We start from the raw sequence: 57,120 nt of genomic DNA on the forward strand, positions 1-57,120 counted from the left end.
GTGGTCAGAGAGCGCTGTGGTCAGAGATCCAACTCGCCGAGCGTCACATCGGTCTGGTGCGACTCGCCGTTTCGCACATATGTGATCTGCGCGTCGCTGCCGGCGGCTGCCGCGCGGACCTGGGCGGTGAGATCAGTGGCGCCGGTGATCGGCAGCCCGTTGAACTCGGTGACGATGTCGCCCTTGCGCAGCCCCGCCTCCGCCGCGGGGCCACCGCTGGTGGGGTCGACGATCACGGCGCCGGCGACATCTGCGCTCTCGACCGATGCGGCATCCTGAACCGTCGTGCCCAGCAGACCGTGCGTGGCGGAGCCGTTCTCGATGATCTCGTCGGACACGCGCTTGGCGATGTTCGACGGGATCGAGAAGCCGACGCCGATGGAACCGGACTCCTCGGCACTGCCGGCCGTGGCGATGGCGACGTTGATGCCGATGAGCTTGCCCTCGCTGTCGACGAGCGCGCCGCCGGAGTTGCCGGGGTTGATCGCCGCATCCGTCTGGATGACCGAGATCGAGATCGACTGGCTCGCGCCCTGCTGCTCGGTGCCCGGGAGGTCGAACTGGAACGGACTGCCCTGCCCGCCCTCGTCTTGCGGAGCGTCCTCGGTCGCCGAGTCGGGCACTGCCGATGAGGCGATCTGGATGCTGCGGTTCAGCGCGCTGACGATGCCGGTGGTCACCGAGTTGGACAGCCCCAGCGGAGCGCCGACGGCGACCGCTGTGGAGCCGACGTTGATCTCGGACGAATCGGCGAACTCGATCGGCTTCAGGCCTTCGGCGCCCTCGAGCTTGATCACCGCGAGGTCGTAGATCGGGTCGGTACCGACGATCTCGGCGTTGTAGATGTGGCCGTCCGAGGTCGTCACGCGGATGGTCGGTTCCGCTTCGGCGCCGCCGAGCGTGGCGACGTGCGTGTTCGTGAGCACGTAGCCGTCCTCGCTGAGGATGACGCCGGAACCGCTGCCCGACTCGCTCGACCCTGCGGCCTGAATCGTGACGACGGAGGGAAGCACGTCCGTCGCGATCGCCGTGGTCTCGTTGACCGAGCCGGGGTTGTTCACCGTGATCGTGTCGGGGCTGGTGGCGGTGGACCCGGACGGCTGCGCCCAGAGCGTGCTGCCGAGGTAGCTCGTACCGAGACCGGCGGCACCGCCGACGAGGGACGCGGCGACGATGAGAGCCGCGACCTTGCCGGCGCCGAAGGACTTCTTCTCCTTCGACTTCGTCTGGATCGGCGTGACCGGTGCTGTCGAATCAGCACCGCCCGCGGCGTACGGGGTGACGGGAACGGTGTGCGCGTGGGGGTCGGCGGGGGTGGGGATGCCGAAGGCTGCGCCCTGTGCCGTGCTGCCCGTCGGAGCCGGGTGCTGCTCGGACGGCTGCGCGGGGGGCGCTCCTGCCGCAGAGGTGAACGCGGACGGCATGTCGTGACCGGCACGGGTGCTGTCCGGAGTCTGCGGTGCAGGCTGCTCGGGGGACGCGGGCTGGTCGGGGGTGTTGTTCTCGTTCATGTCTGCTCCTTCATCGACGCCATTTCAGATTGCCCCCCGTAGCTGTGCGTTCGGTATGGGCAGGGTGAGTGCTGCCTATGGCCTTAGCCTGGTTTGCATGAGTGCTATTCCCGGCGCCTGGCGGCGCACTGCGGCGGGAGCGGGCCTGCTCTCCCCTGACGGCGTCGTTGCGCCCACCATCTTCGCAGAGATGTCTGCATCTGCGGTGAGAACGGGGGCGATCAATCTCGGTCAAGGATTCCCCGACGAAGACGGCCCCGACGAGGTTCTCGAGGCCGCCCGCGATGCGATCTCGCGGGGCATGAACCAGTACCCGCCGGGGCGCGGAAACCCCGACCTGCTCGCAGCGATCAGTGAGCATCAGCGGCGGTTCTACGGGCTCGATGTCGACCCGGAGACCGCGGTGATCGTGACCGCCGGCGCCACCGAGGCGCTGACGGCGACGCTGCTCGCCCTGATCGACTCCCCCGACGACGAGGTCGTCGTCTTCGAGCCGTACTACGACTCGTATGCCGCCGCGGTCGCGCTGGCCGGTGCGCGGCTGCGCACCGTTCCTCTCCGGCGGCCGGATTTCCAGCCGGACCTCGAGGTGCTCGCAGCATCCGTCACCGACCGCACCCGGATCATCCTCGTCAACGATCCGCACAATCCCACCGGCGTCGTTTTCTCACCGGAGGTGCAGGCCGAGGTCCTGCGGCTGGCAGAGAAGCATGACGCGGTCATCGTCACCGACGAGGTGTACGAGCACCTGACATTCGCCGGCGCGCATGTGCCGCTGGCGACACTGCCCGGAGCAGCCGAACGGACGTTGACGATCTCGTCGGCCGGCAAGACGTTCTCGGCCACCGGTTGGAAGATCGGCTGGGTGCACGGACCCGCCGACCTCATCACCGCCGTGCTGACCGTGAAGCAGTACCTCACGTTCGCGAACGGGTCGCCCTTCCAGCCGGCGATCGCTGTGGGGCTGCGCCTGCCAGACGCCTTCTTCGCGGATGCCACAGCCGCCCTCGTGCACAAGCACGAGCTCCTCGGGACCGGGCTGCAGGCGGCAGGGTTCGAGATTCTGCCCCCGCAGGGCGGGTACTTCACAGTCGCAGACGCCTCACCTCTCGGAGGGTCGGATGCTGCCGACTTCTGCCGCGCGCTGCCCGAGCGCGCCGGGGTCGTTGCGATCCCGTTGAGCGCCTTCGTCAGCCCTGAGCACCAGGGCGATTACGCCGGGCTCGTACGGTTCGCCGCCTGCAAGCGCATCGAGGTGCTCGAGGAGGCCGTGGCACGTTTGGCCGCCGCGTCGTTCTAGCGGTTCGCGCGGTTTCGACTCGCCTGCGGCTCGCGCGGTTTCGACTCGCCTGCGGCTCGCTCGGTTTCGACTCGCCTGCGGCTCGCTCAACCCGTTTCGTCGCGGTCGCTGCGCTCCCTTGCTCAACGCCCCGCAGAGGAAGCACCCTCGCCCCGTCGAGCCTCGGGGCGGTGCGACTCCCGCGGGTCGTTGAGCGAGCGGAGCGAGACGAAACGTCGACTCAAGCCGGGACGACGCGGTAGCGGCGCAGCCGCAGCACAGGGTTGACCTCACGGACCTTGGCAATGGCATCCGCGGTGATCTCCGCCACGGCGATGCCCTCGTTCGTCCCGACGCCGGCGAGCACGACGCCTTGCGGGTCGATGATCTGCGAATGTCCGACGCCGATCGGCGTGGGGTGGTCGGCGGCTGCGACGTACACGGTGTTCTCGATCGCCCTCGCTGCGAGAAGCATCGTCCAGTGCTGCTCCTTCAACGGCCCGCGCACCCACTCGGCGGGAACGACGATGACGTCGGCTCCGGCATCCACGAGCGTGCGTGCGACTTCAGGGAAGCGCACGTCGTAACAGGTCATCATCGCCACGCGCAGACCGTCGATCTCGAGCGTCTGCGGCGCATCGAGCGCGCCGGGTTCGATCCAGTCCGACTCGGTCTGCCCGAAGGCGTCGTAGAGGTGCTGCTTGCGGTAGACGGCGCGCAGGCCCGTGGCATCCACCGCGACGAGCGCGTTGCGCACCCGCTCCCCCGCCGTTCCTGCAGAGGCCGCACTCTCGACGAGACCGGCGATGATCGTGACCTCATAAGCAGAAGCCGTCGCCTGCAGCGCCTGCACGAAATCGCCATCGATCGGCTCCGAGTTCTCGGCAAGGGACGGATCCATCGGGTCGACGAAGTAACTGGAGTACTCGGGAAAGACGACCAAGCGCGCTCCCCGCGCCGCGGCATCCGCCGTCAGTTCCGCGATGCGCGCGCGGTTGTCCGAGCGCGACGCGGTCGGACGGAACTGGCAGACGGCGACGGTGAGCGCGGACGAAGACATGTTCCCATCCTCGCACCCGGCCTCGATGTGACGAACCCTCCGAAGCGTGCTAGAGTAAATTCTTGTGCCGCGGGGTGGAGCAGTTCGGTAGCTCGCCGGGCTCATAACCCGGAGGTCGTAGGTTCAAATCCTGCCCCCGCAACGAGAATGCGACACAAGAAAGGCCCCTGATCAGGAGAAATCCTGACAGGGGCCTTTCGCTTGCGCCCGCGGAACGGTCGCGATTCAGAACGGAAGCGGACTCTGATCCGGCGAGACGATCAGCAGTCCGACGATCCTCGACTGCTCATCGACCGCAACCCGCCCCATGACCTCGCCGGCTTCGCAGTTCACGGTCGTGACACCGACGACGGTGCCCAGCACCCGCTCATCTTCGTCGATCCGCTCACCAGCAGGCATCACGACATGGGTGTCGCTGAAGGACTCCTTCTTCCCCACCTCACCGAGCACCCGTTGCCAGGTCTCGGCGATAAGCGATGGCGTGAGCTCCTGCCGAACGTCTGGATGCAGCAGCGACTCGATGCGCTCGTACTCGCCGTTGCGGATGTGATCGAACACCTGCTCGGTCAGATTGCGGATCTTCTCTATGGACACCGTCGCTCCTGTCGTCGTGCGGCCATCAGCCGGGTTGGTCACGGCACCGAATCGCTTGAAGGCTGCCTGCCGGGACATACCCAGCGCTTCTCCTACTTCGGCCCATGTCTGCCCGTTGCGGCGAGCGTCTCGGACTGCTGCCCCGAGTTGATCTCGGGCCTGCTCCAACGCCGCCTGGGCCTCGCGTATCTGCATACCCAGCAGTCAACCGTAGGTTGACACTCCCTGTCAACCTACGGTTGACGCATCCAGGTGCGCCATCGCAAGCGAGAAGGGTTTCCCGGGTGGGATTGCGATCTCACCCGGGAAACCCTTCTCGCATCGTCAGCGGAGCGACGCCTCCGGTCACTCGGCGGCGGCGCCCTCCAGTTCGAGCAGCTCGGTGACGGCAGCCGTCAGCCGGTCATCGGCCTCGGCGAATGCCGTGAGGTCGCCAGCCTTGAGCGCCGCGTCGCGGTCGGTCATCGCCTGCTGAGCGGCCTCGAGCGCTGCCTGGTAGGCGTCGGTCTCGGTACCGGGATCGGTGCTGCCCTCATCCGGAGTCGTGCCTTCGTCCGGCGGCGTGTTCTCATCGGGCGGCGTTCCCTCGTCGCCCGGGGTCGGATCCACTTCGTCATCACCGCCGGCAGCACCCGAATCACCACCGAAGATGGTGTCCATCGCTTCGGTGAGGGTGTCTTCGAACGCGACGCTGTCGCCGAAGGTGACCAGCACCTTCTGCAGCAGCGGCAGTTGCGTGCCCTCAGACGATTGGACGTACACCGGCTGCACATACAGCAGTCCGCCGCCGACCGGCAAGGTGAGCAGGTTTCCGTACTTCACCTGCGACTCGCCCTGCTGCAGCAGGTTCAGCTCTCGCACCACATTCGGATCGGAGTTGAACGTGTTCTGCACCTGACCGGGGCCGGGCACCGTCGTGTCGGCATCGATCTCGAGCAGATTCAGCTTCCCGTAGCCTTCGGCCTTCTCACCCGCCGTGGATCCGGCATCCGAATCGACGGCAAGGTAGCCCATCAGCACGTTGCGACTGGTGGTTCCCTGCGCGGATGACGGAATGAACGTCGAGAACATCGAGAACCGCGGCGATTCCTGGCCGGGCATCTGCATCGACAGATAGTACGGCGGCTGCAGCTGGTTGTCGTTGCGCGGGTCATCCGGCGTCTGCCAGCGGTTGTCCTGCTGGGCGAAGGAGCCTGCCGTGTCGACGTGGTAGACCCCGAGGATCTCACGCTGAACCTTGAACAGGTCGGTCGGGTACCGCACGTGGCTCATGAGCTCGCCCGACATCTCGCTGATCGGCTCGACCGTCGTGGGGTACACGTTCTCCCAGGCGTTGAGGACCGGGTCCTCTTCATCCCAGGCGTAGAGCGTCACCGAACCGTCGTAGGCGTTCACCGTCGCCTTGACCGAGTTGCGGATGTAGTTGATGTCGTCGAGCGCGAAGCTCGGCGCCGTCGTGTTCGAGTCAGCAATCGCATCCGACAGGCTCACACCGGTCGAGTACGGGTACGTCGCGCTGGTCGTGTAGCCATCGACGATCCAGACCATCTCGCCGTCCACGACGCTCGGGTACGGGTCGCTGTCGAGCGTGAGGTACGGGGCCGCCTTCTGCACGCGCTCGACGGGGTCGCGGTCGTAGAGGATCTGCGAGTCGGCGTTGACCAGGTCGGAGAACAAGATCTCCGCCTCCTGGAACTTCAGTGCATAGAGCAGCTTGTTGAACGCGTTGCCGATCGCGGGGCCGCCTTCGCCCTCGAACGTCGTCTTGGTCTCATTGGCGCCGTCCTCGCCGCGCGGGTAGTCGATCTCGACCGGCTCCGTGCCTTCTGGAGCACCGACGATCGAGTACTGCGGCGAAGTCTCACCGAAGTAGACGCGCGGTTCGAAGTTCTCGGATTCGGTGAGGAATCCCGACGACGGGATGCCGCGCTCGAGGAAGACCGGCTCGCCTTCACTGGTGCGCTGGTTTCCGGCGGCGACGACCAGACCGTAACCATGCGTGTACACCGCGGTGCGGTTGTTCCAGTTGTTGCTGTCGCCCAGGCGCCCCACGTCGAGCTCGCGCACGGCGACGACGGTGTCCTGCGTCGACCCGTCGATCTCGTAGCGGTCGACGTCGAGCGTGTCCTGGAACTGGTAGTAGCCGCGGAACTGCTCGAGCTGCTGCACGGTCGGGCTGATGATGCTGGGGTCGAGGATACGAATGGATGCCGTGGTGTCGGCGTCATCGCGCAGCTGGCCCGCCTCGGCGGTGGTCTCGGCCTTGAACGGCGTGACGTCGAGGTCGTTGATGCCGTACGCCTCTTTCGTGCCGTCGATATTGCGCTGGTAGTACTCGGCCTGGAAGCTGTTCTGGTTCGGACGCACCTGGAAGGTGTCGACCACCCACGGGTACCCGAGGCCGACGACGAGGGATGCCACGATCAACAGGGCCGTTGCGACCAGCGGGAAGCGCCAGCGGCCGATGATCGCCGTGACGAAGAACAGGATGGCGACCAGGGCCGCGAGGATCGCCAGAATCGCAAGACCCGGGATCGTCGCGTTCACGCTGGTGTACGCGGCACCCGTGATCCGATCCTCTTCGGTGACGAGAGTCTTGTACCGGTCGAGCCAGAGGCTGACCGCCTGCACGATCAGGTAGAGGCCGGCGAGAACGGCGAGCTGGATGCGGGCGGGCTTGGAAATGCGCAGCTCGCCCTGGCCGATGCGCACCGAGCCGTACAGGTACGACACCAGCGCCGTGACGACGAGGCACAGCAGGATCACTGCGGAGACGAACGCCAGCAGGATCGAATAGAACGGCATCGCGAACAGGTAGAAACCGGTGTCCAGGCCGAACTCCGGGTCGGCGACCCCGGTGGCACCGCCGCTGAACCACAGCCACACGGTCTCCCAGTTGCCGGCCGCGGCGAAGCCCGCGAAGATGCCGAAGAAGATCGGCATGCCCCACATCGCCAGCCGCCGCAGCGGCTCGATCACCTCTTGGTAGCGGTCGAGCTGCGAGCTCAGACGCACGTACACCGGCCGCAGCCGGTAGGCGAGTTGGATCACGACGAACAGCGGCACCGCCATGCCGAGGAAGCCGACGACGAACATCACCGCCGCGGCGATCCACTGCGTGGTCAGCACGTTCGCGAATCCGAGCTGGTCGAACCAGAGGAAGTCTGTGTAGAGCGTCGCGAAGGCGAAGAAGGCCGCGACCAGCGCGGCGATGATCACCAGCGAGATCGTGACGATCCGTCGGGAGGTTCGGGGCGTGGCCGGGGTCGGCGCTGAGGTCGTGGTCACCTGACCATCCTATGCACGTCAGCTATGCGTGGGCCGCGTACGGGGTGACGCTCCGGTCACGATGTCGTGCATGTCGGCAGCGCATCGACGTCTCCGCCGTCGGCGATCACGTCGAGCGCGTCGAGCGATTCCTCGAGCGTCGAGGTGCTGATCACCTGCAGCCCGTCGGGGATGTGCCCGACGACCTCGTCGCAGTTGGACGCCGGTGCCAGGAAGTAGTCCGCCCCGGCATCCCGCGCGCCGTACAGCTTCTGACGGATGCCGCCGATCGGCCCGACCGCGCCGGTCGCGTCGATCGTGCCCGTGCCGGCGATGTCGTTGCCGCCGGTGAGCTCCCCCGGCGTCAACTCGTCGACGATGCCGAGCGCGAACATCATGCCCGCGCTGGGACCGCCCACGTTGTCGAGCTGGATCTGCACGTCGAACGGGAAGTCGTACTCCGTCGTCAGTGTGATGCCGATCAGCCAGGTATCGACGCCGTTCACCTGCTCCTTCTCGGGCGTGATCTCGATCTGCTGCACGTCGTCGTCGCGGCGCACGGTCAGCTCGACGACATCGCCCTCTGCTTCCTGGATCGCGTCGCGCAGCGCCGTGGCGCTGGTCACGTCGACGCCATCGATCTGCTCCACGACATCGCCCTCTTCGAGCAGCCCGTCAGCCGGGGAGCCCTCGACGGCGGACACCACGTCGACCTCGGCGCCGGTGTCGTAGTCGAGCTCGTGCAGCGCCGCCGCCGTCGCCTCATGCTGCGAGTCGACCATCAGTGTGGCGTTGCGCTCATTGCGCTCCTCCGTGGTCACGCCCTCGGGGAACACCGCGTCGATCGGCATCACAGCCCGTGACGCATCCATCCAGGCGATCGCGAGCTCGAACCAGGACGGCGTGCGCTCACGGTTGCCGACGACCTCGACGGTGGTGAGATTCAGGCTGCCGCTGGTCTCATAGGTGTCGGCGCCGTCGATCTCGATCAGCGGCACCTGCTCGTCGTCGGTGCTGGCCGCACTGCCGAGGGTGTCGTACACAGGGCCTGGTCGCTGGATCACGTAGGGCGTGGGCAGGAAGGTGAGCACGACCAGCGCGATGAGCGCCACGATGAGCGCCCATACTCCGAGCCCCACGCGGGCAGGGCGGGTTCGAGTCACGTTGTTCCTCCGTCGTTCGCGACCGGCGTACAGCGATCTGCTCGCGTCGGGGGTGCGTGCAGAAACCTGCAACTAGCGTAGATGGCACGGCTAGCGACCTGCTGAGAGGCGACCGAAATGTCAGACAACGACCCGAACCCGGAAGACTTCCAGGAGTTCCTACGCAAGATGATGTCTGGCGAGGGCGCCGGCGACTTCGACCTGAGCGCGCTGCAGAACGCCTTCGGGGGTGCCGAAGGCCTGCAGATCGACCCGGCGATGATGGCCGCCCTCTCGCAGCAGCTGCAGAACGCGTTCAACGGCGACCCGTGGGAGAACACCCTGCGCCAGGCGCAGCACATCGCCAACCGTGAGGGGCAGGGCATCACCGACGGGTCACGGCATTCGCTCGTGGACGCGTTCGCCCTCGCGAACCTGTGGCTCGGCGAGGCGACGACGATCTCGGAGCTCTCCGAGAGTCCGCTGGCGATGACCAGAGGCGAGTGGGTCGAGAAGACCCTGCCGGTGTGGAAGGAGATCGCCGGCCCGGTGTCGACGAGTATCGCCGACGCGCTCACGAGCGCCCTCGACACGCAGGTGCCCGATGACATGCGCGGCGCGATCCAGGGTGCCGGCAAACTCATGCGGGGACTGGGATCCTCAGTCTTCGCGGCGCAGTTCGGCCAGGTGCTGGGAAACCTCTCGCTCGAGGTCGTCTCGGGAGGCGATGTCGGCATCCCCGTGCTGCCGGCGGGCATCGCGGCCGTCATCCCCCAGAACATCACGGCGTTCGGCGAGGGACTGGAGATCCCCGAGGACCAGATCGCCCTCTACCTCGCCACCCGCGAGCTCGCCTACGCCCGCCTGTACCGGCACGCCAAGTGGCTGCACCTGCAGGTGATGTCGCAGATCACCGACTTCGCCCGCGGCGTGACGGTCGATGTCGAGGCTCTCGAAGACGTCGCGAGCAGGCTCGACCCCTCGAACCCCGAAGAGCTCCGCGCCGCGATCGAAGGCGGTGCGCTGCTGCCGGCGCAGACCGACGCCCAGCGCGAGGCGCTCGGCCGCCTGGAGAACATCATCGCCCTGATCGACGGATGGGTGGATGTCGTCACCGGCGAGGCCGCCTCGCGTCTCCCCGACGGTGCTCGCCTCGCCGAGGCGGCTCGCCGACGGCGCGCTGTCGGCGGCCCTGCCGAGGATGCTCTGGGAGCCCTGGTCGGCCTGAAGCTGCGCCCACGGCGCATGCGCGAGGCCGCTGAGATGTGGCAGGAGGTGACGGATGCCGTCGGGATGGCCTCCCGTGACTCGCTCTGGGACTACCCGGACCTGTTGCCGACCGCGGACGACATCGACGACCCCACGGCGCTCATCGAACGACTCCAGGCGCTCGCCCGCGGCGAGGAGCCGGCGGCGGACGAGTTCGACGAAGCTCTGGCGCGGCTGCTCGACGGAGATGACTTCTCCGGCGACCCGGGCGACGGTTCCGGCGACACCGGCGATGAATCCGGTGAGACCGGCGATGAATCCGGTGAGACCGGTGACGATTCCGGCGAGGGCGAGAAGCCCGTCTGAGCGACGCGGGCGCGACGGCGCTCACTCGTTCTGCACTTCTCGACCTCTGGCGAAGTTGTCCACCGATCGACGTTCTGGGCCCCGCCGCGTCCGCAGGCTGAGCAGAATCGGGGCATGCCTCCCCTCACCCCGACGGCGCTGACCCGGATCGATCCCGCCCATCCCCTGCTCTGGCGCGACGTCGACACGATCCAGTTCGGCCTGGACGTGCACCGGCGCCCGGAGAGAAAGCGCGACGCCGACAACCCCGGTCCGCTGCAGGTGGCGCTGACCGAGCCGTGGATCGAGCCGCTGCTGCAGGCGATGCGCACGGGCTTCCGCCGCAGCGCCTTCGATGTCATCGCGCACGGTGTCGGCGCACCGCGCGAAGCCGCCCGCGAGCTGCTGCGCCGCCTCGAACCGATCCTGGTGACCGATCTGCCCCCGTTCGCGCCGGTATGGATCGAGAGCGTCGGTATCGACGACTCCCGGGTCGAGGCCCGCATGGAGCTCGCGCTGCACGACGAGGGCATCGCCACCGCTCCGCGCGCAGCCGCGGGGTCCGTCGGCGTCGTGCTCGTGCGCGGCGCAGCATCCGCCCATCAGCTCGCGCGCTATCTGCGTGACGACCTCGCGCACGTTCCGATCGCTTTCGAGCCCGGCGGCATCACCGCCGGCCCCCTGATCATCCCCGGCGACACGCCCTGCCTGTCGTGCCGCGACGCACACGAACGCGACCGCGATCCGGCCTGGCCGCGGTTGCACGCGCAGTTGATCGGCGCGCACTCGGGGCGCATCACGGCGGCCCGCACGGCCGAGGCGGCGGGGCTCGTCGCCCGGATCCTCGGCGACGCCGGCGGCGCGACGCCGGCGAAGTCGGTGCGGGTCACCCCCGACGGCCGCCGCGCGTGGCGCGAGGTGACCTTTCACGAAGAATGCCGGTGCCGCGAGCAGTCGTTCCGATCTCCTCCAGGAATCGCGATGGCCGGCGCTCCCCGCGCCCTGCCGAGCGCGACCAGGACATCTCCAGCGTCCGCGCGGCTCGCGTGATGCCGACGTAGGCGAGCCGGCGTTCCTCGTCGATCGCGTCGAATCCGGTGGCGTATGAGATCGGCAGCGCTCCCTCGGCGCAGCCAGCCAGCAGCACGTGCGGCCACTCCAGACCCTTCGCAGCGTGCAGCGTCGAGAGCGTCACCATCTGCATCGTCGGTTCGTGCTGGTCCTTCGCCCGGGCCATCAGCATGTCGCTGAACGACCTCAGCGTCGTCTCGCCCGGCGTCTCCTCGGCCAGGCGCAGGATCGCCCGGCGGGCCTCCCATCCGTCGCGCTGCGCGCCGCCCGCAGCCGGCGGCTCGTCGGTGAGACCCAGTTCGCGCAGCACCCGGCGCACGTTCGGCAGAAAGCCGCGCTCTGTCGGCGCGACGGACGCGCCCCGCAGGGCGAGGACGATCTGGCGCACCTCCGGCATGTCGAAGAAGCGCTTGCCGCCGAGCACCGTAGCGGCGATGCCGGCATCGGCGAGAGCCTGCTGAATCGCGGCGGATTGCGCATGGGCGCGGTACAGCACGGCGATCTCTGATGGCGCGGAGCCGGCAGCGACCCGCGCCGCGATCGAGGCCGCGATGCCGGCCGCCTCGTCCGTCTCGCTGTCGTACGCGGTCACCGTCGGGGTGTCGGCGGTCGGAGCCTCGCGCACGGCGACGAGTTCGAGCGCACCCGGCCGCCCCTTCATCAGCGCGTTCGCGGCGGCAAGGATCGGCGGCTGCGAACGGTAGTTCGTCTCGAGCCGCACGATCGTGGCGTCGGGGAAGGTGCGGCCGAACTCCAACAGGTAGCGCTGATCGGCGCCGGCGAACGAATAGATCGTCTGGCTGGCATCGCCGACCACGCAGATGTCGCGTCGCTCGCCCAGCCAGAGCTCCAGCAGCCGGTTCTGCAGCGGCGAGACGTCCTGGAACTCGTCGACCGTGAAGTGGCGGTACTGCTCGTGCACGGATGCCGCGACGCGGGGCTCGGCCTCCAGCATCCCGGCGCACGCCAGCAGCACGTCCTCGAAATCGAGCTGGCGACGATCGTCCTTGAGCACCTCGTAGGCGCGCTGCAGATCCGCCAGCTGCTCGGCGCTCACCCGACCCACCGACCGACCGAGCGCCGCGTGCTGCTCGATCGAGCGCATCGACACCTTGCGCCACTCGATCTCGCTCGCGATGTCACGCAGCGTCGCCGTGTCTGGTCGCAGCCGCAGCTGCTCGGCCGCCTGCCCCAGCAGTCGCACCTTGTTGTCGACGATCTGCGGGGCGGGTGAGCCGGCGAGCGTGGGCCAGAAGAAGTTCAGCTGGGCCAGGGCCGCGGCGTGGAAGGTGCGCGCGGCGACCCCCTCGATGCCCAGCGCCCGCAGCCGACCCCGCAGCTCTCCGGCCGCCTTCGCTGTGAAGGTGACCGCCATCACGCGGCTCGGCGTGTACGCGCCGGTGTCGACGCCGTGCGCGATGCGATGAGTGATCACCCGGGTCTTGCCGGTGCCGGCGCCGGCGAGAACGGCGACGGGTCCGCGCAGCACGGACGCCGCCTCCCGCTGTCGTTCGTCGAGCGCGTCGAGTGCGCTCACGCACCCTCCTCGCACCAGTCGACGATGAGCGCATGCGCGATGGACGCCGCCCCCGGCAGACCGACCGGCCCGTTTCCGGCCAGGGCCGAGCGGATCTCGTCGCGGGTGAACCAGCGGACGTCGATGATCTCCTCGCCGTCGGGTCGGGCGCGGCGCTGGTCGGATGCCGTCGCGCGGAAACCGACCATGAGCGAACGCGGATACGGCCACGGCTGCGAGGAGACGTAGCGGACCTCGTCGAGGAGGACGCCGGCCTCCTCTTCGATCTCGCGGTGGACGGTGGTCTCGAGCGACTCGCCGGCCTCGACGAACCCGGCGAAGCAGGAGTACATCCGCCCCCGCCAGTTCGCGTTCGCGCCCAGCAGCAGCCGCTCGCCGTCGGCGCTCTCGACGGCGACGATCACGGCGGGATCGGTGCGGGGGAAGATATCGTGCGCGCACCTGTCGCAGCGACGCGACCAGCCGCCCTGGCCGATGACGGTCTCCGAACCGCACGCCTGGCAGAACCGCGCATCCCGCAGCCATGAGGCAAGGGCGACCGAGGTGACCAGCAGGTCGGTGTCCTCGGCATCCAACATCCCGCCGGTGTCGCGCACCCCCAGCCAGGTCTCGGCCGGAGCCGCGTCGATCGAGTCGGCCTCTGGTCCTGCGGCGGCCAACAGCAGCGGTGTGCCGCCGCTGTGCTTCCCGAGCAGCCCCCACTCGGCGCCTTCGCCGACCTCGGCCGGCGTGACGGTGACGATGCCGCCGTCATCGATCCGTGCTCGTCCGCCCCGGACGACGATGACCCGCGCATCGGAGGATGATCGCAGCGCTTCGAGGATGCCCTGGTCGTCGCGGAGATGCCCCGCCCGATCGAACTGCGCACCCTGAACGGTCATCGACTCCCTCTCTCACAGGCGTGGCGTAGGCGGAACCGCACCCGAGCAGACCTAACCTGGGGATCATGGCACGGTCTCCCTTTACTCTAGCGGCGGCGGTCACAGCCGCACTGCCCGGGGCGGAGGTCGTGGGTGCGCGCTCCCTCACCGCCGACGGCGACGGACGCTTCGACTCCGCGATCGCCACACTCGCCGACGGACGCGAGCTCGCGATCAGGGTCGGCGATGACGACGAGACGTCGCGCGAGCTGGCTGCCGAGGCGATCGCCCTGCGTGCGCTGACCACCGGCGCGCGCGCGATGCTGCCGTTCCGCGTGCCGGAGTTCGTCGGCGAGACGCAGCTCTCCGAAGGGCGGGCACTCGTCGCCGACCTGCTCCCCGGCTTCCAGATCGAGGCCGGCCATGTGCCGCCCGGCCGCGGGGCGGCAAGTTCCATGGGGGCATCGATCGCCGCCGTGCACGCTCTGCCCGCGTCCGTCGTCCGCGGTGCCGGACTCACCACACGCAGCGCCGACGAGGTGCGCGCCGAGATCCGCCAGCTCGTCGACAGGGCTGCGGCCACCGGCCGCGTGCCGGCGCGTCTCACAGTGCGCTGGCGGGAAGCCGTCGAGGACGACGATCTGTGGCGGTTCGAGTCCGCCGTGATCCTGGGCGGCATCAAGGCGACATCGTTCCTCTTCGAGGACGACCCAGAACGCGGCCCCGAGGTCGTGGGCGTTCTGGACTGGCACGGGCTGTCCATCGGCGACCCCGCCGTCGATCTCGCGTGGCTGTCGTCTGCTCCGGATGCCGCCGCAGACGTGCACGCGGCCTACGCCGAAGCGTCGGACCGGACGCCGGATGCGGCGCTCGCCGTCCGTGCGCGGATGCTGGCCGAGCTCGAGTTCGCCCGCTGGCTCGTGCACGGCGATCAGCTCCGCCGGAATGACATCGTCGACGATGCGGCGACGCTCCTGGAGGCCCTCGCCGAGGGACTGCGTGAGAACGATCTGTCGGTGATCGCAGCGCGCGGCGAAGGCGTCGACTCGGCGCTGGACGCCCTGGACCGGGTGCCCGAGACGGCGGCGACCGGCACCGGCTTCTCGATGCAGACCGATGCGTACAACCCGAGCGATCTGATGCCCGAGGAGCTCGCTCCCGACGACGAGCAGGCTCCTCCCGGAGATGCGACGGAGGACCTCAGCGAGGTCGCGGATTCCGGTCTCGTCCCGGCCGTGGACGAGGTCTCGGATACCGAGGCCAACGCCGAGTCGACGACGCCGGGCGAAGTCGACGATCATGACCCGGCGGGCGAGGCTCAGCGGGCCGCCCGCGCGGCGCTCCAGCGCTGGAGCAATTCCGCTTCGGAGTAGACCCGGTCACCGCGGATGACGAGGTCGTCCGCGACGTAGTACAACGCGACATCGATCTCGTCCAGCGGCACGCCGAATCGGCGATGGTAGGCGAGGCGGTACAGCGCCAGCTGCAGCATCCGCTCCTCCTGCTCGGCAGGAGTGCGCGGCGCGCGACCGGTCTTCCAGTCGACGATCTCGATCCGCCCACCGCGATCCTCGCGGCGGTACACGGCGTCGAGCTTGCAGATCACGATGTGGCCTTCGGCGTCGACCGTGTCGGAGCCCAGCGCGAAGTCGATCTCGATCTCGACGGCGATCGGTCGGAGCCGCGCCCATTCGCTGCGCTCGAAGATGTCACGCAGCTTCTGGAGGTCGGCGTCATCGGCTGCCGAGACGCTCAGCGGATCGGGCTGCTCCTCGTCGCTGTCCCAGAGCGCGGCGTCGGCACTCGGTCCGGCCCCGACGAGACCGGAGCGATGCTCCACCCAGGCATGGAAGAGGGTGCCCAGCCGGGTCTGCCGATACGGACGCTCTGGCATGGGCCGGGCGAGTTCACGGACGGTGCCGTCGAAGTCGGTGACGTAATCCTTGAACCGGGATGCCGGCACCCGCGTCGGCGGGTCTGCCACGGTGCCGCGCTGGCGTTCCGCGCGCTCGGCGAGCAGCCGTTCGAGCTGCGGGGTCGGCGCTGGCGGTTCGCCCTGGAGCGCAGCACGCACTTCGGTCGCTGCGGCCTCGACCTTCCCGCGGCGCCCCCCGAGCGGGTCGAGCGGCCACACCGTGGTCTTGCCCTCGCCCTCGTAAGGGTTTTCTTCGGCGTCGACCTCGGCCACCGGTTCCGCTCCGAGGACCTCGAAGGCCTCGAGCAGGTACGGTCCGGCGGTCCGCGGCTTCTTCTGCCCGGCCCAGTGCGAGCCGGTGAGCAGCAGGTCGGTGCGGGCGCGGGTCACCGCGACGTACGCCAGCCGTCGTTCCTCCTGCTGCTGGTAGGCCCGGTAGGCATCCTTGAAAACGATGATCGCCCCGGGAGCGGTCTTGCTCCTGCTGGTGAGCGAGGCGACCCCGGCTTTGAGTCGCTTGGCCGGATCCGGCTCATCGTCTGTCGGCGGCATCCACGAGAACGTCGGCAGAGCGTCGCTGTCTCCGCGGAGTGCGAACGGCAGCACGCCGAATCCGAACCATCCGGAGGTGTCCGTCGGCCTCGACGGCAGTTCCCCCTCCACCATGCGCACGACGGCCACGGCATCCCATTCGAGTCCTTTGGACCCGTGGACCGTGAGCAGCTGCACGACACCGGGTTCGGGCGGCTCGGGGCGCGGCATCAGCTCGTCGGTGCTCTCGGCCTTGTCGAGCCAGGCGAGCAGGCTCCCGATCGTGCCGCGCTCGTCGGCGGCGAGAAAGGTGCGCACCTCGTCGGTGAAGGCCCGCAACTGCGTGGTCGCGACGCGGGCGGGGCCGCGCGTCTCGTTCGCGGCCAGTTCGATATCGAGCCGCAGCTCCCCCTCGATGAGCCGGATGAGCTCGGGGATCGGCTGCGCCGCGGCCCGGCGCAGCCTCTCGAGCATCTCTCCCGCCGCGCGGATCCGGGCGCGGCCCTCCGGGGTGATCTGCTCGAGCAGCCGGTAGTCGTCGCGCAGCCCGCGGACCACGTCGACGGCATCCACGATCGACACCGCCTCGTCCGCGCCGCGTGAGGTGCGGATGCGGGCGCGCAGCTCGTCCGGCAGGGGCAGCAGTCCACTGTCGCGACGTGCGAGTTCTCCGGCCAGGTCGTACAGCGCCCCCATGTCGGCGACGCCGAGGCCGAAGCGCGGCCCGACCAGCAGGCGGATCAGTGCCGACCCCGCGTTCGGATCGTGGATCACCCGCAGCGTCGAGACGACATCGACGACCTCGGGGGTCGCGAGCAGCCCGCCGAGCCCGAGGATGCGATGCGGGATGCCACGGGCGGCGAGCGCCTCGGCGAAGGTCTGCATGTGCCGTTTGGATCGGAACAGGATCGCCCCCGTGTGCGGCTTCTCGGGGTCGGTGTGCGCGGCGCGGCGCTCTTCGAACCATTCGGCGACTTCGGCGGCCTCGTCGTGCACGGTGAACGGATACCGCGTCTCGACCCGGCCGGGGCCTGCTCCAGGCCGGGCACCGAGCGGCGGCACGTCGAGCCCTGGTCGCTGGAGCGGCTCGAGAATGCGGTTGGCGATGTCGAGGATCGCACTGTCGTTGCGCCAGCTGGTCATCAGGCTGAAGGTGTGCGCGGGCTGCTCGTGGGCGAAGGTGCGCGCGAAGGCGTAGAGGTTGTCGGCACTGGCGCCGCGCCAGCCGTAGATCGACTGGTGCGGGTCGCCCACGGCCATCACGGCGGAGTCGCCGAAAACGGCCGCCAGAAATCGGGTCTGGATCACCGACGTGTCCTGGTACTCGTCGAGCAGAACGACCCGGTGCTGCTCACGCAGATCGGCACGCACATCCGGTGACGACTCGACGATGTCGAACGCGCCGCTGACCTGATCGGCGAAGTCGAGCACACCACGACGGAGCTTCTCGGACATGTACTCGCGTGCCAGTGCGGCGAGGGTCGGGAGGGCGAGCAGGTTGTCCGCCGCCTTGGCGACCTCGGGCTGGCTGCGATACGGCTCGAAGGCCGCGGCCTGCTCCCGTGCGATCCGCTCGGCGCGCGCGAGGTCGGCCCGGTGGTCGAGCGCCGCACCGGCGAGGCGCTGCACGGCGTCGACGACGGTGGCGACCGACAGCTCGATGTCTTCGAGCTGCGGCAGGTCGGCGCGCAGCACGACCTCGCGCGCCAGCATCCACGACGCCGCCTGGCTGAGCATCGCGACGTCGGAGTCGCGCCCGATCCGGGCGGCGTGCTCACGCACGATCGAGTCGGCGAAGGCGTTGTACGTCGAGACCCGCGGGCGGATCAGCATCTCCTCCGCGGTGCGCGGGGCCGCGGCATCTGCATCGGTGCCGTACTGGGCGACCAGCCCGTCGAGCACCTGTGCCCGCACACCCGGGCGCACAGCGGGGTCTGCGGCGCTGATGCGGGCGAGGGCTCCAGACGCCACGATCTCGGGGATGTGCGGAAGCAGACCGCGCCGCCCGAACTCGTCGATCACCGCCAGGCGCGCACCGATCCGCTCGGCGAGCTCACCCGCGGCCTTGCGGGTGAAAGTGAGGCCGAGGATCTCGTCCGGGCGGACGTGCCCGTTCGCGACGAGCCAGACGACGCGGCCCGACATCGTCTCGGTCTTGCCGCTGCCCGCGCCCGCCACGACGAGCGCCGGGGTGGGCGGAGCCTCGATGACGCGCTGCTGGGCCGCTGTCGGCGGTGGCTGCCCCAGCGCTGCGGCGATGTCCAGGGCGGAGAGCCCCGGACCGCTCTCGCTCCACGCCGTCATGCGCTCACTGCCGGAACGGTATGGATGCGGCAGGGCTGGACGCGCCACTGCACATCGGCGCAGTGCGCCTCGACGTGGGCGGTGAAGCTGCCCGCGGACATGCCTCTGGCGGCATCGGCGAGTCGGTTCAGGAATCGCGCGCGCCCCTCGCCCTCGAGGGTGTGCTGGTGGGCGACGCGGTATGAGCTTCCCGACAGCGTCTTCGAGACGATCAGCAGCCGTGCGCCGGTGAGCGCCTCCGGCAGAGCGTCGGCGATGAGCCCCTGTTCCACGGCGATCTGGTAGGCCGCGAGCTGAGCGTGATCCTCGACCTTGGCGTCGGACTCGGGTTCGTATTTCCCGGTCTTCAGATCCACGACCACGACGCGCTCGCCGTTCGCGCCGGCGCCCATCGTCGCGGCGCCGTTGCCCCGGGCGGCCGCGTGCTCGCCCGAGCCGGTCGGATACATCTCGACCCGGTCGATGAAGCCGTGCACGACGGCCCGCCCCGGCCCGTTCGCCTCTTCGCCGACGCGCACAGCGGGAACGGCGTCTGTGCGATCACCCGCGGTGTCCACGTCGACGGCGAAGCGGAACTCGACCTCGCTGGCGAGCACCCGGCCGCCGTCCCTGGCGACCTCGCCCAGATAGTCGTGCAGTCGGTCGACGTACAAGTCTGCCCGGCGTCGCTCCTTGCGGCTGATCCACTCGGTCTCGAAATCGAGCTCGCCCCAATGCTCGGCGACGACGGCCCGCATCCGTTCGATCTCACCGTCGGGCGTCTTCTCCATCGCCTCGTGGATGATCGTCCCGATCCCCGCCGAGGCTGGGAGAACCGTGTCGCCCCCGAGTGCCGAGATCGCCCAGTGCAGCTCGCACTCCTCGAACGACTCCATCCGCGACGGCGACACCCGCGCGCCCTCGACGGCGAGATCGCGCAGCGGAGCGGCGGTCGATGGCCCTGCCGTGCCGTACCACTCGGCGGGATCAGCACCGGGTACGCCCTCGCGCGCGAGCACAGCCAGCTGATCGGCCGACTCCGCACGGACGGCAGGGGCGGACGCGCTCGTGAGCGTGCGGCGGTGCCGCGCGACCAGCCCGCGGAGCGTGAGGGGATGCTCGGCAGCAGGGTGATCGGATGCCGGCGGCGGCTCCGGCAGAAAGGCGAAGAAGGGGCTCGGACCGGTGTCATCGTCGTCGACGGCTGTGACGAGCGTCCGGGATCGCGCGCGGGACACCGCCCGCACGAACAGACGGAGTTCGTCGTGCAGAGCGTCGCGGCGCCGGTCGAGAACGCCGGGGTTCGCGGCCGGGGTGCCGGTGCGGGCCGCCGTCACGGCATCGGCCAGGCGCCACGTCTCGAGCAGTCCGCCGCGCAAGCGGGTGTTCGGCCAGACGCCGTCCTGCACACCGGCGACGACGACCGTCTCGAACTGGGTGCCCAGAGCCGTCGCCGGGGTGAGCAGCGTGACGAGACCGGGCCGATCGGGTGTGGACAGCGAGTCCTCCGGCACCTCGCTGTCGAGGATGTCGCGGACGAAGGCCTCGGGCTTCTCATGGGGGGTGCGCTCGACGAAGCGCTTGGCGGCGTCGAACAGTGCGACCAGGGCGTCGAGTGCTCGGGCGGTGTCACCACCGCCGGGCTGCTCGGCGGCAGCCTGCCAGTGCCGGGCGAGCGGAGAACCGTCGAGGGCGCGCGCCCGATCCCAGATGCGCCAGAGCAGCTCGTGGATCGTCTCCCCCGCCTCGGCCGCCGCGGCCGTCTCGGCGATCGTGGTGGCGAAGCGTGCGGCGGTGCGGGCCTCCGGTGCATCGATGAACGTGAAGTGCGCGGGAAACGCCATCGCCTGCCGCAGCAGCTCGGATGCCGGGGTCGATCCGCCGTCGGCGAGCTCCACATGCCGCAGGCGTGCGCGCAGGCGTCTGAGACCAACAGCATCCAGCCCGCCGAACGGCGAGCGCAGCGCGTCGACGAGGTCTTCGGCTGTGCGCTCGTCGGCCGGCTGCAAGGCGAGGCGCACGACGCTCACGATGTCGCGGACGACGCCCTCGCTGCCCAGCGGGCGCTGCACGCCGGCGGCCCGCGTCGGCACCTCGCGCGCGGCGAGCTCGGTCTCCAGCGACGTCACCTGCCGGGTGTCATGCGCGATGACCGCCATATCGCTCCAGGCGATGCCAGCGCTGAGATGCCAGTCGCGGAGGGTGCCGGCGATCCGGTCGACTTCTTCATACGGTGAGGATGCCAGAAACGTGCGCACCGCCGGGTCCGGCGACTCCGGTGCTGGCCCGGGCGGACGTCGGTGCTCGACGCGGCCGGCGACGCCGATCGCCTGCGTGACGGTGCGAGTGAGATCGGTGAGTGCGGGATTCTGCCGGTGCGCGGTGTCGAGGACGAACACGTCCGCGAGCAGCCCGGAGAGCTCATGGAACAGTTGCGGGCTCGCGCCGCGGAAGGCGCCGGATGAGATGTCGGGGTCGCCGAATGCCATCACGGCGATGCCGCGCGCACGCAGCGCCCGCACGAGCGTGATCCCGCCGCGAGTGAGCTCCTGCGCATCGTCGATCAGCACGACGCGCAGAGCCGCGAGCGGACCGAGAGTCGCGGCATCCGCGTCGCGCAGGATCGCCGCGGCTTCACTGACGAGATCGGCGGCGTCGCGGTAGGCGGTGCGCATGCCGGCGAGCACCGTACGGTACTCGTCGATGAACGTGCCGGCGGCCGCCCAGACCACCCGATCCGAGCGCTGGAGCTCATCGGGCAGCACGCCGAGTTCGGTGCACTCGCTGAGGAAAGCGCGCAGCTCGGAGCGGAACTCCTTCGACGCCCGCACGCCCGGGGGCAACGAGTCCGGCCAGCGACTCAGCATGCCGTGCTGCTCATCGTCGGCGTCACCGGCGAGCAGATCGGCGATGATGCGATCCTGATCGGCTCCGGTGAGCAGCGCCGGCGGCTCGTCGCCCGCGTGCACCATCGCACCGCGCACGACCTGGAACGCGAACGACCCCAGCGAGCGGGCGAGCGGACCGGGCGTGGCATGGCCGATGCGCACGCCGATGCGATCACGCAGAACCGTGGCCGCCTGGCGGCTCGGGGTGAGGACGAGCACCTCCTCGGGCAGCAGCTCCCGCTCCCCCACGAGGGAGACGACGCGGTCCGCGAGGGTGGACGTCTTGCCGGTCCCCGGCGCGCCGATGACGACCCCGGATGCCGCCACGGGTGCGTCGACGACGGCGCGCTGCCCGGCATCCCGTTCTCTGCTGGCGGCGCCCTGGGCTCTGCTGGCGGCGCCTCGGGTCATGGCATCCACGGTATCGGCCGCCGACGACATCGCCGGCCGGCGGCGCGCCCGGCTGGCGTGTGCGCCCAGGGCGAAACCGGTCGCGCAGCCGATCCGTCGTCGCAGCCCCCGGGGTAGAGTCGTCTCAGTCCCCGAATCTTCAAGGAGCACGCGTGGAAATCCGCATCGGCATCATCAACACCGGCCGCGAGCTGAACTTCGAAACCGCCACCGGCGCAGAGGAGATCCGCACCCAGGTGGCAGCCGCTCTCGAGCAGAACGCCGCCCACGTGAGCTTCATCGACGTCAAGGGCAACTCGTACATCGTGCCGACTGCGAACCTCGCCTACATCGAACTGGGCACCGAGGAGTCTCGTCGCGTCGGCTTCGTCGCCTGACCCGAGATGTACATCCTCCTCGCCCTGATCGCCGCGTGCGCTCTCGGCATCGCCGTGCACTATCTCATCCCGCAGCGTGAACTGCGCGGGGTGATCGTCGTGCCCGCGGTGGCGACGGCGGTGTCAGCGATGATCTACACGATCATGCAGTGGACGGGCGTCGGCCAGGACAATGGATGGCTCTGGCTGGTGAGCATCGTCGGCGCCGTGGTGATCGCCGCTGCGGCAGGCGTCATGATCACCGCCGCCCGGCGCCGATCGGATGCCGCCAAGCGCACAGCACTCGGCATCTGACTTCGAGGGCATCTGTCCTCGAGCGGGCCGTCGGCTACGCGGCCAGCCCCATCGCGTCCATGCGGCGCGCGTGCGCGCCCATCAGCTCGGTGTACACCGGCTCGACGCGCTCTTCATCCGTGGCCAGGCGTTCGGTGCGCAGTCCCTGGCGCGCCACCAGCACGGTCTCCCCGACCAGGCGGCGCGCCCACATCGACAGCAGCGAGCGCCATTCGCCGTCGCTCTCGATGGTGCGCCGGAGGATCGCGACGATCTCACCGGTGTCGTCGTCCTCGCGCAGGATGTCGGCGACACGCGCACCGGTCGTGCCGTAGCTGGAGGCCAGGGCGAGGTAAAAGTCATCCAGCATCCCTGCCGTGGTGTACACGGCGAGCAGCGTCTCACGGGGGCGGACGCCGATGGTCTTGCGGCGGAACGCGTCGAGGTTCTCCCGGAACGGCAGCATGAGCTCGGTGGGGTCGTCGCCCTGAGCGCGGATGACGTCAACGATGCCGCGGTGCTTGCTCAGCGCCGCGCCGGCCGCACGCGTCAGCGCCTGCTTCTCGTCGAGCTCGGGCGTCGCGCGGATCAGCCGGGTGAGCGTCTCGAAGTACCCCAGCTGCAGATACGCCGCCTGCCCCAGGAAACGATCCAGCTCGGGGGCGAGCTCGGCGAAATCGACGCGCATCGCACCGCCCTCGTCGCCGCGGCTGCGCAGCGCCAGAGTGCGTCGGGGCTTGTCTCGCTGCCAGAACCACTTCACCACGGAATCAGACTACCTGCGAGCGCGGATCCCCGTGATTCGCCACCCCTCGGGTAGGCTGGAGGCGTCCTGCCGTCGGAGCAGGGCGCCGCGCCTGTGGCACAAGAGACGGCGTGGATCCGTGACGTGGCGGCTCGCATCTTCGCAAGGCCGCCGGACAGGCAACATAACAAGTGACTTCTTTCGCTGATCTCGGTATCGATCAGGACATCCTCGACGCGCTGGCCGCGAAGGGCATCGTCGACGCTTTCCCCATTCAGGAACAGACCATCCCCCTCGGCCTTCCCGGCCAGGACATCATCGGCCAGGCCAAGACCGGAACGGGCAAGACCTTCGGCTTCGGCATCCCGGTCGTCCAGCGGCTCGGCAAAGACCCGGAACACGGTGTGAAGGCGCTCATCGTCGTGCCGACCCGTGAGCTCGCCGTGCAGGTGTACGAAGACATCGACCTGCTCACCTCGAACCGCTCCACGAGCGTCGTCGCCATCTACGGCGGAAAAGCGTACGAGGGGCAGATCGACCAGCTCAAGGCCGGCGCGCAGATCGTCGTCGGCACGCCCGGTCGCCTCATCGACCTGGCCGGACAGCGCCTGCTCGATCTCTCGAACGCGACCGAGGTCGTACTCGACGAGGCCGACAAGATGCTCGACCTCGGTTTCCTCGCCGACATCGAGAAGATCTTCCAGAAGGTGCCGGCCGTTCGCCACACCCAGCTGTTCTCGGCGACGATGCCCGGGCCGATCGTCGCCCTCGCGCGCCGCTTCATGTCGAGCCCGATCCACATCCGCGCGAACGACCCCGATGAGGGCCTCATGCAGGCCAACATCAAGCACCTCGTCTACCGCGCGCACTCGATGGACAAGGACGAGGTCATCGCCCGCATCCTGCAGTCCGAGGGACGAGGCAAGACCGTGATCTTCACCCGCACGAAGCGTGCGGCCCAGCGTCTCGTCGATGAACTCGGCGACCGTGGATTCAACGTCGGCGGTGTGCACGGCGACATGGGTCAGGAGCAGCGCGAACGCTCGATGGCGGCGTTCAAGGCGGGAAAGCGCGATGTTCTCGTCGCCACGGATGTCGCCGCGCGAGGCATCGATGTCGACGACGTCACGCACGTGATCAACCACACGATCCCCGATGAGGACAAGACGTACCTGCACCGCGCTGGTCGCACCGGCCGCGCGGGAAAGACCGGCATCGCGGTCACCTTCGTCGACTGGGAGGACCTGCACAAGTGGGCCCTCATCAACCGCGCCCTGGACTTCGGTCAGCCCGAGCCCGTCGAGACGTATTCGTCGAGCCCGCACCTGTTCGAGGATCTCAACATCCCCGAGGGCACCAAGGGTCGTCTGACCACGGCGCCGAAGGCGGAGAAGCCCGCTTCCGAGCGCCGCCAGCGTCAGCCGCAGAAGGCTGCGGATGCTGCGGCCGAGGGCACCGATGAGGGCACCACGCGCCGCCGTCGCCGTCGTCGCCGTGGCGGCTCTGCCGGTGCGGTCGGATCGACGTTCACCGAGGGTGCCGAGACTTCGGCCGCCCGAGGATCGGATGCGCCGACTGCGGACCGCGACGCCGAAGGCGCCGGTACCCACGACGGCGATGCCACCAGCGAGCACCGCGACGGCAAGTCCGCCCCGCAGCGCCGTCGCCGTCGCCGCCGTTCCGGCGGTGCTGCGCCGGCTGGCGCCTGAGCTTCGCGGGTCACGCCCCCGGGTAGCGGGGGCGTGTTCCTGACGCCTGGGCGATGATTCGGGAGACCATCTCGTCGGCGGTGGTGTTCTCGCCGGGCAGGTTGGGCTTGCCGGCGCCGTGGTAATCGCTCGAGCCGGTGACGATCAGGTCGTGCTTCGCGGCGAGCGTGCGCAACGTGCGCTTTCCTGCCTCCGTGTTCTCACGGTGCTCGATCTCGAACCCGCCGAGCCCCGCGGCGATCAGCTGCTCGATGAAGGCCACCGGCATCATTCGGTCGCGCCCGGAGGTCACCGGGTGGGCGATGATCGCCACTCCCCCCGCCCCGGTGATCAGCCGGACGGCCGTGAGCGGATCCGGCGCGTAGTGCGGCTCGTAGTACCCCTCGCGCGGATGCAGGATGCCGTCGAACGCCTCCGACCGATCGCGGACGATGCCGCGGGCGACGAGGGCGTCTGCGATGTGCGGGCGGCCGACCGTGGCATCTGCCGTCGTCTGTGCGAGCACATCCGACCACGACAGTTCGTAGTCGCGGCCGATGTTGCGGACGATGCGCTCGGCGCGACCGACCCGGTCGTCGCGGATGCGGTCGGTCTCGGCGCGCAGCGCCGTGTTCTCGGGATCGAACAGGTACCCGAGCACGTGCACGCTGCGCCACTGATGCTTCGCAGACAGTTCCATGCCCGGGATGAATGTCATTCCGAGGGATGCCGTGACCTCTGCCGCCTCGTCCCATCCGGTCGTGCGATCGTGGTCGGTGAGGGCGAGTGTGCGGATGCCGTGCGCGTGCGCCTGGCGGACGACCTCAGCGGGGCTCTCGGTGCCGTCGGAGTGGTTCGAGTGCAGATGCAGATCGTTGGGTCCTGCGAACATCTGCACGTCGGTCATAATCCGACCATACTGCCGCAGACACGGGCTGGGGCGGAGCCCCCGCGGCAGGTGATTCACAGCGTGCGCCCGTAGGCTCGGGGGGTGTTTCGTCTGCTGGGGATCCTCATCACGGTGCTCTTCGCGATCGCATCGGCGATCGTGGTGTGGCCGCAGTTCTTCGACCTCGAGCAGACCTTCCCGTTCGCGCAGTTGGTCGCCGTCCGCGGGCTCGTCCTGGCCGCTTTCCTCGCGATCGCGGTGCTGTCACTGCTGCTGCTGTTCGCCCGGCCGCTGCGGGGATTCGCAGCATCTATTCTCATCGTCGCGCTGCTCGCCGCAGCGGCCACCGGAGCGATCGGCGCAGTGCGCGGATTCGGCACTGGCACTCTGCCGGAGAAGACCGATGCGAGCGTGCGCGTGTTGACTTGGAACACGGCGGGCGAGGCCGTCAGCGCCGAGACGATCGCCGATTCGATCCTCACGCAGGAGGTCGACATCGTGACCCTGCCGGAGACCGCGGAATCGGTCGGCGAGCGCATCGCGGTCATGCTGCGCGAACAGGGCCACCCGATGTGGGTGCACCACGTGCAGTTCGGCAACGTCGAGAACGGCCCGCAGGCGTGGGAGACGACGATCCTGATCTCGCCGGAGCTCGGCGAGTACTCGGTGATCGCGTCGTCGCAGGACGGCAGCAGCAATACCAGTTCGGTGCCGAGCGCCGTCGCGATGCCGCTGAACGGCACCGGCCCCACGATCGTGGCGGTCCACGCCGTCGCACCGCGCGTCGAGGCGATGGTGCGCTGGCAGTCAGACCTGAAATGGATCGCCGATCAATGCCCGGAGGGCGACTTCATCCTCGCCGGCGACTTCAACGCGACCCTCGACCACATGGCCGGACTCGGCACAGCGGGCGGCGATATGGGCCACTGCCGCGATGTGGCCGCACGCACGGGAACGGGCACCACCGGCACCTGGCCCGCTGAGTATCCGGAGCTCGTCGGCGCGCCGATCGACCACGTCATGGCCAGTCAGAACTGGAACCCGACCGGTTCGCTCGTGCTCGACGCCGCAGGTTCCGACCACCGTGCCCTCATCGCGCAGCTCGAGCCGGCCGGCTGAGCCGACGCACGAGCGCGAGCACCGCGCGCCACCCGAGCAGGAACAGCGCCAGGGTGAGCGTGGCGACGATGATGAACGGCAGTGCCGTCCCCTGGCCGCTCACCGCACGCAGTCCGAGGCCCAGCACCAACGTGACGGCCCAGACGACCAGGCCCGGGAGCATCCGCTCGGCCCGCACCCGGCGCGCCAACAGCACGACATGGGCGACGAGGGCCGCGACGACGAACGGCCAGATCGTGTTCACCAGCCCGGGCAGATCGCTGAAGATGCCCTCGGCGTGCGAGAGCCGCCCGATCACGCAGAACACGATCACGAGCACGAGATCGACGAGAATCACCACACTCCCCACCCTACGCAGGAGTGAGAGACTGGAGGTATGAGCACCGCAGAGAACGAGACGATCGAAGAGGCCCCCGTCACGAACCGCAAACAGCCGTTCCCGCGCGGATTCCTCGACACGATCTCGACCGGATGGGCCGACCGCCCGGAGTCGCTGCCCAGCGCGCGCCCGCAGGCCGCGTTCGCCGCCGCCCGGCGCGCAAAGGTGTCGGCCGCGTTCCCCGGCAAGCGCGTCGTGATCGAAGCGGGTTCGCTGAAGCAGCGCAGCAATGACACCGACTACCCGTTCCGCGCGCACTCCGCGTTCGCGCACCTCACGGGGTGGGCCGCAGACACCGAGCCCGACTCCGTGCTGGTGTTCGAACCGAGTTCCGCAGCGGCTGGCGGCGGCGGGCACGACGTGACCCTGTACTTCCGCGAGCGCGCCGACCGCACCACGACCGAGTTCTACGCGGACGCCACGGTCGGCGAGTTCTGGATCGGCCCGCGCCCCTCGCTCGCCGGGGTCGCCGCCGACCTGGCCGTCGCGACCGACCACCTCGCTGCCTTCGGCGCGACCAATGACGATCTCACGCTGGCGGATGCCGAGCTGGAGCGCTTCGTCTCGGAGCTGCGTCTGGTGAAGGACGAGTACGAGATCGCCGAGATGCGTCGCGCGGTCGAGATCACCGCACGCGGGTTCGACGACATCATCACCGCTCTGCCGGATGCTGCCCAGCACGCCCGCGGCGAGCGCGTCGTCGAGGGCGTCTTCCACCGCCGTGCCCGTGAAGACGGCAACGGCGAGGGATACGACACCATTTCGGCCTCCGGCCCGCACGCCTGCTACCTGCACTGGACGCGCAACGACGGCGCCGTGATCCCCGGCGATCTCATCCTCGTGGATGCCGGTGTCGAGGCAGACAGCCTGTACACCGCCGACATCACCCGCACGTTGCCCGTGAACGGCACCTTCTCGGACGTGCAGCGACGCGTCTACGACACGGTGCTCGAAGCTGCGGATGCCGCGTTCGCGGTAGCCCGGCCCGGTGTGAAGTTCCGCGAGGTTCACGAGGCCGCGATGGCCGTGATCGCCGCACGCACGGCCGAGTGGGGCATTCTGCCGGTCACCGCAGACGAGGCGCTGGATGCCGATGCGGGCGGCCAGCACCGCCGTTACATGGTGCACGGCACGTCTCATCACCTCGGAATCGATGTGCACGACTGCGCGCAGGCCCGTCGCGAGATGTACTACGACGGCGTACTGGAGGCAGGGATGGTTTTCACGATCGAGCCCGGCCTGTACTTCCAGATCGACGACCTCACCGTGCCGGAAGAGCTGCGCGGCATCGGCGTGCGCATCGAAGACGACATCCTGATGACGGCTGAGGGCCCGGTGAATCTGTCGGCCGACATTCCGCGCACGGCCGACGAGGTCGAGGCATGGATCGAGCGGGGTTCGAAGGCTTGAGCGGTTCCGGCCACCTCACGCGTCGCCTGTTCTGGACCGGCTTCGCCGCGTACACGGCGTTGGCCGCGTGGGCCGAGTTCGTGAACTGGCGTTCGAGTTGGCGGATGCTGGGCATACCCGCGCCCGTCACCGCCGAACGCCCGGCTACCGAAGCTGTCGTCGTGCTCGGCTACGGCAATCACGGTGAGAGCGCGAACTTCGTCAATCGCTATCGTGTGCGCGCCAGCATCCGCTCGATCGACCGGGACGCCGACACCACGGTCGTGATGTGCGGCGGCACGGTGGAGGGCGACACTCCGGAGGCGGTCATCATGGAGCGCTTCGCCCGCGAGGAGCTCGACTACACCGGGCGTATCGTCCTCGAACCGAGCAGCCGCTCGACGTGGGAGAACATCGAGAACGCGATCCCGCTCATCGAGCACGCCGACGTCATCAAGATCGTCTCGAACTCGCCGCACGCCGAAGTCGGTCGGGAGTATCTGCGGCAGCAGCGCCCCGACCTCGCCGATCGCCTCGTCCGCGCTGACGAGCACCGACTCGGTGAGATCGTGCCGATGAAGATCGGGGCGGCACTGCGGCTCATGTTGTTCCGTTGGCAGCACCGCTGACGCGGTATACTCAAAGTATGACAACGACGATCAAGGTGAACGATGAGCTCCGCGATCGGCTCAAGGACCAGGCGGCACGGGAAGGGCTCACGCTCGGCGCGCATCTCTCGCGACTTGCGGATGCCGAGGACCGCCGCCTTCGCCTGCAAACGCTGAAGACCGCGATCGCGAACACATCCCCATCGAATGCCGGTTCGCACGCCGCAGAGTCGGCGGAGTGGGAACGCACCGAGTTGACTGACGCAGAGTCTTCAGATTCGGGCGCATGACGAGGCGCGAGTTCGCGCCCGGCATGGTGGCCTGGGCGGCTCTTGAGCCGGTGCGCGGCCGCGAGCAGGGCGGACACCGCCCGGTACTCGTCGTCGCATCCGCCGGATACCTGGATGCTGTGACGACGCTGGTCATCGCGCTTCCGATCACGACGACGGACCGCGGCTGGCCCAATCACGTTCGAGTCGAGGGCCCGAGCGGCCTGGAGCGGCCGTCCTGGATCATGACGGAACAGCCGCGAACGCTCTCACGCGAGCGCCTGACCGGAGGCGCGGGAAGCGTCTCGGCTGTCTGCCTCGCATCCGTGCGGACATGGCTCGGCGACTTCCTCGATCTGTGACGCTCCGCGCTTCTGTTCGCGCGTCACTGCCTACCGCGGTAGGCCGTCCGCAACCAGCGGGGCGAGAGATGCTCCCACCTCTTCGGCCAGGCGTTTGCGGCCCTTGACCTCGAAGGAGTGGCCGCCGTCGTCGATCCAGGTGATGCGGGCATCCTGACAGGTTGCGACGACGTCCTCGAGCTGTGAGACGGGCCGGATGAACGGGTCGTTCGTGCCCTCGATGAACAGCTGCGGCACCGCGATCGCGGGCAGGTGTTCAGCGCGCAGCTTCTCGGGCTCCCCCGGCGGATGCAGCGGATACCCGAGGTAGACCAAGCCGTCGACCTCGACCCCATCGGCAACGGCCATCGATGCCATACGTCCGCCGTACGACTTGCCGGCCGCCCACAGCGGAGCATCCGGCATCCGCTCCCGAGCATGCTCCACCGCAACCCGCCAGGTCGCAATCGCGTGCGCTGCCGGCCCCGGCATGCGCCTGCCCTGCTCGCGATACGGGAAGTTGAACCGCATCGTCGAGAAGCCGAGCTCGTTCAGCGCGTCTGTGAAGCCGACGAGGAACGGATGCTCCATACCGGCGCCGGCGCCGTGCGCGACGAGCACCGTGCCCCGACCGTCCCCTGCACCCCACGTCGTCGAGACCGAGGTCGGCCCCTTCGGGAGCTCGACCGTCAGGCTCATGCGCGGATGAAGGGGATGGCGAACGGCACCTTCATGACCTTGCCGCTGGACGCACGCACCGTGCCGACGATGACCAGCACGATGTGCAGGAGCGAGATCACGAAGTACACCGTCAGCGGAAGGCCGATCGGGAAGAACCCGCGAGCGGCGCTCGTGCCCGACAACGCCGCGAGCATGACGAAGTGCGCGATCACCAGCACGACCGACACGAGGACGTAGGTGAACCCCCAGTTCGCTGCCGACCGCCCGTTCTCGCGTGCAATCCCGCCGTGCTTTGCCGCTGATCCGTAGCTCAGTCCCATCGCCACACCGGAGATGATGCCGCTGATGAAGGGGAACACCAGGAAAACGAGGAACCCGAGCGCCCACGACAGTGTTCCCGTCGGCGTGCGCACCGGCACGGGGTAGCCGTACGGCGCACCGGGCTGGCCAGGGTAGGGTCCGGGCTGGCCAGGGTAGGGTCCGGGCTGGCCAGGGTACGGCTGGCCCGGATACGGCTGGTACTGCTGGGCGGGGGCGGCTTGGCCCGGATACGGCTGCTGGACGGGCTGCTGGCCCGCGTAGGGCGGCGCCGGCTGGACGGGTGCCGACTGGCCCTGGTACGTCGGGTAAGGCTGCGCGGGCGCCGGGTACGGCTGCGCCGGTGCCGGCGGCTGCTGCGCGAATCCATGCGATCCGTTCGCCGGATGCTGTCCGTCCGCGGTCTGCGGCGCCTCATTCGACTCGGGCGTAGTCATCGATCCTCCTGGGTGAGCGGCTCAGCGGTGGTCGTCGGTCGGATTCGGCGTCGCGTCGGGGTTCGTGCTGTCGGCAGAGACGTCAGATTCGGCAGGCTCCTCAGACGCGACAGGCTCCTCAGACGCGACAGGCTCCTCAGACGCGGCAGGCTCTTCCGGCTCGGCCGGCTCGACCCGCTCTCCGTAGCGCGGCGCAGGGTCTGCTGGCCGCGGCGGGATGACGTGCCCGGACGGTGTCTGAGCAGCCGTCTCGGCATCCGCTCCCGGGGCGACACGCTCGCCGTACCGGGGAGGCTCATCGAGGTCGACGGGCGGGCGCACTACCTGGGTGCGCTCAGGCGTGCCCAGCGCCTCGCGCGCCTTCGCGAGCGACGCCGCCAGCACGGTGACCTCGTAGTGGTCAGCGGCGAGCTGGGTGACGCTCGCGAAATCACGACGGCGCCGGACGATCGCGTACGTCACCAGGCTCAGGATCATGCCGAGTGCGACGCCGATGAAGACGAAGCCGACGAACAGTTGGATCGGAGCATCCGGGTTCCCGATCACGAGGATCGCGGAGAGCAGCAGGCCGATGAGCACGCCGTTGACCGCACCCGACCGGGCGGCCGCGGCATAGCCGAGGCGCCCCGTGACGCGCTCGATCGTGCGCACGCCCTGCCCGACGATCGCGATGTCACGGGCGGGGACGTCGCCGGCGATCAGTTTCGAGACCGTCTTCTGGGCGCCCTCGTATTCGCGGACCGACGCGACGGTCTCGCCGACCTCTGCGCCGCTGGCCGGACGGTTCAACATGCTCATCCCGCCATTGTTCCATGCGCCGCCCCGGTCAGCCCGAGATCCGACCCCTGCGGACTACGCTGGGAGCGTGAGCACACAACGGGTTTTCGTCGCGCGCCTGGCCGGCTGCGCCGTTTTCGACCCCGTGGGCGACCGGCTCGGCAAGGTCCGGGATGTCGTCATCGTGTACCGAAGTACCGTCTCACCCCGCGTGATCGGCCTCGTCATCGAGATCCCCGGCCGGCGCCACGTCTTCATGTCGATCGGACGGGTCACCTCGATCCGCGCTGGCCAGGTGCTGACCACCGGCCTCATCAACGTGCGGCGCTTCCAGCCCCGCCCCGGTGAGGTGCGCGTGCTGGCCGAGCTGCTGGGCCGCCGCGTCGAGCTCACCGACGGCAGCGGCAGTGCCGTGATCGAAGACGTGGCGATCGAGCCCAATCGGCTCGGCGACTGGGACATCAGCCAGCTCTTCCTGCGCAAGCCGAAGACGAGCGCCTCCCCCTTCGCGAAGGGGCCGACGACGTTCGCGGCGTGGAACGAGGTCGCCGAGAAGCGCGCCCCCGGCGAATCCCAGTCCGCCGAGCAGCTTGTCGCGTCGTACTCCGAGCTGCACGCCGCCGATCTCGCGACGACGCTGCTCGACCTGCCGCAGAAACGCCTGATCGAGGTCGCTGAAGAGCTCCCCGACGACCGCCTCGCCGACGCCCTCGAGGAGATGCCCGAGGAGGATCAGGTGCGCATCCTGGACGGGCTCGGCGACGAGCGCTCGGCCGACATCCTCGACCACATGGAACCCGATGACGCCGCCGACCTGCTCGCGCAGTTGCCGAAGAAGCGCCTTGAGCAGCTGCTCGACCTCATGGAGCCCGAAGAGGCCGAGGACGTCCGCACTCTGCTCAGCTACGGCGCCGACACGGCCGGCGGTCTGATGACGACGGAGCCGATCATCCTGTCGGCCGACGCGACCGTCGCCGAGGGACTCGCGCTCATCCGCCGTCACGAGATGCATCCCGCGTTGGCCGCCGCGGTCTTCGTCACCCTCCCGCCGTTCGAGACACCCACCGGCCGCCTCCTCGGGGTCGTGCATTTCCAGCGGATGCTGCGCTATCCGCCCCACGAGCGCCTCGGCGCCATCGTCGACGACACGATGGAACCGATCGCCGCCACGGCATCCGCCGCGGAGACGGCCCGTCTGCTCGCGAGTTACGACCTCGTCTCGCTCCCCGTCGTGGATGCTGCGAACCGGCTCGTCGGCGTGGTGAGCATCGATGACGTGCTCGATTACCTGCTGCCGGACGACTGGCGAACGCAGGATGCCGATGACTCTCTGACCCCGGGAGGCGCGCGATGATGGCCAAGAGCGATCGCTCGGGTCTGGATGCCCCGCTCGGCCGCGGCGGGGCACGGCCGCGGCAGCTGCGCCCGGAGTCCCGTGACCGGTTCGGCCGATTCACCGAATGGGTCGCCAGAGCAATGGGAACCCCGGCGTTCCTCCTGATGCTGACGCTGTTCTGCATGATGTGGATGGTCTACACCGTCGTCGCCGAGCAGAACGGCTGGTGGCGCTTCGACTCCGCCGCCCTCGGCTTCACCGCGCTGACGCTCATCCTCTCGCTGCAGGCCTCGTACGCCGCCCCGCTCATCCTGCTCGCGCAGAACCGGCAGGATGACCGCGACCGCGTGCAGATCGAGCAGGATCGCCAGCGCGCGGAACGCAACCTCGCCGACACCGAGTACCTCGCCCGCGAGATCGTCGCGCTGCGGATGTCGCTGGAGGAGCGCAACTCCCAGGCGGTGACGCGGGACGTGCTGCGACTGGAGCTGCGGGCGCTGCTCGCAGACCTCGATGGGGACAATGACACGGAGGCCCCGGATGCGCGCACCGGGCCCGTCTCGGCCGAACCGCGCCGCCCGCGCCCATGAGTGTCGCAGACCGTGTCCGTCAGGCCGTCGGCGCCGTGACCGATCCCGAGCTGCGCCAGCCGATCGGCGAGCTCGACATGCTCCGCGACATCTCCGTCGACGGCGATCACGCCAGGGTTGGCATCGCCCTGACGATCGTCGGGTGCCCCGCCGCCGACCGCATCGAATCCGACGTGCGGCGTGCCGCGGCATCCGTCTCGGGCATCGCCGACGTCACGGTCGATGTCGGCGTCATGACCCCGGCCGAACGCAAGGCGCTCACCGAGAAGCTGCGCGCGGGCCGGCCGGTACGACAGATGCCGTTCGGCCCCGATTCCCTCACGCGCGTGATCCTCGTCTCCAGCGGCAAGGGCGGGGTGGGCAAGTCGACCGTCACTGCGAACCTCGCCGTCGCCCTGGCCGCGCAGGGGCTGGCCGTCGGACTCGTGGATGCCGACGTACACGGCTTCTCGATCCCCGGGCTCCTCGGCATCCCGGCGGGCACGCAGCCCACCCGCATCGACGACCTCATGCTGCCGCCGGTCGCGCACGGCGTGAAGGCGGTCTCGATCGGCATGTTCCTGCGCGACGGCGAGGCCGTCGTCGCGTGGCGGGGCCCGATGCTGCATCGCACCGTGCAGCAGTTCCTCACCGACGTGTTCTTCGGCGACCTCGACGTGCTGCTCATCGACATGCCGCCCGGGACCGGCGACGTCGCGATCTCGATCGGGCAGCTGCTGCCCCACGCCGAGGTCCTCGTCGTCACCACCCCGCAGTCCGCGGCATCCGACGTGGCGATCCGCAGCGGGCTGGTCGCCCGGCAGACGGGTCAGCGCGTGATCGGGGTCGTCGAGAACATGGCGGCCTTCACTCTGCCGGACGGTTCCGTGGTCGATCTGTTCGGCGCCGGCGGCGGCGCTGAGGTCGCCTCCGCGCTCTCGCAGCCCGACGACGACGTGCCGCTGCTGGCCTCGGTGCCGCTGAGCCCTGCGCTGCGCGCCGGCGGGGATGCCGGCGCCCCCGTCGTCCTCAGCGATCCCGATGACGACGCCGCCCGCACGATCCTCGAACTGGCCGAGCGACTGGCCGCGGGCGGTCGCGGACTCTCGGGCCGGTCCCTGCCGATGTCGGTCACGCAACGCACGGCCGACGAGGCGTGAAAGACTCGTGAGGTGACCGCAGAACCTTCCTCCCGCTCCATCGTCGTCGACGCGGAACTGCTGCGCGGCATGTCTCGGGATGCCCTGATCTACACGCTCACGAGGCCGCTCGCGATCATCGCCTACACGGCACTGGTCGCCGCCTTCATCATGAACGCCATCGTGCTGGGGCTCATCAGTGGCGTCGACGACGAACGCAGCAGCACCCTCACTCTGACGCTGCTGGCGATCGCCGCGCTCATCGCCGCATCGATCATCTTCACGCGTGCGTCGGTCAAGCGCGCGATCAGCACGGCGATGCCGACGGGAACGGCTGTTCGCGTCGAGGTCGGCCCGTCATCGGTGAAGCTCATGTCCAAGCGCGGCGTCTCGGACATGGCGTACTCGACGTTCCGCTCCGTGCGCGTCGGGAAGCACGCGGCAGTCCTGCAACTGCGCGGCACGTCTGTCGTCACGATGATTCCGCGGATGCTGCTCAGCGATGCCGACATCGCGGTGCTGAAGGCGAAGATCTGACCCGGGTCAGGTGGCCTCGAGGTCGAACGGCGGCGGCGAGTCCCGCGTGAACTCCGGGCGCGTCCGCGACGGACGCTGAGCCGGCCCGTCGGTGGGAACCGCCGTGACCGCCGCAGCAGCCGACGCCGTCGCGGTGGCGGTCGCGGTGGCCGTGGCTGACGGCGCCGTCGATGGGCCGTCCTCCATCAGGGCATCGCGGATGATGCGTCGCGGGTCGTATTGACGCGGATCGAGCTTGCGCCAGTCGACGTCGTCGATCTCGGGACCCAACTCGTCGCGCATCCTCGATCGTGTGTCGCGGAGGTATTCGCCGCCCTTGCGCACGAAGCGCGCGAAGCTCTCGGCGGCCTTCGGCAGACGCTCCGGACCGATGATGATCGCAGCAATCACCCCGATGAGCAACAGCTTCTCGAAGGTCAGGCCGAAATCCATGTACTCAGGCTACCCGCCGCGTCTGACGGCCACGAGCACCACGGGCGAATACTCTGGAGCAAGCAGGTCGAGGAGAACACATGAGCGAGAACGACGCGAACGCACGGTACATCCGCGAGGCGGTCATCGAACCGGCGGCCATGGCACGTGCGCGCACCCACGCACAAGAACTGGGTATCGCCTCGGTCAGCGCCGCAGTCGGCGCGCAGCTCGCCGTGCTCGCCGCGACGACCGCCGCCCGATCCATCGTCGAGATCGGCACCGGTGCCGGCGTCTCGGGTCTGTGGATGCTGCGCGGCGCACCGCAGGCCGTCCTCACCTCGATCGACAACGAGCCCGAGCATCTCGCCGCCGCACGCCGCAGCTTCGCCGAGGCGAAGGTTCCCGCAACCAGGGTCCGCTTCATCACCGGCCGGGCCGCCGACGTACTCCCCCGCATGAATGAGGACACATACGACATCGTCCTCGTCGATGCCGACCCCGAGAACGTCATCGAGTACGTCGAGCACGGTCTGCGCCTGGTGCGCACCGGCGGAATCGTCGCGGTGCCGCGTGTTCTCGCCGGCGGAAAGGCCGCCGATCCCGTGCAGCGCGACGCTGTCACCCGCGCGTTCCGATCGCTGATCCAGGAGACGCAGGAGTCCCCCGCTGTGCTCGCCGCGATCTCGACCTCGGGCGAGGGTCTGCTGCAGCTGGTCAGCGTGCGCACCGACTGACGAGGGTTTCCCCCCACGAGTGAGCGGCGCCGCGGCCGCCGCCGGGGCGCCGCGCCCTCAGGTGGGTGGGCAGTCGAGGAGTCCGTTGACGAGCGAGTCGACGTCGCCGGACACATCGCCGACGACATCATCGACGTCAGCACCGATGTCGCCGAGGGAGACGTCGGTCTCGTTGCCCGATCCGGTCGCATTCTCAGAGCCGACATCGTTGCCGGAGACGTCATTGCCCGAGCCGACCGGAGCCTCGATCGGCGCCGTGACCTCGTTGTCCGAGCCGACGGGCGCGTCGACCTCATTGCCAGAGGCCACCGGGGTGTCATTGCCCGAGGCCACCGGGGAATCGCTCACGAGCGGCCCCTCGACCAGTGGAGCGTTGATCAGACCGCCGTCGACGTTGCCGACCGACGCGTCATTGCCACTGGCGAGGACGGCGTCGCCAAGCCAAGTCTGCAGCCCCTCGATCGAGCTCATGAAGTCGGTCGAGCTGGAGGTGACCTCGTTCGTGCTGTCACCGCTGTCCGCGGCCGACGCGGGCAGAGCGAACCCGGCGATGGCGAGGGCGGCAGCACCCGCACCCGCTGTGGTGATGATTCCGAATCGTGTCATCTTGCGCATGATGTTCCTTTCGGTTCCGTGCAGCGTTCGCCGCGCAATGAGTCATTCGGACCCGTCGGCGCATCGGATGGGAACGTCCGCACAATGACGGAGGGGCGACGGATCCGAAGATCCGTCGCCCCTCCCGAGAAGGCTGGAAGTCAGCTCACCACGCCCGACAGGACGTCGTGCAGCTCCTTCGCTTCAGCATCGTTCACGGAGACGACCAGACGGCCGCCGCCCTCGAGGGGAACGCGCACGATGATCAGTCGCCCCTCCTTCACGGCCTCCATGGGTCCGTCTCCGGTTCTCGGCTTCATCGCTGCCATCGTGGCTCCTTTTCCCTCGGTGGTATGCATCAAGTTTATCGGTATGCTTCCGCCCCGGCGTTCGCGACGGAAGAATACGAAATGAACACTGCCGCGCAGCGCCGAGAAAGCCTCACGGAACCTGCCAGTACGTGTTGCCCAGCCCGTACATCTGGTGGATCCATACCCACTGCCCGAGCAGACACAGCACCAGCACCCCGGCCCGGTAGAGGCGCGAACGCGGCACGGCGAGCGCTCCGACGAGCGGGGTGAGCGGCAGCAGCAGCCGGAAGGTGCTCGACTGCGGGAAGAAAACTGCCAGCAGGTACAGCAGATAGCTTGCGCCCCACAGCCGCAGGTCAGGGCCCAGGCGCTTTACGTTGCGTGCGAACAGCATCCAGATCGCCGCCGCCACGAGGATGCCGAGGGCGATGAACCCCCACCAACCGGGCATGCCCCACTGCGAGAACCAGAACTGCGCGGCCTGCACCCAGCCTTCGAACGGTACGAACGCGCCCTCGCCGATCCCCCAATTGCGGCGCCAGGCGAGTTCGGTTGCCAGATACGAACCGGGGTCGCCGGTGACGACTCCGGCGATGACCTGCCAGGCGAAGCCGGTGACGGTCGCCAGTGCGCCGAGCGCGATGATGTGCACGATCTCGCGTACCGGCAGCGGGTCGCGGCTTCGACGCACCCAGCGCAGGATGCCGTAGAGCCCCAGGTACAGTGCGAACGCGAGGATGCCGGGGCGAGTGAATGCCATCACCGGGATGACGAGATACAGCCAGCCGAATCGTCGTCGCGCGACGAGATCGAGCGCGATCAGCAGCAGCATCACGAACAGCGCCTCGGCGTAACCGACCTGGAACAGCGCGGCCAACGGCCCCCACGCGAAGAAGGTCACCGCCCACATCGCCGCCGTGCCGCCGATGCGATCTCTGAGCAGACGGTGCAGTGCGATGCAGGCGAAGAAGCCGGCGACCAGCGAGATCATCAGCGCGCCCGCACCCCACGACCCGAACGGCAGCCCGACCACCTGCGCGGCATATGCGTAGACCGGCATGAACGCCCAGGCGTTCTCGGCGACCTGTCCGGACTCGGTGAGCGGCAGCGTCTGCGGATACCCCTCCCAGGCGACCAGCCAATACCACTGGGCATCCCAGCCCAGCACGAAGTCTGCGATACTCGCATCGGAGCCGAAGCGCGACCCCGGGCCGGCGAGATCTGCAGCCAACGCGAGGAACGCGGTCGTGATGACACGCCCCAGCAGGTAGATGATCGCGATCCGGCCGAAGACCGGAATCTGAGCCCAGTGCCGCGCCGCGCGGATCACCGTGCCGCGCATCGTCGTGTCGCCAGTCACCGGTCTGGGGTCAGCGCGCGGTGAGCCACGCGCGCAAACCGCGCTCGACCGCGTCGATCTGCGCGAACGGCACGCGCTCTTCATCGTGGTGCGCGAGGTGCGGGTCGCCCGGCCCGTAGTTGACCGCCGGGATGCCGAGGGCGCTGAACCGCGCGACATCGGTCCAGCCGTACTTCGGGCGCGGCTCGGCCCCGATGGCAGCGACGAACTGCTGCGCGATCGGCGAGTCGACACCGGGGCGCGCGCCCTCTGCGGAATCCGTGATCTCCACCTCGAACCCGTCGAGCACCCCGCGAAGGTGCGCTTCGGCGTCGGCTGCGGACTTGCTCGGAGCGAATCGGTAGTTGACTTCCACCTCGCACAGATCGGGGATCACGTTGCCGGCAACACCGCCGTCGATGCGCACGGCGCTGAGGCTCTCGCGGTAGGCGAGACCTTCGACCGGCACCGTCTTCGCGCGGTACTCGGCCAGGCGCGAGAGGATGGGCGCTGCGGCATGGATGGCGTTCTCGCCGATCCACGCCCGCGCGCTGTGGGCGCGCACGCCACGGGTGCGGACGACCGCGCGCAGCGTGCCGTTGCATCCGCCCTCGACCTGCCCATCGGACGGTTCGCCGAGGATGGCGAAATCCGCCTGGAACAGGTCGGGTCGGTCGGCGGAGAGCAGATTCAGCCCGTTCAGGGTGGCCGCGACCTCTTCGTTGTCGTACCACATCCAGGTGATGTCGACGACGGGGTCAGCGAGTTCGGCAGCCAGTTTCAGCTGCACGGCGACGCCGCCCTTCATGTCGACCGTGCCGCGCCCCCACAGGTGCGGCACGCCCTCGATGTCGACCGTGCGCGTGGGTACGTTGTCGTTGATCGGAACGGTGTCGATGTGCCCCGCGATGACCACGCGCTGAGCGCGACCGAGGTTCGTGCGGGCGACGATCGTGTTGCCGTGGCGGATGACGTCGAGGTGCGCGAGCGGCGTGATCGCGGCCTGGATGGCATCGGCGAGCAGGTGCTCACTGCCCGACTCGCTCGGGATGTCGCAGATCGCGCGGGTGAGATCGACGGATGACGCGGTCAGATCGAGCTGCATGCACCCAGCCTACGGCGCGCGGGCGTGGGCGAAGTCGCCGCACCGCACCGGTACCGTGGGAGGTATGAACAACGCGCGCACTGTCTGGGGCATCGGCCTGACCACGCTCACCGCGAGCGGCACCGCTCTGGATGCCTGGTACCTGCAGGTGGGAACCGGCGACCTGCCCGATGCCGACATCGCCGAGCTCGAGGCGCATACCGGCCAGGACGAGCGCCGCAACGTCCGCATCGAGACCGTGCAGCTGGCGATCGATCTCGATGCCGCCCCGGCATCCACCGCCGATGCGTATCTGCGCCTGCACGCGCTCTCGCATCTGCTGGTGCGCCCGAACGACCTCAACCTCGACGGCATCTTCGGCCATCTGCCGAACGTCGCCTGGACCAACGCCGGTCCCATGCATCCCGACGACGCGGCGCGGCTGCAGCCGCAGATGCGCCGTCACAGCATCCAGGTTCAGGGGCTCGACAAGTTCCCGCGCCTGACCGACTACGTCCAGCCCGCCGGCGTTCGGATCGCGGATGCCGCACGCGTGCGCCTCGGCGCCCACCTCTCCCCCGGAACCACCGTGATGCACGAGGGGTTCGTGAACTTCAACGCCGGCACGCTCGGCGCTTCGATGGTCGAGGGGCGCATCTCGCAGGGCGTCGTCGTCGGCGAGGGCAGCGACGTCGGCGGCGGGGCATCCATCATGGGCACGCTCTCTGGCGGTGGCACCGTGCGCGTCTCGATCGGGGCGCGCACCCTGCTCGGCGCGAACTCGGGCCTCGGTATCGCGCTGGGCGATGACTGCATCCTCGAAGCCGGTGTCTACATCACCGCGGGCTCCAAGGTCGTCCTCGCCGGCGGCCCGGACACCGCAGACGGCGGAAAGCGCATCGTGAAGGCGGCCGAGCTCTCGGGGCAGAACGGCCTACTGTTCTGGCGCAACTCCGTGACCGGCGCGATCGAGGCACGGCAGCGCGACGGCGCAGGGGTCACCCTGAACGAGACGCTGCACGCCTGAGCTTGTCTGAGCGCGCGGAGGCTTCGGCTCGCTCCGCTCGCTCAACCCGTTTCGGCTTCGCGCTTCGCGCTCCGCTCAACGCCCCGCAGGGCCGCTCCGTCCGTTGAGCCCCGCAGGGCCACTCCGGGCGTTGAGCCCCGCAGGGCCACTGCGTCCGTTGAACAGCGGCAGGTTCTCCGGGCGTTGAGCGAGAGCAGCGAGACGAAACGGGCTGAGCGAGGAGCGCAGCGACAAGCCGAAGCCGCCTCCTGACGCTCGACTCACAGACAGCACTGCTAGGCTTATGAGCGACGCCCCTCGCTGATGCGAGACGTCTGCGTCGTCGACACATGTTCCGCACCGGTCTCCGGTTGCGATCCTCTCGAACGGCGAACCGATGCGCGATCCCGCGCCGTCGCCCGTTTCCCGCAGCACACCCCGTGCTGTGCCTTCTTCTTCATGGAGTATCTCAATGCCCAGTTTTCTTGATCTCGGCGTGCCCGCACGCCTCGCCGACGTGCTCGCCGCGGACGGCAAGACCGAAGCGTTCGCGATTCAGCGCGACACGCTTCCCGACTCGCTCGCCGGACGCGACCTGCTCGGCCGCGGCCGCACCGGCAGCGGCAAGACCATCGCCTTCGCGCTGCCGCTGGTCGCGCGTCTCAGCGACTCGCAGAAGCGCACCCGCGCCCAGCACCCCCGCGGTCTCGTGCTCGCACCGACCCGCGAACTCGCCACGCAGATCGCGGCGACCATCGCCCCGCTCGCCCAGGCCGCAGGCCTGCGCGTCACCACCGTGTTCGGCGGTGTCAGCCAGCGCCCGCAGGAGCAGGCGCTGCGCAGCGGCGTCGACATCGTCGTCGCCTGCCCCGGCCGCCTCGAAGACCTCATGAAGCAGAAGCTCGTCTCCCTCGACGCCGTCGAGGTGGCGGTGCTCGATGAAGCCGACCACATGGCCGACCTCGGCTTCCTGCCCGGCGTCACCCGCATCCTGGCCGCGACCCCGGCCGGCGGACAGCGCCTGCTGTTCAGCGCCACCCTCGACCGCGGCGTCGACACCCTCGCCAAGCGGTTCCTCTCGAGCCCCGTCAGCCACGAGGTCGACGAGGCCAGCGTCCCGGTCGGCGAGATGACCCACCGCGTGCTGGTGACCACCGGAACCGAGCACAAGACCGGACTCGTGCGCGACCTCGCCTCGGGCACCGGCCGCCGCATCCTGTTCACCCGCACGAAGCACCAGGCGAAGAAGCTCGCCAAGCAGCTGACCGCTGCGGGCATCCCCGCCGTCGACCTGCACGGCAACCTGTCGCAGAACGCCCGTGAGCGCAACCTCGCAGCGTTCTCCGCAGACCCGGCCGACGGTGGCGTGCGCGTGCTCGTCGCGACCGACGTCGCTGCCCGTGGTGTGCACGTCGACAACGTCGACCTCGTCGTCCACGTCGACCCACCCATGGAGCACAAGGCGTACCTGCACCGCTCGGGCCGCACGGCTCGCGCAGGGGCCGCCGGCACCGTCGTCACGGTCGTGCTGCCCGAGCAGCGCCGTGATGTGAAGGACCTGCTCCGCAAGGCGAAGATCACCGCAGACCTCGAGCAGGTCAACGGTGCGATCGTCGACGAGCTCGTCGGTGAGCGTGCCGCGCACGTGAAGCCCGCTCCCCCGCAGCCGCAGCAGCGCCAGCAGCCCAAGAAGCCCAAGCAGCCGCAACAGGGCGGCGCCCCCGCCTCGGGCTCGCCCGCTCGTCGCCGCCGTCAGGGTCAGGGTCAGCCCGCGGCTCAGGGGCAGCGCTCCGGTGGCGGTCAGCGCTCCGGTGGGCAGCGCTCCGGCATCCAGGTCGGTCAGCGCGTCGACACCCGTCGTCCGCGCCGTGCACAGGGCGGCGGGGCTCAGGGGCGCTGAGCCTCTGGTTTCGACTCGCTGACGCTCGCTCAACCCGTTTCGTCTCCGGCGCTCCGCGCCTGCGCTCAACGACCCGCGGGAGCGTCTGAGCGTGGGGAGCGCCTGCGCTCAACGACCCGCGGGAGCGTCTGAGCGCGGGGAGCGCCTGCGCTCAACGGCCTGACGCGAAAGCCCCGGATGCCTCTTTCGAGAAGCATCCGGGGCTTTCTGCATCCGCTGGTCAGCGGGTCTGGAACGTACGCTCCGCCGGGCCGGTGTAGAGCTGCTGCGGGCGACCGATCTTGGTCTGCGGGTCGAGGTTCAGCTCACGCCACTGCGCGAGCCAGCCGGGCAGCCGGCCGATCGCGAACAGCACGGTGAACATGCGGGTCGGGAAGCCCATGGCCTTGTAGATCACGCCGGTGTAGAAGTCGACGTTCGGGTACAGGCGACGCTCCTTGAAGTAGTCGTCCGCGAGGGCGAGCTCTTCCAACTCCTTGGCGACGTCGAGCAGCGGGTCGGTGACGCCGAGTTCGCGCAGCACCTCGTCAGCGGCCTCCTTGACGAGCTTGGCGCGCGGGTCGTAGTTCTTGTAGACCCGGTGGCCGAAGCCCATGAGCTTGACGCCCTCTTCTTTGTTCTTGACGCGCTCGACGAAGCGCTGAACGCCCTGGCCCGAATCGCGGATTTCGGCGAGCATGCTCAGCACGGCCTCGTTGGCGCCGCCGTGCAGCGGGCCCGAGAGCGCCTGGATGCCGGCCGAGATCGAGGCGAACTGGTTCGCGCCGGTCGAACCCACCAGGCGCACCGTGGAGGTCGAGGCGTTCTGCTCGTGATCCTCGTGCAGGATCAGCAGCAGCTCGAGCGCCTTCGACATGACCGGGTTGATCTCGTAGGGCTCGGAGTGCACGCCGAAGTTGAGCTTGAGGAAGTTGTCGACGAAGCTCAGCGAGTTGTCGGGATACAGGAACGCCTGCCCGACGCTCTTCTTGTGCGCATAGGCGGCGATCACCGGCAGCTTGGCGAGCATGCGGACCATGTTCAGTTCGACGTGCTCGGGGTTGTTCGGGTCGGTCTGACCTTCGTAATACGTCGACAGTGCCGACACGGCCGACGACAGCACCGACATGGGGTGCGCGGTGTGCGGCAGCGCCGAGAAGAAGTGCTTGATGTCCTCGTGCAGGAGGGTGTGATGACGGACCCGGTCGTCGAACTCAGCGAGTTCTGCGGGCGTGGGAAGCTCACCGTAGATGAGCAGCCACGCGACCTCGAGGTAGGAGCAGTTCTTCGCGATCTGCTCGATCGGGTAGCCGCGGTAGCGCAGGATGCCCTGGTCGCCGTCGATGAACGTGATCTCAGACTTGGTGGATGCCGTGTTGACGAATCCGTAGTCGAGGCCGGTGTAGCCAGTCTGCTTGGTCAACGTCGAGAAATCGATGCTGTCAGCGCCGGCCGTGCTGCGCAGAAGGGGGAATTCGGCAGTGGTCTCGCCGATCGTGAGAGTGGCCTTCGTCTGCTGGTCTCCCGCTGCACTCACGCGGACCTCCTTGTACGTTTACGCGACCTGTCGGTCTGGTTCGTCCTGTTGGTCGGATAGATCGAGGCGATGCACGGCGCAGAGCGCCTGACCGGGTCACGGTCGAATCGCCATTACAGCCTAGTCGCCAGATTGGCCTACTGTGACAACCGCCAAGAGCCGCGCGACTTTCACGGTGAGAACCTACAGCGCAGAATCGCGCAGGCGCCGCGCACCCTCGGCGACCCGGTCGAGCGGCGCCGTGAGGGAGAGTCGCACATGCTCACCGGCATCCGCTCCGTAGAAGGGCCCCGGGCCGCCCAGGATGCCGAGATCGGCGAGCCTTCCCATCGACTCCCAGGCATCCCTGCCCTCCGTCGCCCACAGGTACAGGCCGGCCTCGGAGCCGTCGATGCGGAAGCCGGCGGCCTGCAGCGCGGGCAGCAGCAGGTCGCGTCGCGCGCGGTAGAGCTCTTTCTGCGCCGCGACATGGTCGTCATCGCCGAGGGCCGCGACCATCGCGTGCTGCACGGGCAGCGGCATCATGAGACCGAGGTGCTTGCGCGGTGCGAGGATCTCGGCGATCACGCGCGAACACCCGGCGACGAAGGCTGCGCGATACCCGGCGAGGTTCGACTGCTTGCTCAGCGAGTACACGCTCAGCAGGTTGCGCCGCGTTCCGCCCGTGACGCGCGGGTCGAGCACCGACGGCACGGGTTCGGTCGCCCAGGGTCCCTCCCAGCCGAGCTCCGCGTAGCACTCGTCACTGGCGAGCACCGCGCCGAGTTCACGAGCACGACTCACGGCCGCCGCGAGCTCGTCGAGCGTCCAGGTGCGGCCGTCCGGGTTGCCCGGTGTGTTGATCCAGATGAGCTTGGTGCCCTCCGGCCACGCCGCGGGGTCATCTTCGGCAATGGGAGTGGCTCCCGCGACGCGAGCGCCGACCTCATAGGTCGGGTACGCGACCCGCGGGAAGACGACGATGTCGCCGTCTCCGAGGCCGAGCAGCGTCGGCAGCAGCGCCACGAGTTCCTTCGAACCGACCGTGGGCAGCACGTTCTCCACCGTGAGATCGGAAACCCCACGGCGGCGGGCGTACCAGTCGACGATCGCCTCGCGCAGCGCCGGGGTACCGATGTTCTGCGGGTAGGAATGCGCGTCGGTCGCTTCGGCGAGCGCCCGCCGGATCACCTCGGGCGTCGGATCGACCGGCGAGCCGATCGACAGATCGACGAGGCCCTGCGGATGCTGCGCCGCGCGCTCACGAAACGGAACGACGGCATCCCACGGATAGTCGGCGAGATCCCGGACGCCCACGGCGACTACTCGCCCTGCGGGGGAAGAGCTGCGACGATCGGGTGGTCGTACTTGATGACGCCCACCTTCGCAGCGCCGCCAGGAGATCCGATCTCGTTGAAGAACTCGACGTTCGCCTTGTAGTAGTCCGCCCATTCCTCAGGCGTATCGTCCTCGTAGTAGATCGCCTCGACGGGGCACACGGGCTCGCATGCTCCACAGTCCACGCACTCATCCGGGTGGATGTACAGCATGCGCTCACCCTCGTAGATGCAGTCAACGGGGCACTCGTCGATGCAGGCTCGGTCCTTGACATCGACGCACGGAAGGGCGATCACATACGTCACCCCTCCAGTCTACGACCCGTTCTCGTGCAGCGGCGTCTCACGCGGAAGCCGCATCGGGGAGCGCTTCAGATTCGGCCAGGCGACAACGAGCACAGCGATTCCCACGATCAGGTAGATCCAGACCTGTCCGAGCGGGGTGTTCGGCACGATCACCGATCCGCCGGCTCCAGGACCCGAGATGATCAGCAGCATCCCGATCATGCCGATGGCGGTGGCGACGGCCGCTGCCCGGTCATGGGTGAGTGCGCGGACGGCGGTGAGAAGAGCGGCGCACGCGATCGCCCCCACGATGAGACCGATCGGGATCGGGCCCCACATGAGGCTGTGTGCGATGGTCCCCGCGGTTCCGTAGACGACGCCGACGAGAGCGGCGGCGATCCAGGACAGCGTTCGAGTCAACCAGTAGGGCACGCTGAGATCCTACGCCGTCAGCTCGCCCAGCCCACCAGGCGCAGCAGCGCGGCGACAGCGGCAGCGGCGATCACGACGACGAGGAAGGACTGACGCAGATACAGCAGTCCGGCGGCGACGAGCACGGCCGGAATCCGGGCATCCACGACGACCGCCTGGCCGGCTCCGAGCGTCTGCACGGCGACGAGAGCGGCCAGCAGTGCGACCGTCAGCAGGTCCGAGATGCGCGCTGGCCGCGGCGCCTCGAGCAGATGCGGCGGAATGAGGTACCCGAAGGCCTTCAGCGCCACGCAGATGCAGGCCGCCAGCAGGACGGCACTCCACACGCTCACGCGGATCCCCTCTGCTCGCTCGCTCCCAACCAGTTGAACCAACCGACGACGATGGCGACGACGGCCGCGATCAATACAGGAAGCCCCGGCATGACGAAGGGCGTGAAGGATGCCGCGATCACCGCGGCTGCGACCCCCACGGCGATCGCCTGGCGCTGCTTGAGCCGCGGCCACAGCAGGGCGAGGAAGGCGGCCGCTGCCGCGGCATCCAGTCCCCAGGCTTTGGGGTCGCCGAGCACGTCACCGAGGAGGGCGCCGAGCAGCGTCGTGAGGTTCCAGCCGATGAAGACGCCCAGGCCCGTCACCCAGAATCCGAGGCGGCGCAGCGGCGGGGTGCTCTGCGAGATCGCCACCGCCGTGGATTCGTCGATCGTCACCTGAGCGGCGGCAGCGCGACGCAGGAACCCGGAGCCGATGATCGGCGACATCCGCATGCCGTAGGCGACGTTGCGCACGCCCAACAGGACGGCAGAGGCGATGGCCGAGGGCAGTGCCGCGATCCCGCCCGCGCTGAGCACGCCGATGAAGGCGAACTGCGATCCGCCGGTGAACATCAGCAGGCTCAGCACGCAGGTCTGCCAGACATCGAGTCCGGATGCCACGGCGAGAGCCCCGAACGAGATCCCGTAGGCGCTGGTGGCGACGGCGACGCCGATGCCCTCGCGCCACACTTCGCGGCGCGCGGCGCCCGCGGCATCCATCGTCGTTCGATTCGATGAACGCATGCTCATCATTCTGAACACCCCTCGACGGATAGTCAAGTGAACGATCGTTTGGCATGATGAACGGATGGATGACCTCGGAACACGCATCGCCCGAACCCTGCGACGCGAGCGTGAAGCGCACGGCATGTCGGTGTCAGAGCTCGCGCGGCAGGCAGGTGTGTCCAAGGCGACCGTCTCGCAGCTCGAGAACGGTTCGGGCAATCCGAGCGTCGAGACGCTGTGGGCACTCGGTGTCGCGCTCGATGTTCCCTTCGCCGTGCTCGTGGACCAGCAGGCGAATGCCCCGACGCTGATCCGCGCCGACGACCACGCCGGCGTGCCCTCATCCGCGGCCGCCTACAGCGCCACGCTGCTCTCAGCGAGCCCTCCGGGCGCCCGCCGCGACGTCTACCTCATCCAGGCAGAACCAGGCGAACCGCGCCGATCAGACCCGCATCACGCGGGCACGATCGAACACGTCGTCCTGATCTCGGGCGCTGCCGACATCGGCCCCGCTGGCGCTCCGGTCCGGCTCTCCCCCGGCGACTATCTGTCGTACGCCGGTGATGTACCGCACGTATTCGAGGCCGTCGAGCCGGGCACGAGCGCGGTGCTCATCTCGGAGCTGCGCTGAGCTGCACGGCAACGGTCAACGGCAGCGGTCAACGGCGACGGTCAACGGCGGCACCGCAGTCGGTCAGGCGTTCGCGTCCTGGCGCTTCATGCGCGAGGTCTCGCGGCCGCGGACCGTCTGGTCGAGGATCACCTTGCGGATGCGGACGACCTCAGGCGTCACCTCGACGCATTCGTCGTCGCGGGCGAACTCGAGGCTCTCCTCGAGCGTGAGCTGGCGCGGAGGCGTCATCGATTCGAAGGAGTCCGAGCTCGCGGCACGCATGTTCGTGAGCTTCTTCTCCTTGGTGATGTTCACGTCCATGTCGTCAGCGCGCGAGTTCTCGCCGATGACCATGCCCTCGTAGACCTCCTGAGTCGGCTGCACGAAGAACGACATGCGCTCCTGCAGGGCGATCATCGCGAACGGGGTGACGACACCCTGACGGTCGGCGACGATCGAGCCGTTCTGGCGGGTCGTGATGTGCCCGGCCCAGGCGTCGTAGCCGTGCGAGATCGCGTTCGCGATGCCGGTGCCGCGCGTGGTCGTCATGAACTCGCTGCGGAATCCGATGAGGCCGCGCGAGGGGACGATGAACTCCATGCGCACCCAGCCGGTGCCGTGGTTGATCATGTTGTCCATGCGGCCCTTGCGGCTCGCGAGGAGCTGCGTGATCGCACCGAGGTGCTCTTCCGGCGTGTCGATGGTCAGGTGCTCGAAGGGCTCGTGGACCTTGCCGTCGACCTTCCTCGTGACCACCTGGGGCTTGCCGACGGTGAGCTCGAAGCCCTCACGGCGCATGTTCTCGACGAGGATGGCCAGCGCGAGTTCACCACGGCCCTGGACCTCCCAGGCATCCGGGCGACCGATGTCCACGACCTTGAGCGACACGTTGCCGATGAGCTCGCGGTCAAGGCGGTCCTTCACCATGCGGGCGGTGAGCTTGTGCCCCTTGACCTTGCCCATCAACGGCGAGGTGTTGGTGCCGACGGTCATCGAGATCGCCGGGTCGTCGACGTGGATCTGCGGCAGCGGGCGCACGTCATCGGGGTCGGCGATGGTCTCGCCGATCGTGATGTCCTCAAAGCCCGCGATCGCGACGATGTCGCCGGGGGCCGCGGAATCAGCCGGGTAGCGCTCGAGCGCGCGGGTCTTCAGCAGTTCGGTGATGCGGGCGTTCTGGTGGGTGCCGTCGGCGCGCACCCAGGCGACGGTCTGGCCCTTCTTCAGAGTTCCGTTGAAGACGCGCAGCAGAGCGAGACGCCCGAGGAAGGGGCTGGAGTCGAGGTTGGTGACCCACGCCTGCAGGGGGGCCTCGTCGTCGTACGACGGAGCGGGGATGTGCTCGAGGATCGCACCGAAAAGCGGCTCGAGGTCACCGTTGTCGGGCAGCGAACCGTTCTCGGGACGAGTGAGGGATGCCGCACCGGCACGGCCGGACGCGTAGACGACCGGCACATCGAGCAGGGCGTCGACGTCGAGGTCTGGCACGTCGTCCACCATGTCGGACGCCAGCCCCAGCAGCAGATCGTGCGCCTCTTCCTCGACCTCGGCGATGCGCGCGTCGGGGCGGTCGGTCTTGTTGACGAGCAGGATGACCGGAAGCTTCGCCTCGAGCGCCTTGCGCAGCACGAAACGCGTCTGGGGCAGAGGGCCCTCAGAAGAGTCCACGAGCAGCACGACGCCGTCGACCATCGACAATCCGCGCTCGACCTCGCCGCCGAAGTCGGCGTGGCCCGGGGTGTCGATCACATTGATCGTGATCTCCTGGCCGCCGGCGTGCTCACCCTTGTAGGTGATCGCGGTGTTCTTCGCGAGGATCGTGATGCCCTTTTCACGCTCGAGATCGTTCGAGTCCATGGCGCGTTCATCGACGTGCGCGTGCTCCCCGAACGAGCCCGTCTGACGGAGCATGGCGTCGACGAGCGTGGTTTTGCCGTGGTCGACGTGCGCGACGATTGCGACATTGCGGAGGTCAGAACGAAGGGCGTGCGCCATGCAAGTTTTCCTAAAAGGGATGTGGGGTGCGCCGGGATGCCGACGGTACACGATATCGCATGCTCACTGACCCTGCGCTGATCACGCATAGGACGCTCCCGTAACATCGGGCTGTGCACTCGTCCCCCGCATTGGCCTCGCCGACCCCGTCGCGTGCGCGGATCTGGTGGGAGATCGCCATCGTGCTCGCGCTCGGGCTCGGAGAATCGGCGATCTATTCGATCGTGCAGCTCACGTATCGGCTGACGGATGCCACGCCGCTGGCTGATCAGACCACGACCCTCAACCCGTCGCGCAGCGACCGCGAGATCTTCGACCTCATCTACCAGGTGCTCGGAATCGCGTTCGCGATCGTGCCGGTGCTGCTGGTCTGCTACCTCGTCTGGCAGCACACCCGGCCGCACCTCGGCGCGCTCGGCCTGGACGGCAGCCGCGTCGGCGGCGACATCGGCCGCGGCATCCTGCTCGTCCTCGCCATCGGCATCCCGGGTCTCGCGCTTTACGTCGGGGGCCGCATGCTCGGCCTCTTCGTCGCCGTGGATCCTGGCGGCCTCGATACGCACTGGTGGACCGTACCGATCCTGCTGCTGTCGGCGGCCCGCGCGTCGATCATGGAGGAGTTCGTGGTGCTCGGGTACCTGTTCTTCCGCCTGAAGCAGCTCGGCTGGGGTCTGTGGCCGATCATCATCGCGACCTCGGTGCTGCGGGCGACCTATCACCTGTACCAGGGCCCCGGCGCGTTCATCGGGAACCTTGCCATGGGACTGCTGTTCGGCTGGCTGTTCGCCCGGGGCGGGCGGCTGCTGCCGTTCCTCGTCGCGCACTTCCTCATCGATGCCGTCGCGTTCGTCGGATACCCGCTCGTGGCGCCGATGCTTCCCTGACGCGCGGCCGTTCGCGGTGGCGGTGAGATATCAGCGCGTGATGAGAACGGCCACGGCAGCCCAGACGGCCAGCACGGCGAACGCGAGGATCGACGCCCAGTCCCAGCTCCGCACGACGACGGCATCGGGGTGTGCGACAGCCTCCAGCCGCAGCTTCTGCAGTCGGGCGATGCCGTCGGCGGCTTCGCCGTTGCCGTCCTCACGCGTCCGTTCGGGTCCGATCCGGCGCGGCCGGGATCGCGACGGTCCGCCGAAGCAGCGCACGACCGCGCCGTCGTCGAGCGTCAGCTCGAGCTGCCAGCGCAACGCGATGCGTTTCACTCGGATCCAGGGAACCGCGGTTCGGCGCAGCAGATTCTGCACCTGAACGCCGGCGGCATCCGCGCGGACATCCGAGGCGATGCCCATGACATACACGACCCAGATCACGAGCAGCAGCCAGGGCGTGAGCAGCAGGGCCTCGCCGACGCCGGACCGGACGGCCGCCTCGATCAGCAGCACGATCGCGATGGCCGCGCTGACGCCGAGCAGCCAGGCCGCCCCGGTGACCCGGAAGACTCGTGGCGGCCGGGCCGCCGGCATCAGCTTGCGCCGCCTGTGCCGCCCGTGCCGCCCAGTGGCAGCGAGGCGCCGGGAATGGCATCCAGCAGACGCCGCGTGTACTCTTCCTGCGGGTTGCTGAAGATGTCGTCCACCGTGCCCTGCTCGACGATGCGGCCCTGCTCCATCACGCACACGAAGTCGGCGGCGACCCGCACCACGGCGAGGTCGTGCGTGATGAACAGATACGTCAGACCCAGATCGCGCTGCAGGTCGGAGAGCAGATTGAGGATCTGGTCCTGAACCAGCACGTCGAGGGCCGAGACCGCCTCGTCCAGCACGACGATGTCGGGCTTGAGCGCCAGGGCGCGTGCGATCGCGACGCGCTGACGCTGTCCGCCGGACAGCTCGTTCGGGTACCGCCAGGCGAGCTCTCGCGGCAACGCCACCTGCTCGAGCAGATCGAGGGAGCGCCGGTGCTGCTCTTCGCGCGTGCCGATGCCGTGCACGTGCAGCGGCTCGGAGATCAGGCTGCCAATGCTGCGCAACGGGTCGAGGGAACCGTACGGGTCCTGGAAGACAGGTTGCATGCGTCGACGCAGCTTGAACACGTCCGCGCGCGACATCGTGCTGGTCGCGTCGCCGTCGATGAGGATCTCGCCGTCCGTCGGCTTCTCCAACTGCAGCAGCATCTTCGCCACGGTCGACTTACCGGAGCCCGATTCGCCGACGAGAGCGAGCGTCTTGCCGCGCGGAATCGAGAACGACACCGTGTCGACGGCGCGGAGGTGCTCATGGCGCAGGCCGCCAGTGCGGATCGAATAGTCCTTGACGAGATCGCGCACCTCGACCACCGGAGCACCCGTCGGGGCCGGTTCGTCCGTCGCACGCGCTGTGATGCCGATCCGCTGCGAGGCCAGGCTCGGGGCCGCCGCGACGAGTCGCTGCGTATACGGATGCCGCGGATTGGCGAGGATCTCTGCACTGGCTCCCGCCTCGACGATCTCGCCCTGGTTCATCACCAGAATGCGATCGGCGCGCTCTGCTGCGAGCCCGAGGTCGTGCGTGATCAGCAGCACCGAGGTGCCGCGCTCGCTGGCCAGCGTCGCGAGGTGATCGAGGATCACCCGCTGCACGGTGACGTCCAGCGCACTGGTGGGTTCGTCGGCGATCAGCAGCTTCGGATCGGCGGCCAGGCCGATTCCGATGAGCGCGCGCTGGCGCATTCCGCCGGAGAACTGATGCGGGAACTGGTGCATGCGTCTGGCGGCGTCGCTGAGTCCGGCTTGAACCAGCACTTCTACCGCACGGTCGTTGATCTCTCGGCGTCCCTGCGCCAGTCCGTTCGCACGGACGGCCTCCTTGACCTGGAAACCGATCGACCAGACCGGATTGAGGTTCGACATCGGGTCCTGCGGGACGTATCCGATCTCGCGCCCGCGGATCCGCTCCATTTCGCTGCGGCTCGCCCGGGTGAGGTCCTTGCCGCTCAGATCGATGCTGCCACCCGTCACGGCGCCCGTGCCCGGCAGCAGATCGATGATCGCAGCGGCGGTCGTCGACTTGCCCGAGCCGGACTCGCCCACGATCGCGAGCGTCTCGCCCTCGAAGATCTCGAAGCTCACGCCATGCAGCACCTCACGGGTCTGCTTGCCGCTGCGGAATGCGACCTTCAGGTCGCGGATGCTGAGAAGCGGCGCGCTCATCGCTGTGCCCTCGCCTTCGGGTCGACGGCGTCGCGCAGCAGCTCGCCGAGGGAGATGAATGCCAGCACTGTGAGCGTGAGCGCCAGAGACGGCCAGAACAGCGCCATCGGCGCCGTACGGATGCTGGTCTGCGCCTGGCTGATGTCATTGCCCCACGACATCGTGCTGCCGCCGAGACCGACACCGAGGAACGAGAGCACCGACTCGGCGACGATCGCGGCCGCGAGGCTGAGCGTCGCGACGACGATCACAGGTGCCATGGCGTTCGGCAGCACGTGCGAAATCAGCGTGCGGAAGCGAGAAAGACCGACAGCCTCGGCACCCATCACGAAGTCGGCCTGTTTGACGCGCAGTACTTCGGCACGCATGATGCGCGCCGTCGACGCCCAGGCGAAGCCACCGATGGCCACCGCCAGGATGAACTCGTTCCGGACCGGCATCACCGACATCACGACGATCGCCGCGATGATGTACGGAATCGTGAAGAAGATGTCGCCGACCCGCGAAAGTACGGAGTCGAGCCAGCCGCCGTAGTAACCGGCGAACGCGCCCATGACCATGCCGAGGATCGTGCTGATGAGCGTCGCCAGAAGTCCGACGACCACCGAGGTGCGCGTGCCCCAGATGACGCGTGAGTAGACATCGCAGCCCTGACGGGTGAAGCCGAACGGATGCCCCGCCTCAGGCCCGCCGTTGCTCTTGGCGAGTACGCAGCCGTTGTTCGGCGCGACGTTGCTGAAGAGCCCTGGCCAGACCGAGACGACGACCACCAGCAGCACGAACGCCGCCGATACCCAGAAAAGCGGTCGGTGGCGCAGGTCGCGCCACGCGTCAAGCCAGAGATTGCTCCGTTTCTCATCAATGCGGACGACATCGACCGGTATCGAAGTCGTGTCGACGGGAGCGACGTAGTGTTCGCTGTTCGCATCAGTTCGAGACATAGCGGATCCTCGGGTCGAGCAGGCCGTAGAGCAGATCCACGACGATGTTGATGAACACGTAGACGACGACGAACACCGTCACGAACGATACGACGGTGGGATTCTCGCCGCGGACGATCGCTTGATACAGCGTGTTGCCGACGCCCGGCACGTTGAAGATTCCCTCGGTGACGGTTGCGCCCACCATCAGGATGCCGAACACGGTGCCGAGGTCGGTGACCATCGGAATCAGTGAGTTGCGCAGCACGTGCACCGGGATGACCCGACTGCGCGACAGCCCCTTGCTGTACGCGGTGCGCACCCAGTCCTGATTCAGCGTCTCGATCGTCGAGCTGCGAGTGAGACGCATGCTCGTCGCGTAGACGCTCAACCCCAGCACGATCGCCGGCAGCCAGAGATCACCCCAGTCGTTGCGGGCACCGACCGTGGGTCTGAACCACCCGAGTTGCACCGCGAGGAAGTATTGCGCCAAGAAGGCGAGCACGAAGATCGGCACCGCTACGAAGACGAGTGCGATGACCAGCATCGAGTTGTCGAAGATCCCGCCTTTGCCCAGCGCCGAGAACAGGCCGATCACGATGGCAAGGATGAACGCGATGCCAATCGCCATCACCGCGAGACGCAGCGTGACGGGGAACGTGCGGGCGAGGATCTCGATCACGGGCTGGCCGGAGAAGCTGATGCCGAAGTCGAGCCGGAAGATGCCGGAGATGTAATAGAAGTACTGGACGATGAACGGCTGATCGAGGTGGTACTGCTCACGCAGCCGCTCGAGCAGAGCCGGGTTGGGCTGACGGTCTCCGAACAATGCCGCGATCGGGTCGCCGGGCATCGCGAAGACCATGAAATAGATCAACAGGGTGGCGCCGAAGAACACCGGGATCGCCTGCAGGATCCGCTTGAGGATGTAAAGAGCCACCCTCGACCTCCCTTCGGGTAGGGGACGCGCAGGGCGACGAGGCGGTGGTATGCACCACCGCCTCGTCGCCTGTCAGTGTCAGCCGATCTTGGTGATCTGTTCGTACAGCGGCACCGAGTTCCATCCGAACTCTACGTTCTCAACCGTCTCGCCGAAACCGCCGACGACGTTCGAGTACCAGAGCGGGGTGGCCGGAAGGTCCTGCAGCAGAACTTCCTGCGCCTGCTGGAACAGGCTGTTCGCCTCTTCAGGGTCGGTCGACGAGATGCCCTGCGAGAGCAGGTCGTCGAACTCGGGGTTCGAGTAGTCGCCGTCATTCGAGCCGGCGTTGGTCGCGTAGAGCGGTCCGAGGAAGTTGTACAGACCCGGGTAGTCAGCCTGCCATCCGGTGCGGAAAGCGGTCTGGATCGTACGCTCGGTGATCTCACTGCGAGCCTCGGCGAATGTCGGGTACGGTGCCCCCGACGCCTCGATGCCGAGCGTGTTCTTGATCGAGTTCACGGTCGCGTCGACCCAGGCCTGGTGGCCACCGTCGGCGTTGTAGGCGATCTGGAACTCGCCAGTCCAGGGGCTGATCGCATCGGCCTCGGCCCACAGCTCCGCGGCCTTGTCGGGGTCGTACGCCAGAACCTCGGCGCCTTCGAGCGATTCGGACCAACCGTCGATGACCGGCGAGGTGAAGTCGCTGGCCGGGGTGCGGGTGCCCTGGAAGATCACATCCGTGATCTCCTCACGGTTGATCGCCATGGACAGCGCCTGACGACGCAGCAGGCCCTCTTCGCCGCCGAAGTGCTCGAGGCGCTCCGGGATCGTGAAGGACTGGAAAATGGCCGCCGGCTGGTTGACCGCACGGTCGCCGAGGTCGGACTCGAAGTTGGCGAACGCCGAGTCGGGGATGGCGTCGAGGACATCGAGCTCGCCACCGAGAAGATCGGCGTAAGCCGAGTCCTGCGAGGCGTAGAACACGATGTCCAGGCCGCCGTTGGCGGGGGTGCGCGGTCCGTCGTAGTCAGGGTTCGTCACGAGGTTGATCCCGACGTCGTGCTGCCAGGCGTCTTCACCCTCGAGCATGTACGGGCCGTTGCCGATCGGGCTCTCACCGAACGCCTCGATGTCCTCGAACGCGACATCGGGGAGCGGGTAGTAGGCCGAGTAGCCCAGACGCTGTGCGAAGTCCGACGCCGGCTTGTTCAGCGCGATCGTGAACGTGTAGTCGTCGACCTGCTCAAGACCGGTCAGCTCGGAGTCCTCGTCGTAGCTGAATCCCTCGATGTCTTCGAAGAAGTAGCTGGAGAGCTGCTCGTTCGAGGCGAGTGCGCCGTAGTTCCACGCCTTGATGAAGTTGTCTGCAGTGACCTCTTCACCGTCGCTGAACGTCAGACCCTCACGAATGGTCACCGTGAGGTTCTGCGGGTCCTCGACCGTGATGTCCTCGGCGACGTCGTTGAACACCGAACCATCGGCGGCATAGCCGATGAGCCCTGCGAACATCGCGTCGAGGATCTTGCCACCGCCGACCTCGTTGGTGTTGGTCGGGATCAGCGGGTTCTGCGGCTCTGAACCGTTGACCGAGATGATCGCCGAGGCGTCGCCCCCGCCATCGTCGCCGCCGGAGTCGTTGCCGCTTGCGCAACCTGCCAGCACGAGGGTGCTGGCGGCGAGCAGACCGGCACTCGCCAGCAGAATCCTGTTTCTGTTCACTTCGTCCTCCTGTGGACACGGGTTTATTGCGATCTCATCGAGTCGCAGATGAACTGAGCGTAACTTGCACGGCGGCG

General features: G+C 68.5%; 52 protein-coding genes and 1 tRNA gene. 21 read left to right on the forward strand and 32 right to left on the reverse strand.

The features are described 5' to 3' along the window. Positions 1–20 precede the first annotated feature (20 nt). Positions 21–1,511: a trypsin-like peptidase domain-containing protein gene (locus ACTICP_RS06745; protein ID WP_441890767.1), complete on the reverse strand. Its 1,491-nt coding sequence runs from the start codon at positions 1,509–1,511 to the stop codon at positions 21–23. Positions 1,512–1,608: 97 nt separating this feature from the next. Between ACTICP_RS06745 and ACTICP_RS06750 the strand changes: the two genes are divergently transcribed. Further along, positions 1,609–2,811: an aminotransferase class I/II-fold pyridoxal phosphate-dependent enzyme gene (locus ACTICP_RS06750; protein WP_441890769.1), complete on the forward strand. Its 1,203-nt coding sequence runs from the start codon at positions 1,609–1,611 to the stop codon at positions 2,809–2,811. Positions 2,812–3,031: 220 nt separating this feature from the next. Here the strand turns inward: ACTICP_RS06750 and ACTICP_RS06755 are convergent, their stop codons facing one another. Beyond that, positions 3,032–3,850 carry a carbon-nitrogen hydrolase family protein gene (locus tag ACTICP_RS06755; protein ID WP_441890771.1) on the reverse strand — a complete coding sequence of 273 codons (819 nt, stop codon included), beginning with the start codon at positions 3,848–3,850 and terminating at the stop codon, positions 3,032–3,034. Positions 3,851–3,918: 68 nt separating this feature from the next. Between ACTICP_RS06755 and ACTICP_RS06760 the strand changes: the two genes are divergently transcribed. Further along, a tRNA-Met gene (locus ACTICP_RS06760) sits at positions 3,919–3,992 on the forward strand. A gap of 83 nt (positions 3,993–4,075) precedes the next feature. On the opposite strand, the gene ACTICP_RS06765 is transcribed toward ACTICP_RS06760, so the two are convergent. The 3 genes from ACTICP_RS06765 to ACTICP_RS06775 form a co-directional block, all read right to left on the reverse strand. Then, a complete protein-coding gene (locus tag ACTICP_RS06765) occupies positions 4,076–4,522 on the reverse strand; it encodes a DUF3887 domain-containing protein (RefSeq protein ID WP_441890773.1) in 447 nt (148 codons plus the stop codon). A 267-nt stretch (positions 4,523–4,789) separates the two neighbouring features. Beyond that, complete coding sequence (locus ACTICP_RS06770; RefSeq protein WP_441890775.1) at positions 4,790–7,732, reverse strand: UPF0182 family membrane protein; 2,943 nt, start codon at positions 7,730–7,732, stop codon at positions 4,790–4,792. 56 nt (positions 7,733–7,788) lie between these two features. Continuing rightward, positions 7,789–8,874 (reverse strand): YlbL family protein, encoded by a 1,086-nt coding sequence (locus ACTICP_RS06775; RefSeq protein ID WP_441890777.1) that lies wholly within the window; start codon positions 8,872–8,874, stop codon positions 7,789–7,791. Positions 8,875–8,991: 117 nt separating this feature from the next. Between ACTICP_RS06775 and ACTICP_RS06780 the strand changes: the two genes are divergently transcribed. Then, complete coding sequence (locus tag ACTICP_RS06780) at positions 8,992–10,428, forward strand: zinc-dependent metalloprotease (RefSeq protein ID WP_441890779.1); 1,437 nt, start codon at positions 8,992–8,994, stop codon at positions 10,426–10,428. Positions 10,429–11,293: 865 nt separating this feature from the next. On the opposite strand, the gene ACTICP_RS06785 is transcribed toward ACTICP_RS06780, so the two are convergent. Together ACTICP_RS06785 and nudC are read right to left on the reverse strand one after the other, a co-directional pair. Continuing rightward, positions 11,294–13,015 carry an ATP-dependent helicase gene (locus tag ACTICP_RS06785; protein WP_441890781.1) on the reverse strand — a complete coding sequence of 574 codons (1,722 nt, stop codon included), beginning with the start codon at positions 13,013–13,015 and terminating at the stop codon, positions 11,294–11,296. Further along, entirely contained in the window at positions 13,012–13,896 is an 885-nt protein-coding gene (gene nudC / locus ACTICP_RS06790) for an NAD(+) diphosphatase (RefSeq protein WP_441890783.1), read from the reverse strand. Before nudC ends, ACTICP_RS06785 begins: the two co-directional genes overlap by 4 nt. Before the next feature lie 65 nt (positions 13,897–13,961). Between nudC and ACTICP_RS06795 the strand changes: the two genes are divergently transcribed. After that, the gene (locus ACTICP_RS06795) at positions 13,962–15,248 is read left to right on the forward strand and encodes a phosphotransferase (RefSeq protein ID WP_441890785.1); all 1,287 of its coding nucleotides are present in this window, start codon (positions 13,962–13,964) and stop codon (positions 15,246–15,248) included. Here ACTICP_RS06795 and ACTICP_RS06800 read toward each other — a convergent pair. Next, positions 15,194–18,625, reverse strand: a complete 3,432-nt coding sequence (locus ACTICP_RS06800) for an ATP-dependent DNA helicase (protein WP_441890787.1) — start codon at positions 18,623–18,625, stop codon at positions 15,194–15,196. The genes ACTICP_RS06795 and ACTICP_RS06800 overlap by 55 nt on opposite strands. Beyond that, on the reverse strand, positions 18,622–21,903 hold the full coding sequence (locus tag ACTICP_RS06805) for an ATP-dependent helicase (RefSeq protein ID WP_441890789.1): 3,282 nt from the start codon (positions 21,901–21,903) through the stop codon (positions 18,622–18,624). Before ACTICP_RS06805 ends, ACTICP_RS06800 begins: the two co-directional genes overlap by 4 nt. Before the next feature lie 152 nt (positions 21,904–22,055). On the opposite strand from ACTICP_RS06805, the gene ACTICP_RS06810 reads away from it, so the two are divergent. Continuing rightward, entirely contained in the window at positions 22,056–22,280 is a 225-nt protein-coding gene (locus ACTICP_RS06810; RefSeq protein ID WP_441890790.1) for a DUF3107 domain-containing protein, read from the forward strand. A gap of 6 nt (positions 22,281–22,286) precedes the next feature. Continuing rightward, positions 22,287–22,574, forward strand: coding sequence for a hypothetical protein (locus tag ACTICP_RS06815; protein WP_441890792.1), 288 nt, complete (start codon positions 22,287–22,289; stop codon positions 22,572–22,574). 34 nt (positions 22,575–22,608) lie between these two features. Here ACTICP_RS06815 and ACTICP_RS06820 read toward each other — a convergent pair whose 3' ends face one another. Next, on the reverse strand, positions 22,609–23,319 hold the full coding sequence (locus tag ACTICP_RS06820) for a ferritin-like fold-containing protein (RefSeq protein ID WP_441890794.1): 711 nt from the start codon (positions 23,317–23,319) through the stop codon (positions 22,609–22,611). A gap of 170 nt (positions 23,320–23,489) precedes the next feature. Here ACTICP_RS06820 and ACTICP_RS06825 point away from each other — a divergent pair, with 170 nt between their 5' ends. After that, a complete protein-coding gene (locus ACTICP_RS06825; RefSeq protein ID WP_441890796.1) occupies positions 23,490–25,007 on the forward strand; it encodes a DEAD/DEAH box helicase in 1,518 nt (505 codons plus the stop codon). 10 nt (positions 25,008–25,017) lie between these two features. Here ACTICP_RS06825 and ACTICP_RS06830 read toward each other — a convergent pair whose 3' ends face one another. Further along, the gene (locus ACTICP_RS06830; protein WP_441890798.1) at positions 25,018–25,893 is read right to left on the reverse strand and encodes a PHP domain-containing protein; all 876 of its coding nucleotides are present in this window, start codon (positions 25,891–25,893) and stop codon (positions 25,018–25,020) included. 84 nt (positions 25,894–25,977) lie between these two features. Here ACTICP_RS06830 and ACTICP_RS06835 point away from each other — a divergent pair, with 84 nt between their 5' ends. Beyond that, positions 25,978–26,994: an endonuclease/exonuclease/phosphatase family protein gene (locus ACTICP_RS06835; RefSeq protein ID WP_441890800.1), complete on the forward strand. Its 1,017-nt coding sequence runs from the start codon at positions 25,978–25,980 to the stop codon at positions 26,992–26,994. On the opposite strand, the gene ACTICP_RS06840 is transcribed toward ACTICP_RS06835, so the two are convergent. Then, positions 26,966–27,334, reverse strand: coding sequence for a DUF3054 domain-containing protein (locus tag ACTICP_RS06840; protein ID WP_441890802.1), 369 nt, complete (start codon positions 27,332–27,334; stop codon positions 26,966–26,968). The genes ACTICP_RS06835 and ACTICP_RS06840 overlap by 29 nt on opposite strands. Positions 27,335–27,370: 36 nt before the next feature. Here ACTICP_RS06840 and ACTICP_RS06845 point away from each other — a divergent pair, with 36 nt between their 5' ends. Genes ACTICP_RS06845 through ACTICP_RS06860 form a run of 4 tightly spaced genes read left to right on the forward strand, consistent with a single transcriptional unit; the run spans position 27,371 to position 30,001 of the window. Continuing rightward, positions 27,371–28,783 carry an aminopeptidase P family protein gene (locus ACTICP_RS06845; protein WP_441890804.1) on the forward strand — a complete coding sequence of 471 codons (1,413 nt, stop codon included), beginning with the start codon at positions 27,371–27,373 and terminating at the stop codon, positions 28,781–28,783. After that, positions 28,780–29,391, forward strand: a complete 612-nt coding sequence (locus ACTICP_RS06850; RefSeq protein ID WP_441890806.1) for a YdcF family protein — start codon at positions 28,780–28,782, stop codon at positions 29,389–29,391. The genes ACTICP_RS06845 and ACTICP_RS06850 overlap by 4 nt, the downstream gene beginning before the upstream one ends. A gap of 17 nt (positions 29,392–29,408) precedes the next feature. Beyond that, on the forward strand, positions 29,409–29,660 hold the full coding sequence (locus tag ACTICP_RS06855; protein WP_441890808.1) for a hypothetical protein: 252 nt from the start codon (positions 29,409–29,411) through the stop codon (positions 29,658–29,660). Further along, positions 29,657–30,001, forward strand: coding sequence for a type II toxin-antitoxin system PemK/MazF family toxin (locus tag ACTICP_RS06860; protein WP_441890810.1), 345 nt, complete (start codon positions 29,657–29,659; stop codon positions 29,999–30,001). Before ACTICP_RS06855 ends, ACTICP_RS06860 begins: the two co-directional genes overlap by 4 nt. Positions 30,002–30,031: 30 nt before the next feature. Here the strand turns inward: ACTICP_RS06860 and ACTICP_RS06865 are convergent, their stop codons facing one another. The 3 genes from ACTICP_RS06865 to ACTICP_RS06875 are packed head-to-tail and all read right to left on the reverse strand — an operon-like array spanning position 30,032 to position 32,214. Beyond that, positions 30,032–30,679, reverse strand: a complete 648-nt coding sequence (locus ACTICP_RS06865; protein ID WP_441890812.1) for an alpha/beta hydrolase family protein — start codon at positions 30,677–30,679, stop codon at positions 30,032–30,034. Then, on the reverse strand, positions 30,676–31,416 hold the full coding sequence (locus ACTICP_RS06870; protein WP_441890814.1) for a DUF4870 domain-containing protein: 741 nt from the start codon (positions 31,414–31,416) through the stop codon (positions 30,676–30,678). Before ACTICP_RS06870 ends, ACTICP_RS06865 begins: the two co-directional genes overlap by 4 nt. A 21-nt stretch (positions 31,417–31,437) precedes the next feature. After that, positions 31,438–32,214, reverse strand: coding sequence for a general stress protein (locus tag ACTICP_RS06875; protein WP_441890816.1), 777 nt, complete (start codon positions 32,212–32,214; stop codon positions 31,438–31,440). Positions 32,215–32,281: 67 nt separating this feature from the next. Between ACTICP_RS06875 and ACTICP_RS06880 the strand changes: the two genes are divergently transcribed. The 4 genes from ACTICP_RS06880 to ACTICP_RS06895 are packed head-to-tail and all read left to right on the forward strand — an operon-like array spanning position 32,282 to position 35,774. Next, positions 32,282–33,547 carry a magnesium transporter MgtE N-terminal domain-containing protein gene (locus ACTICP_RS06880; protein ID WP_441890818.1) on the forward strand — a complete coding sequence of 422 codons (1,266 nt, stop codon included), beginning with the start codon at positions 32,282–32,284 and terminating at the stop codon, positions 33,545–33,547. Next, positions 33,547–34,119: a DUF1003 domain-containing protein gene (locus ACTICP_RS06885; RefSeq protein ID WP_441890820.1), complete on the forward strand. Its 573-nt coding sequence runs from the start codon at positions 33,547–33,549 to the stop codon at positions 34,117–34,119. Before ACTICP_RS06880 ends, ACTICP_RS06885 begins: the two co-directional genes overlap by 1 nt. Next, positions 34,116–35,258, forward strand: coding sequence for an Mrp/NBP35 family ATP-binding protein (locus ACTICP_RS06890; protein ID WP_441890822.1), 1,143 nt, complete (start codon positions 34,116–34,118; stop codon positions 35,256–35,258). Before ACTICP_RS06885 ends, ACTICP_RS06890 begins: the two co-directional genes overlap by 4 nt. Positions 35,259–35,270: 12 nt before the next feature. Next, on the forward strand, positions 35,271–35,774 hold the full coding sequence (locus ACTICP_RS06895; RefSeq protein WP_441890824.1) for a YcxB family protein: 504 nt from the start codon (positions 35,271–35,273) through the stop codon (positions 35,772–35,774). A gap of 6 nt (positions 35,775–35,780) precedes the next feature. Here the strand turns inward: ACTICP_RS06895 and ACTICP_RS06900 are convergent, their stop codons facing one another. Then, positions 35,781–36,206 carry a Sec-independent protein translocase TatB gene (locus ACTICP_RS06900; protein WP_441890826.1) on the reverse strand — a complete coding sequence of 142 codons (426 nt, stop codon included), beginning with the start codon at positions 36,204–36,206 and terminating at the stop codon, positions 35,781–35,783. An 80-nt stretch (positions 36,207–36,286) separates the two neighbouring features. Here ACTICP_RS06900 and ACTICP_RS06905 point away from each other — a divergent pair, with 80 nt between their 5' ends. Next, positions 36,287–36,922 (forward strand): O-methyltransferase, encoded by a 636-nt coding sequence (locus tag ACTICP_RS06905; RefSeq protein ID WP_441890828.1) that lies wholly within the window; start codon positions 36,287–36,289, stop codon positions 36,920–36,922. Positions 36,923–36,979: 57 nt separating this feature from the next. Here the strand turns inward: ACTICP_RS06905 and ACTICP_RS06910 are convergent, their stop codons facing one another. The 4 genes from ACTICP_RS06910 to dapE form a co-directional block, all read right to left on the reverse strand. Then, positions 36,980–37,528, reverse strand: coding sequence for a hypothetical protein (locus ACTICP_RS06910; protein WP_441890830.1), 549 nt, complete (start codon positions 37,526–37,528; stop codon positions 36,980–36,982). A 149-nt stretch (positions 37,529–37,677) separates the two neighbouring features. Next, a complete protein-coding gene (locus ACTICP_RS06915) occupies positions 37,678–37,845 on the reverse strand; it encodes a DUF3117 domain-containing protein (RefSeq protein ID WP_441839128.1) in 168 nt (55 codons plus the stop codon). Positions 37,846–37,957: 112 nt separating this feature from the next. Continuing rightward, positions 37,958–39,187 (reverse strand): hypothetical protein, encoded by a 1,230-nt coding sequence (locus tag ACTICP_RS06920; RefSeq protein ID WP_441890832.1) that lies wholly within the window; start codon positions 39,185–39,187, stop codon positions 37,958–37,960. A gap of 10 nt (positions 39,188–39,197) precedes the next feature. Further along, positions 39,198–40,271: a succinyl-diaminopimelate desuccinylase gene (gene dapE / locus ACTICP_RS06925; RefSeq protein ID WP_441890834.1), complete on the reverse strand. Its 1,074-nt coding sequence runs from the start codon at positions 40,269–40,271 to the stop codon at positions 39,198–39,200. A gap of 64 nt (positions 40,272–40,335) precedes the next feature. Here dapE and dapD point away from each other — a divergent pair, with 64 nt between their 5' ends. After that, positions 40,336–41,277 (forward strand): 2,3,4,5-tetrahydropyridine-2,6-dicarboxylate N-succinyltransferase, encoded by a 942-nt coding sequence (gene dapD / locus ACTICP_RS06930; protein WP_441890836.1) that lies wholly within the window; start codon positions 40,336–40,338, stop codon positions 41,275–41,277. A 451-nt stretch (positions 41,278–41,728) separates the two neighbouring features. After that, positions 41,729–43,156 (forward strand): DEAD/DEAH box helicase, encoded by a 1,428-nt coding sequence (locus ACTICP_RS06935; RefSeq protein WP_441890838.1) that lies wholly within the window; start codon positions 41,729–41,731, stop codon positions 43,154–43,156. Positions 43,157–43,376: 220 nt separating this feature from the next. On the opposite strand, the gene ACTICP_RS06940 is transcribed toward ACTICP_RS06935, so the two are convergent. The 6 genes from ACTICP_RS06940 to ACTICP_RS06965 form a co-directional block, all read right to left on the reverse strand. Beyond that, positions 43,377–44,672, reverse strand: coding sequence for a citrate synthase (locus tag ACTICP_RS06940; RefSeq protein WP_441890841.1), 1,296 nt, complete (start codon positions 44,670–44,672; stop codon positions 43,377–43,379). A 183-nt stretch (positions 44,673–44,855) separates the two neighbouring features. Continuing rightward, positions 44,856–45,968, reverse strand: a complete 1,113-nt coding sequence (gene dapC, locus ACTICP_RS06945) for a succinyldiaminopimelate transaminase (protein WP_441890843.1) — start codon at positions 45,966–45,968, stop codon at positions 44,856–44,858. A 5-nt stretch (positions 45,969–45,973) separates the two neighbouring features. Next, positions 45,974–46,294, reverse strand: a complete 321-nt coding sequence (fdxA, locus tag ACTICP_RS06950; RefSeq protein WP_441887809.1) for a ferredoxin — start codon at positions 46,292–46,294, stop codon at positions 45,974–45,976. A 9-nt stretch (positions 46,295–46,303) separates the two neighbouring features. Next, complete coding sequence (locus tag ACTICP_RS06955) at positions 46,304–46,705, reverse strand: histidinol dehydrogenase (RefSeq protein ID WP_441890845.1); 402 nt, start codon at positions 46,703–46,705, stop codon at positions 46,304–46,306. A gap of 17 nt (positions 46,706–46,722) precedes the next feature. Then, a complete protein-coding gene (locus ACTICP_RS06960) occupies positions 46,723–47,037 on the reverse strand; it encodes an AzlD domain-containing protein (RefSeq protein ID WP_441890847.1) in 315 nt (104 codons plus the stop codon). Continuing rightward, positions 47,034–47,762, reverse strand: coding sequence for an AzlC family ABC transporter permease (locus tag ACTICP_RS06965; RefSeq protein ID WP_441890849.1), 729 nt, complete (start codon positions 47,760–47,762; stop codon positions 47,034–47,036). The genes ACTICP_RS06960 and ACTICP_RS06965 overlap by 4 nt, the downstream gene beginning before the upstream one ends. 64 nt (positions 47,763–47,826) lie before the next feature. On the opposite strand from ACTICP_RS06965, the gene ACTICP_RS06970 reads away from it, so the two are divergent. After that, positions 47,827–48,375 (forward strand): helix-turn-helix domain-containing protein, encoded by a 549-nt coding sequence (locus tag ACTICP_RS06970; RefSeq protein ID WP_441890851.1) that lies wholly within the window; start codon positions 47,827–47,829, stop codon positions 48,373–48,375. Between the two features lie 63 nt (positions 48,376–48,438). Here ACTICP_RS06970 and typA read toward each other — a convergent pair whose 3' ends face one another. Then, positions 48,439–50,352 (reverse strand): translational GTPase TypA, encoded by a 1,914-nt coding sequence (gene typA, locus ACTICP_RS06975; protein ID WP_441890853.1) that lies wholly within the window; start codon positions 50,350–50,352, stop codon positions 48,439–48,441. Between the two features lie 113 nt (positions 50,353–50,465). Here typA and ACTICP_RS06980 point away from each other — a divergent pair, with 113 nt between their 5' ends. Continuing rightward, positions 50,466–51,236, forward strand: coding sequence for a CPBP family intramembrane glutamic endopeptidase (locus tag ACTICP_RS06980; protein ID WP_441890855.1), 771 nt, complete (start codon positions 50,466–50,468; stop codon positions 51,234–51,236). Positions 51,237–51,266: 30 nt separating this feature from the next. Here the strand turns inward: ACTICP_RS06980 and ACTICP_RS06985 are convergent, their stop codons facing one another. The 5 genes from ACTICP_RS06985 to ACTICP_RS07005 all read right to left on the reverse strand — a co-directional run bounded on the left by ACTICP_RS06985 (position 51,267) and on the right by ACTICP_RS07005 (position 57,043). Next, positions 51,267–51,818: a PH domain-containing protein gene (locus tag ACTICP_RS06985; RefSeq protein ID WP_441890857.1), complete on the reverse strand. Its 552-nt coding sequence runs from the start codon at positions 51,816–51,818 to the stop codon at positions 51,267–51,269. Then, entirely contained in the window at positions 51,818–53,482 is a 1,665-nt protein-coding gene (locus ACTICP_RS06990) for an ABC transporter ATP-binding protein (protein WP_441890859.1), read from the reverse strand. The genes ACTICP_RS06985 and ACTICP_RS06990 overlap by 1 nt, the downstream gene beginning before the upstream one ends. Next, positions 53,479–54,423 (reverse strand): ABC transporter permease, encoded by a 945-nt coding sequence (locus ACTICP_RS06995; protein WP_441890861.1) that lies wholly within the window; start codon positions 54,421–54,423, stop codon positions 53,479–53,481. The genes ACTICP_RS06990 and ACTICP_RS06995 overlap by 4 nt, the downstream gene beginning before the upstream one ends. Continuing rightward, entirely contained in the window at positions 54,410–55,342 is a 933-nt protein-coding gene (locus ACTICP_RS07000) for an ABC transporter permease (protein WP_441890863.1), read from the reverse strand. Before ACTICP_RS07000 ends, ACTICP_RS06995 begins: the two co-directional genes overlap by 14 nt. 78 nt (positions 55,343–55,420) lie before the next feature. Beyond that, the gene (locus tag ACTICP_RS07005; protein WP_441890865.1) at positions 55,421–57,043 is read right to left on the reverse strand and encodes a peptide ABC transporter substrate-binding protein; all 1,623 of its coding nucleotides are present in this window, start codon (positions 57,041–57,043) and stop codon (positions 55,421–55,423) included. Between the last annotated feature and the right edge of the window lie 77 nt (positions 57,044–57,120).

The organism is Microbacterium sp. (assembly GCF_052102115.1).
Classification (GTDB): Bacteria; Actinomycetota; Actinomycetes; order Actinomycetales; family Microbacteriaceae; genus Microbacterium.

Excerpts from the sequence above, each read along its gene's own strand:
- typA (WP_441890853.1), bottom strand. The coding sequence starts at position 50,352 with ATGGCGCACGCCCTTCGTTCTGACCTCCGCAATGTCGCAATCGTCGCG.
- ACTICP_RS06800 (WP_441890787.1), bottom strand. The coding sequence starts at position 18,625 with ATGACGGCGTGGAGCGAGAGCGGTCCGGGGCTCTCCGCCCTGGACATC.
- ACTICP_RS06875 (WP_441890816.1), bottom strand. The coding sequence starts at position 32,214 with ATGAGCATGTTGAACCGTCCGGCCAGCGGCGCAGAGGTCGGCGAGACC.
- ACTICP_RS06865 (WP_441890812.1), bottom strand. The coding sequence starts at position 30,679 with ATGAGCCTGACGGTCGAGCTCCCGAAGGGGCCGACCTCGGTCTCGACG.
- ACTICP_RS06990 (WP_441890859.1), bottom strand. The coding sequence starts at position 53,482 with ATGAGCGCGCCGCTTCTCAGCATCCGCGACCTGAAGGTCGCATTCCGC.
- ACTICP_RS06900 (WP_441890826.1), bottom strand. The coding sequence starts at position 36,206 with ATGGATTTCGGCCTGACCTTCGAGAAGCTGTTGCTCATCGGGGTGATT.
- ACTICP_RS06755 (WP_441890771.1), bottom strand. The coding sequence starts at position 3,850 with ATGTCTTCGTCCGCGCTCACCGTCGCCGTCTGCCAGTTCCGTCCGACC.
- ACTICP_RS06965 (WP_441890849.1), bottom strand. The coding sequence starts at position 47,762 with ATGCGTTCATCGAATCGAACGACGATGGATGCCGCGGGCGCCGCGCGC.
- ACTICP_RS06795 (WP_441890785.1), top strand. The coding sequence starts at position 13,962 with ATGGCACGGTCTCCCTTTACTCTAGCGGCGGCGGTCACAGCCGCACTG.
- nudC (WP_441890783.1), bottom strand. The coding sequence starts at position 13,896 with ATGACCGTTCAGGGTGCGCAGTTCGATCGGGCGGGGCATCTCCGCGAC.
- dapE (WP_441890834.1), bottom strand. The coding sequence starts at position 40,271 with ATGCAGCTCGATCTGACCGCGTCATCCGTCGATCTCACCCGCGCGATC.
- ACTICP_RS06750 (WP_441890769.1), top strand. The coding sequence starts at position 1,609 with ATGAGTGCTATTCCCGGCGCCTGGCGGCGCACTGCGGCGGGAGCGGGC.
- ACTICP_RS06845 (WP_441890804.1), top strand. The coding sequence starts at position 27,371 with ATGAGCACCGCAGAGAACGAGACGATCGAAGAGGCCCCCGTCACGAAC.
- ACTICP_RS06995 (WP_441890861.1), bottom strand. The coding sequence starts at position 54,423 with ATGTCTCGAACTGATGCGAACAGCGAACACTACGTCGCTCCCGTCGAC.
- ACTICP_RS06915 (WP_441839128.1), bottom strand. The coding sequence starts at position 37,845 with ATGGCAGCGATGAAGCCGAGAACCGGAGACGGACCCATGGAGGCCGTG.
- ACTICP_RS06985 (WP_441890857.1), bottom strand. The coding sequence starts at position 51,818 with ATGCCGGCGGCCCGGCCGCCACGAGTCTTCCGGGTCACCGGGGCGGCC.
- ACTICP_RS06970 (WP_441890851.1), top strand. The coding sequence starts at position 47,827 with ATGGATGACCTCGGAACACGCATCGCCCGAACCCTGCGACGCGAGCGT.
- ACTICP_RS06765 (WP_441890773.1), bottom strand. The coding sequence starts at position 4,522 with ATGTCCCGGCAGGCAGCCTTCAAGCGATTCGGTGCCGTGACCAACCCG.
- ACTICP_RS06815 (WP_441890792.1), top strand. The coding sequence starts at position 22,287 with ATGTACATCCTCCTCGCCCTGATCGCCGCGTGCGCTCTCGGCATCGCC.
- ACTICP_RS06780 (WP_441890779.1), top strand. The coding sequence starts at position 8,992 with ATGTCAGACAACGACCCGAACCCGGAAGACTTCCAGGAGTTCCTACGC.
- ACTICP_RS06885 (WP_441890820.1), top strand. The coding sequence starts at position 33,547 with ATGGCCAAGAGCGATCGCTCGGGTCTGGATGCCCCGCTCGGCCGCGGC.
- ACTICP_RS06855 (WP_441890808.1), top strand. The coding sequence starts at position 29,409 with ATGACAACGACGATCAAGGTGAACGATGAGCTCCGCGATCGGCTCAAG.
- ACTICP_RS06830 (WP_441890798.1), bottom strand. The coding sequence starts at position 25,893 with ATGACCGACGTGCAGATGTTCGCAGGACCCAACGATCTGCATCTGCAC.
- dapD (WP_441890836.1), top strand. The coding sequence starts at position 40,336 with ATGAACAACGCGCGCACTGTCTGGGGCATCGGCCTGACCACGCTCACC.
- ACTICP_RS06870 (WP_441890814.1), bottom strand. The coding sequence starts at position 31,416 with ATGACTACGCCCGAGTCGAATGAGGCGCCGCAGACCGCGGACGGACAG.
- ACTICP_RS06860 (WP_441890810.1), top strand. The coding sequence starts at position 29,657 with ATGACGAGGCGCGAGTTCGCGCCCGGCATGGTGGCCTGGGCGGCTCTT.
- ACTICP_RS06935 (WP_441890838.1), top strand. The coding sequence starts at position 41,729 with ATGCCCAGTTTTCTTGATCTCGGCGTGCCCGCACGCCTCGCCGACGTG.
- ACTICP_RS06805 (WP_441890789.1), bottom strand. The coding sequence starts at position 21,903 with ATGACCCGAGGCGCCGCCAGCAGAGCCCAGGGCGCCGCCAGCAGAGAA.
- ACTICP_RS06745 (WP_441890767.1), bottom strand. The coding sequence starts at position 1,511 with ATGAACGAGAACAACACCCCCGACCAGCCCGCGTCCCCCGAGCAGCCT.
- ACTICP_RS06910 (WP_441890830.1), bottom strand. The coding sequence starts at position 37,528 with ATGACACGATTCGGAATCATCACCACAGCGGGTGCGGGTGCTGCCGCC.
- ACTICP_RS06905 (WP_441890828.1), top strand. The coding sequence starts at position 36,287 with ATGAGCGAGAACGACGCGAACGCACGGTACATCCGCGAGGCGGTCATC.
- ACTICP_RS06890 (WP_441890822.1), top strand. The coding sequence starts at position 34,116 with ATGAGTGTCGCAGACCGTGTCCGTCAGGCCGTCGGCGCCGTGACCGAT.